A 55,984-nucleotide genomic window follows, 5' to 3' on the forward strand; every position below is an offset into this window, starting at 1 on the left:
CTCTGGGTTTTGTCGACCGACAATCTGCAACGGCCAGCCCATGAACTTGCCGGACTGCTTGCGGCCATCGAAAACCTCATCACCCAACTCGCCGCTGATCGAATCTGGCGGCTGACCCTTATCGGCAATCTCGACATGCTGCCGGCTGAATCGGCAGCGCGGATGAAGTCCGCGGTCGCACAGACCGACGACATCCATGGCATGCGCGTCAACGTATGTGTTGGCTATGGCGGTCGACAAGAGCTCACCGATGCGATGCGGGCGTTGCTGCTCGACGAGGCCGCCAAAGGCCGAACGCTTAAATCAGTGGCCGAAACACTTGAGGTCGACGACATCGCCGACCACCTCTACACGAAGGGTCAACCTGATCCCGACCTGGTGATCCGCACGTCGGGCGAGCAGCGGCTGTCCGGCTTCCTGCTGTGGCAGAGCGTGCACTCAGAATTCTATTTCTGCGACGCATTATGGCCCGCCTTCCGGCGCGTTGATTTCTTGCGGGCCATGCGCTCATACGCCGCACGCGATCGCCGGTTCGGGCATTGACCGTCGATCGCCGGTGGCCGGGCCTCCCCTTCGCAATCGCTGGCACCGCCTGCGTGATCGCTGGCGGGATATTGGCTGCTGCCACCGCCAACGTCTCAACCGAACACACCGCATGGGCAACGGCTTACCTGGTGCTGGTCTGCGGAGTCGGTCAGATTGTGCTTGGTGCTGCTACGGGCCTGCCCAACAACTCCACTCGCCGCTGGGCGGTGCCAGCGGTTTTCATTGGCTGGAATCTTGCCAATGCTGCCGTTCTTGCGGGAACGCTGCTTGACACAGAAATCATGGTGGATTTCGGTGGCGTCCTGCTGGCGCTGGTCCTGATCGAAGAGTTGATCGTCGTCCACAAGTCGCGGAGCCCGGTGCCGTGGCTGCTGCCAATATTCCGGGTCGTGGTCGGAATCATGTTGGTCAGCATTCCGGTCGGACTCGTACTCGCACACCTATAAATCAAGGTGCAGCCACAATTCGCCGGACCGAATCTCACGTATGAGCGTGTCGCCACACTTTTGGGCAACTTCAGTCGTACGTTCAAGACGTGTCAATGATGCTTGCCCCTGAGTTTCGAGGTTCGGTCCTACTCATTAGATAGGGCCGGCGCAGGGCGCGCGTGGGCTCGCGAGGAGACAGTCATGGCTGTTGACAAGAGCACCATTCCCGGGCGCCGCACCTACGTCGTTGATACCAGCGTCCTGCTGGCCGATCCGGGCGCATTCTCGCGTTTTCACGAACACGAGGTAGTCATCCCAGTGGTCGTGATCACCGAACTCGAGCGCAAGCGGCATCACCCCGAACTTGGCTACTTTGCTCGCTCGGCATTGCGCTTCCTGGACGATCTGCGGATTCTCCATGGCAAACTCGATGCGCCATTGCCGATCGGCGTGGAGGGCGGGTCGCTTCGAGTCGAGCTCAACCACATCGATCTAGCCGTTCTACCTGCTGGTTACCGTAGCGGCGACAACGATGCGCGCATTCTCGCCGTGGCCAAAAATCTCGCTAACGAGGGCAACGACGTCACGCTCGTGTCGAAGGACCTACCGATGCGAGTCAAGGCGTCGTCGGTGGGGTTGACGGCCGAGGAGTACCGCGCAGAACTCGCAATCGAGTCCGGCTGGACTGGTATGCGCGAGCTTGAGCTCGACAGCCTCGATCTGGACGACCTCTACTCCCACGGCACGATCGACCTGCCCGAAGCCCGCGAACTTCCGTGTCATACCGGGCTGGTGCTCGTCTCGGACAAGGGGAGCGGGCTTGGCCGGGTGACCCCCGATAAGCACGTCCAGCTCGTGCGTGGTGACCGGGAAGCGTTCGGCATCCACGGCCGTTCGGCTGAGCAGCGGATTGCCCTTGACCTACTCCTCGATCCTGACATCGGAATCGTGTCGATGGGCGGGCGCGCCGGCACCGGCAAATCCGCGCTCGCGATGTGCGCGGGGCTCGAGGCAGTGATGGAGCGGGGACTGCACAAGAAGGTCATCGTGTTCCGGCCGTTGTATGCGGTTGGCGGCCAAGAGCTCGGCTACCTCCCCGGCAGCGAGTCGGAGAAGATGGGCCCTTGGGGTCAGGCGGTCTACGACACGCTCGGCGCGGTGGCCTCCAGCGAAGTGATCGATGAGATTCTCGACCGCGGGATGCTCGAGGTATTGCCGCTGACTCACATACGTGGACGGTCGCTGCACGACTCGTTCGTGATCGTCGACGAAGCGCAGTCACTCGAACGCAATGTTCTGCTGACCGTCCTGTCACGCATCGGCGCCAACTCCAAGGTCGTGCTGACCCACGATGTCGCGCAACGCGACAACCTGCGAGTCGGCCGTTACGACGGTGTGGTTGCGGTTGTTGAGAAGCTCAAGGGCCATCCGCTGTTCGCGCACATCACGCTCACTCGTTCGGAGCGTTCACCGGTCGCTGCGCTGGTCACCGAACTGCTGGAGGACGTCACGTTGTGACCATGTGACCTCATCAGACCCTATGGTGTGGCAAAGTGTCGCAGGTGACAGTGCTGCCAACAAACGCGCTTCGGATCAGGGTGACGGCGGTATGTGCTGCCCTCGCTCTGGCATTGCTGGGTGCTTGTACGCCAGCCGCCACGACGGTTAAGACCGCATCCGGTGCGGTAGTACTGAACTGGTATTTGCCGCCCAGCCGGGTTGACGCTGCAACCCTCGCAAAGGGTTGCTCGAGTGCGTCCGACGGGGCATATTCCTTGAAGCTCCACACGCTACCTGCTGACGCGGATGACCGGCACGCTTTACTGGTCCGCCGACTGGCTGCCAAAGACCCGTCGATCGATCTAATCGGGCTCGACGACATGTTCACCGCGGAGTTCTCCGCCGCCCAACTGCTGGCGCCGATTCCCGACGACAAGAAGGCCGAATTCGCTGCCGATATTTTCCCCAAAGCGCTAGCGGCAGCCTCGTATGACGGCGCACTCGTCGCCGCGCCGTGGTGGTTCGATCCGCAACTGCTCTGGTACCGGAGCGCGGTTGCCGAGCGCGCCGGGATCGACATGAGCAAACCGGTGCTCTGGGAGAAACTCATCGAGGGTGCCGCACGGCTCGGGGTCAGCATCGAGGTTGACGACTTCAATGGGCACGGGATCCCTGGTTTGGTGTCAGCGTTGGTGGCTGATGCCGGTGGTGAGATCGTGACCGGGCGTGGACGCAAGGCGCAGGTCGGACTTGCCAGTGCGGCCGGGACCGCGGCAGCATCGGCGCTGCAGTTCTACGCAGATTCGTCCAACGGCATCGGACCCTCGGACCGGGCTGCGGCCCGTTTCGCCGGCTCGACCGGTGGATTCTTGATCGCTCCAAGTTCGGTGTTGTCCGATCCGGCATTGGCATCGATCGCGACGGACATGCGCTGGACGACGTATCCGGTGGTCGACTCCGATCAGCCGGCGATCCCCCCGTTGGCCGGCATCAATCTCGCCGTTCCGCTCTACGCTTCGCACACAGACTTGTCCTACCAAGCCATCAGTTGTCTGACGTCGGAGACGTCGATGGCGGCGTTGATGACCAGCGCCGGCCACAACCCTGCTCGTAGTACGACCTACGACGTGGCCGGAGTCACCGATTCGTTCCCGATGGCATCGGTTGTACGGCCGTCAGTCGAGGCTGGCGCGGCCGCGCCACAAACCCCCTATTGGTCGCTGGTTCGTTATGGACTCCAGTCCGCCTGGAGCCCAATCGATCAGGTCAACGCGTCGACGACGCCACGCGAATCGCAGCGTGCCGTACGGGCAGCGCTTGCGGGTGAATTGCCATGAGCACGATCACGGTGACACGGTTCAAACTCACCGGCTATGTCGTTCCGGCCATGGGGTTTCTGTTGCTGGCCGCGGGTTGGCCGCTCGGTCGGGCCGTATATGTCTCGCTTTTCAACGATCCGTTCATTAATCCGAGTGCTCACCGCTTTGTTGGCGTGGACAACTACGCCAATGTGCTGACCAATGCCGGCTGGTGGCAGTCCGTCGGGTGGACATTCGCCGTCGTTGTATTGGTCGTTACGGCTCAGCTGTTGCTGGGCTTCGTGTTTGCCGCGGTCGTCAGCCATTTGACGCGGTTGGCGCCGATTGGCCGCATTCTACTGTTGTTGCCATTTGCGCTGATGGTGTTCCTCTCGGCATCGACGTGGCAAACCGCACTTGATTCGGGCTATTTGGCCAATTGGTTTCGACTCGATGAGTTCGGTGAGCGCGGCGCGCTGTTGACGATCTATTTGGCCGAAGTGTGGCGTGGGACCGGCATTGTCGCGGTGATTCTGCTGGTTGGAATGCTGCGGATCAGCCCGAGCCTGATGACGTCCGCCGTTGCCGACGGTGCAACCGCGCGCCAGCGATTTACCCGGATCGTACTGCCAGCGGTTGCGCCAGCGGTCGCGATCGCGGTTGCCTATCGAGCCCTCGACGCGTTGCGGATGTTTGACACCCCGTATGTGGCCGGCGGCCTGGGTGCCGGTATTAATCCGCCGCAGACTTGGCTCTTCGAGACCTCGTTGTCGCGCTTCGAGTTCGGCCTCGGCGCGACCATGTCGGTGGTTTTCTTCCTTATCAGCATGCTTCTTGGGATTGCTCTCGTCCGGATTCTCCGTGTCAGGAGGGCGGTATGAACCCGTCTGTGCAGTCCCGGTTGATGGCCTCCGGTGTCGCATTTGTGCTCGGTTTCGCGGTCGCCAATTATGGCCTTCTGATGGTTGCTAAGCCCGATCAGTGGCTGTGGTTGATCGCCGCAGCAATCTTCATGATCACCGCCGGGATCGGTGTTGTCTTTGCTGACTCGCCGTCCGCGTTCTCAATGTGGACGGTCGTTGGTTTCGAACTGTTGATCGGGTTCACGCTCGTACCGTTTTTCTGGTTGGTGTCCTTGGCACTTGCACCGGCAGGAAGTGCTCCGCGTACGTTGTGGCCGCAGGAACCGAGCATGGCCGCGCTGCGCGACGCATTCGACTCCTCGCAGCTTCGTCACGGTGTCGTCAATTCGGTCATCATCGCTGGCGCATCGACCTTGATCGCGGTCGTTATTTCGGCGGCGGCGGCATATGCGCTCGTGCGTTTCAGCTTTCGTGGCAAGCGTCTCGCCTATGGCATGGTCCTGGGCGCGCTGTTCCTACCAGTGTTTGTTTTGGCCGGTCCGCTGGCTGATCAGGCATTCGCATTTGGGCTTTTCGACAGCAAACGGATGTTGATCGTGGGCTATCTAGCGATCACCATTCCGTTGTCGCTCTGGCTGTTCGTGTCACTGTTCGCGCAGACTCGCTGGAGCCTTCGGGACGCGGCGCGTGCCGATGGTGCAACTCGTTGGCAGTTAGCCCGCAAGGTCGACGTTCGGATGTTCGGTCCGGGCATAATTGCAGCGACCCTAATCGTATTTTTTGTCGCCTGCAACGATCTTGTTCTTGGTTTGGCACTCAGCACGACTGACACATCGATGCCGTTCCCGGCCACGCTTGCCGTTCTGGATCACACCGCGGTCGATTCATCGACAGCAATAGCCGCTGCGGGGCTGCTGTGGTTCCTGCCCACACTCCTTTTCATCCTCGTGTTCCAGCGCACGATCGTCTGGCTACTGGGAAGGCCCAACAGATGACCACGATCGAACTTCACAATGTGACCAAGGACGGTGGCAAGAACCAGCGCCGACCACTTGATGGGATCTCATTGACGGTGCCTGATGGCACGTCATTGGCGATCGTTGGCACCCCCGGGGCGGGCACGAGCGAGTTGCTACGCATGATCGTCGGATTGGACTATCCCGATGATGGCGAGATCTTGATGGACGGGGCGTTGATTAACCTGGTCGGGTCGCGCGACCGTGATGTGGCGATGGTCTTTCAGGATTTCGAGATCTATCCGCATCTGGACGTGTTCGAGAACATCGCGTTCTCCGCATCCCTCCGCAAGGGAAACGACCGCGCTGTCCTGTCCCAACGGATCGACGATGTCGCCACCATGCTCGGGCTCGCCGACAAACTGGACTTGAAGCCGCGGCGGCTCTCGACCGCAGACCGGCAACTTGTGGCATTGGCGCGAGTGCTCGTGCGTGATGCGTCGGTTTATTTGTTCGACGATGCGCTCTCGGCACTGGATGCTCGGCGACGCAGTCAGGTTCGATCGGCTGTTGGCCAATGGCAACGCAGCCTCGGGCGCACCTCGATCTTTGTCACCGCAGATATTGCGGAAGCTTTGTCGCTGGGCGATCAGGTCGCGGTCATGCACCAGGGGTTTGTGCATCAGATCGGCGCACCCCGTGATCTGTATGAGCGGCCCAGCGATCTTTTTGTAGCTGCTTTCTTGGGCGATCCACCGATCAATCTGATCCCCGCGACGGCGCATGATTCGGTTTTGCAACTACCTTTCGTCACGCTGCCGTTCGGCGAAGAGATGATGCTCCGGGCGGCCGGACGAGAACTTCTCATGGTCGGTATTCGACCCGAAGATTGCCTGGATGCCTCAACGCTCAGCGCGGATCAGTTGCAGGGCAAGATCGTGTTCTCAGCCAAGATCGACGAGGTTGAGTGGCGCGGTCGCTCCCAGTACGCGTATCTGGGTTTCGAGATCGACGACGAAACCGAAATCGTGCTCGAAGAGGTCGAGAATCACCTGGAGTATGACCTGTTCCAAACGTTCTTGTTGGCCGAGGTCGCGGCCGAACGCGAATTAGCTGTCGGGATGTTTTTGAAGGTTGCTGTCGACTCACAGCGAATCCATGTGTTCGATCCGGCGACCGGTGAGAACCTGACGCTTCCGAGTCAATCCTGATCGGACGGTTCCAGAGTAGGTTTGGTTGGCCGCTGCTTCTGGGCGCAATTTTCACCGCGCTGTATTCAACATTGACCTTGGCGCGATACCGCCGATTCATTATCCCATCGTGGGACAACGCGATCTTCGAGCAGGGGATCAAGGGCTATGCGCACTTCGGGGCGCCAATCGTGGATGTCAAGGGCCCGGGCTTCAATCAGCTCGGTGATCACTTCTCACCCATTTTGGCGACGATCGCTCCGTTCTACCGAATTTTCCCTTCAGCGCAGACGGTTCTCCTGGCGCAGACAGTCTTGATCGGTATCTCGGTCGCTATTGTCACGGCGATTGCACGGCGGCATCTCAGCACGGCAAATGCGCTCGCGCTCGCAATCGCATACGGATTGTCATTTGGTATCCAGTCTGCGGTCAACGCGGACTTCCACGAGATGGCCTTCGCGGCACCGATTGTTGCAATGGCCGGCGGTGCTTATCTGCAGCGGGATTGGCGTCGAGTGGTGTTGTGGTCATTGCCGCTGCTCCTCGTTAAAGAAGACATGGGACTGACTGTCGCGGCGATCGCTGTGGTGTTGTTTCTGCACGGCGAGCGGCGGCGTGGGATCGTGCTCGGGGCGATCGGCTTGGCCACAATGGTGCTAGTGATCCTGGTGGTCATTCCACATTTCAGCCCAACTGGTGAATGGCAGTACAGCTCGAGTTTCGGCGGGCAGCGCGGTTTTCTGACGGTTCTCCTTGATGCGCCGCTGCGCAAGACGTTGACGGTGGTTCTGACCTTTGCCATCACCGGCATGTTGGCGCTGTGGTCGCCGTGGTCGCTAGTCGCCATACCGACATTCGCGATCCGCTTCGCCGCCGACAAGCCAGCCTATTGGGGAACCGAGTGGCACTATTCCCTCATTCTGATGCCGATTGTCTTCATCGCACTAATTGATGTGATGCGCAAGGAATGGCGGTGTGAATGGCTTCGTGGTTATGCGCCGAAGGGCGCGGCCGTGGCGCTGGCATTCGCCGCGGCTATGCAGTTGCATTCGCCACTCTCAGCGCTGGCTAAGACATCTTGGTCGTCGGGCCTGCACAATGCTGCCGCGCGCGAGGCGATCGCCATGGTGCCTGCGGGCGCTTCGGTCGAAACCGACCTCCGTTTCATGACGCATCTCGTCGCCGATCACCGCGTCTATTGGATTGGCAGTATCGACGCCACTGGCGTCCCTGCCAATCCCGACTATGTTCTGTTCAACACGCTTGGCGCCATCGGGTCACCGAAAAACGCCGTGGCTTATGCCGAAACAACCCACGGCGGGACCTGGCAGCTTGTCTTCAGCGAGTTTGGCTTTCAGCTGGCAACCCGCGTGCCGAACTGAGCCGCTTCCCTGACTCTCAGTATGGGGCCAGACGTTCAGGGATGGGTCATTGACATGACGTCGAGCGCCTTGTCGAGATCGGCTTCGCTGATCTCGCCGCGTTCGACATAGCCGAGCTCGATGACAACCTGGCGGATGGTCTTCTTCTCCTTGACCGCCTTCTTGGCGATCGTCGAAGCATTCTCATAGCCGATGTAGCGGTTGAGCGGCGTGACGACCGAGGGTGACGATTCGGCGAGTTCGAGACAATGCTCGACATCGGCGATGATGCCATCGACACAGTGATCGGCGAGTACCCGCGACGAATTGGCCAGCAGCCGCATCGATTCGAGCAGATTGCGACCGATAACGGGCAGCATCACGTTCAACTCGAAGGAGCCAGCCGCGCCCGATGCCGCGATCGTCGCGTCATTGCCAATGACCTGAGCACACACCATCAGGGTTGCCTCGGGCAGAACTGGGTTGACCTTGCCGGGCATGATGCTCGAACCGGGCTGGAGATCAGGCAGGTGGATCTCGCCGAGACCCGTACGTGGTCCCGAACCCATCCAGCGAAGATCGTTGCAAATTTTGGTGAGGCTGACCGCGATCGTACGGAGCTGACCGGACATCTCGACCAGACCATCGCGCGCGCCCTGGGCCTCGAAGTGATTGAGCGCCTCGGTGAGCGGCAAGCCGGTGCCCTCGGCAAGGAGCGCGATGACGCGCTGCGGGAAGCCGATCGGCGTGTTGATCCCGGTTCCGACGGCGGTGCCGCCAAGCGGAACCTCGGCAGTGCGGGGGAGCGAGGCCTCGATGCGTTCGATCCCGCGACGAACCTGAGCGGCATAACCGCCGAACTCCTGGCCGAGCGTGACCGGGGTGGCATCCATCAAGTGGGTCCGACCGGACTTGACGACGGTGGCGAATTCCTTCGCCTTGCCCTCAAACGAGGTTGCAAGGTGATCGAGTGCCGGCATCAGGTGATTAACTGCGGAGTCCGTCGCTGCGACGTGGATCGACGTGGGGAAGACATCATTTGAGGACTGCGAGGCGTTGACGTGGTCATTGGGATGGACCTCGCTGCCGAGAATATTTGTGGCGAGGGTTGCAATGACCTCGTTGGTGTTCATATTCGATGACGTGCCCGAGCCGGTCTGGAAGACGTCGATCGGGAACTCGCCGTCGTGTTTGCCGGTCTCGACCTCTGCTGCAGCAGCAACGATGGCGTCGGCCATCGGCTGCTCGAGAATGCCGAGTTCAAGGTTGGCTTTGGCGCAGGCCGCCTTGATCTGCGCCAGCGCTTTGATCTGAGCGGATTCGAGGGGAGTGCCGGAGATCGGGAAGTTCTCGACGGCTCGCTGGGTCTGGGCCCGCCAGAGCGCGTTCGCGGGGACCTTGACCTCGCCCATGGTGTCGTGTTCGATGCGATATTCAATGTCAGCCATAAGGCTGAGACTATCGGGGCGACTTTGGCTGCGCGCCGCGGAGTAGCCAGTAGAACTCGTCTCGCTCCTGCAGCGTGACGGGGAACTGCTCGGCATCTACGTGTTCGAAATGCTCGCTCAAGGTTGCCCGCAGCGGCACTGAGTCTTCCTGCGACCACAGCGCCACGAATCCAGCCGGGCCCAACCGTGCGGCGCACGTTTCGATGAAGGGGGACTCATACACCGCCGCATTGCTGTCATGCACGAGGAAATCCGGTCCGTTGTCGACGTCGAGCAGGATCGCGTCCAGCCCACCGATGTCGAGGTCGGCGGTGACTTCTTGCACATCGCCGATGTGCAGATCGACCCGCGGATCGGCAAGCAGATCGGCTCCGGAGATCGTCCCGGCGCGCATCCACTCGACGATCTCGCTGTGGAGCTCCGCGACGATAACGCGCTCGATGTGGGGATCAGCCAGTAACGCGCGCACGGTGAAGCCGAGGCCGAGGCCGCCGACCAGGACCTGCCGTGCGCCAGCGGTGCGGGCCGAAGCGGCGAGTGCTCGCTCGGATGAGGTCTCGACGTCATCCATCACGAAGACGCCATTGACCCGTAGTTCGGTAGCGCCGTCGGTTCGTCGGCGCAGGACGACGTGATCGGTCGCAGGCATGACTCGACAATATCGGAGGAGCTAGTCTCGATTTATGCTCATCCCCGCCGCTGACCCGCGAACGCTGTTGGGCTGTTGGTCACTCGATCGGATGATTCAGGATCGGTATGCCGGTCAGGACCTTCGTGTCATTGGCACGACTGAACTGACCCTTGAGCGCGATGATCGCATTCGCTGGTTCGACGCAGGCACGCTCCACCGCGGCACCACAACCGCGCCGGTGCAGCGCACCTCGTACCTGATTCGAGACGGTGACGATTGGCAGGTCACGTTCGAGGACGGCAAGCCATTCCATCCCTGGCGGCCTGGGGACGATGTTGACCATCCATGTGCGGCTGACCTCTATCGCGGGCGGGTGGATCTTAGCGCGCTGGAGCGTGGCCGTTGGTGCGTGGTTTGGACGGTGTCCGGCCCCGCAAAGGACTATTCGATGACGAGCGAGATGACACGGCTGTGAGCTCAGACCCGATCGGTGGCACGCTCAGCGGTGCGGACGATCGCATCGATGAAGGTCGTATGGAGTTGGGCCGGTAGGTCATGTCCCATGCCATTAATTTCGATCAATTCGGAGCCGCGAAGCGCATTGGCGGTTGCCCGCCCGCCGGACGGATTGACCAGTCGATCACGTAATCCGTGGATGACCGTCGCGGGAATGTCGAGCGTCATCAGGTCACGGGTGCGATCGGGCTGGGAGAGGACCGCTAGCATCTGTCTGCCGACGCCGGTGGCGCTCCACCCTCGGTCGTACGTCTCGATGGCGCGGGCCCGCTCGCGCTGCTCATCGCTGGGGAAGGCGGGCGAGCCGATCAGCTTCCCAGTCTCGAGTGCGGACTTGACGTATGACTCACGGGTGCGGCCGGCGGATCTGAGCATCGCCGGGATGACGCGCGGATGTTGCCAGCCGACCTTGCGGTTGCCGGTCGAGGACATGATCGAGGTGAGTGACATCACCCGGTCCGGGTGGGTGAGTGCCATAGTCTGGATGATCATCCCGCCCATCGACATTCCCGCGATGTGGGCGCGCTCGATGCCGAGGTGATCGAGCAGTCCGAAGGCGTCGTCGGCGAGATCAGAAATCCCGTAGGGCGCGCGGCCGCGCCCGAAAAAGGCCGTGATGATGGCTTTGTTGCTGACCCGGTGCTTGCGCAGCTTGGTCGACCTACCGGTGTCTCGATTATCAAACCGAACGACCAAGTAGCCCCGACTACTCAGCTGCGTGCAAAATTCTGAATCCCACCAGCCCATCGGTCCGCCAAGGCCCATGACAAGCAGGATCGCGGGATGATCAGGATCGCCGAACGTTTCGTAACAGATCTCGATGCCTGACGGCAGTGTTGTCATCTCTTCAGACATGAATTTCCCCAGGCTCAGTGGTCGTAGTCGACCGAGGAATAAGCACGCAGCTTGCCGAGCTGATGCTCGCTGGTGATCTTGCGAATCGTTCCACTGCGTGAACGCATCACGATCGAGTCGGTGTAGGCCTTGCCCGCGCCATAACGGACGCCCTGCATGAGTTCGCCGTCCGTGATGCCCGTCGCGACAAAGAAGCAGTCATCGCCCGTGACCAGATCATCGGTGTAGAGGACGCGGTCGAGGTCGTGACCGGCATCAAGTGCGCGCTGCCGTTCGGCATCGTCGATCGGCCACAGCTTGGTCTGGATCGTTCCACCGATTGCCTTGATCGCACAGGCCGTGATGATGCCTTCGGGGGTGCCGCCGATGCCGGCCAACAGATCGACTCCGGTGTCGGGACGTGCCGCGGTGATGCCCCCGGCCACATCGCCGTCGATGATGAATTTGATTCGTGCTCCGGCGGCCCGGATGTCGTCGACGAGTTGTTGATGGCGTGGACGGTCAAGCACGCATACCGTGACCTCGCTGTTAGAAATGCCTTTGGCCTTGGCCACGAGCGCGATGTTCTGCGCGATCGGGAGGCGAATGTCGACCACGTCGGCAGCTTCGCGACCGGCGATCAACTTTTCCATGTAGAACACGGCAGACGGGTCATACATTGTGCCGCGTGGGGCAACTGCCATGACCGAAACAGCATTGGGCAGGCCCTTGGCGGCCAGCGTCGTGCCGTCGATCGGATCGACCGCGACATCACATTCGGGGCCCGTGCCGTCGCCGACATGCTCGCCGTTGAACAGCATTGGCGCTTCGTCCTTTTCGCCCTCGCCGATGACGACGATGCCATCCATCTGGATCGTGTTGATCAGGGAGCGCATCGCATGGACCGCAACGCCGTCGGCACCGTTCTTATCGCCGCGGCCGACCCACCGGCCGGCGGCCATGGCTCCAGCTTCAGTGACGCGCACGAGATCTAGGGCAAGATTGCGATCGGGCGCTTGGGCGGCTGGCCGGAGGGATTCCATGTGCGCATAGTATCGGGCCGCCACGACCGGCCGGCGATGTCCTAGGAGTTCACCGATACTTTCGTAACACGGGCGGGTCAATTCCCGCTTGGGTCGGTAGGCGAGAATGTCGGCGTGGCAGACAACCGGAATGCATCGCTGGCCGACATGTTGCGCTCGATCATCGTGATCGGTGCGCTGATCCTCGGGCTCGCGGGGCTCGGCTATTGGTTTCAGATTCGTCCCGATGACTCGATTAAGTCAGTCGACTACGCCGCTGCTGCCACCGCCGCTCGTAGCGCTGCAGACTTTCCAGTGCTCGCCCCGGCAGCGCTGCCGAAGGGTTGGAAGGCCACAACGGTGCGATACGACAGCGGAGTCAAGGGACAATGGCATCTTGGTGTCCTGACGGACAAAGACAAATACATCGGGCTCGAGCAATCTTCACTCGGCCGGCAGCGGTCGATCGAGAAATTCGCGCCGGACACAAAGAAGTCCGGAATGGTCACAGCCGCGGGCCACGAATGGGAGCTGCGACGCAGCGAGCGCGGCGAAACCACCCTCGTACGCAGGGAAGGTGACATCACGATCATCGTGACCGGCACGGCGTCGTTGTCGATCATCAAGTCCTATGCGTCGTCCCTCGTCGCGAAGTGACACGGTGTTGAAGTGACACGGTGTTGAAGTGACACGGTGTTGAAGTGACACGGTGTTGAAGTGACAACGGGATCGCTACGGTATTGGTATGACACAGCCGGGACGGCGTTGGCCGCGGAGCGTCTATGGGAGTGGTGTCGAATCTGATCCGCGCCTCTCGCTCGCCAACGAACGCACATTTCTTGCGTGGATCCGTACGACCTTGGCATTACTGGCCGGCGCGGCAGGAGTACACGCCCTAGACCTCAATGTGTCGGCGACGATTGAACGCATCGCGTCGACGATGCTTGCCGCCGCCGGACTGATGTGCGTGGTTCATGCGTGGCGTGGCTGGACAGCGGCCGAACGCGCCTTGCGGCACGGTCGGCCGATGCCGTCCAACTCGGTTGGAATTCTCATCGTGTCGATTATCGCCGCAGCCTCAATTGTGATGATTATCATCGGTGCCCGCGGGTGAGCGAGCCAGTCGCATCCCAGGGGCTTCAGCAAGAACGGACGATGCTGGCGTGGCGGCGCAGTTCACTGTCGCTCCTAGTGTTGGGGCTGATCATCTGCCGGATTGCGCTCCTCGATTCGGTCCCCGTTGCCATCGTAATCAGCAGCGCGACGGCGCTGACCACATTGTGGCGCGGTCACCCTCCGACGCAGTCGATGGAGCGCTCCGTCGCAGGTCGGTCCTGAATTCGAGGTACTGCGAGATGGGGCCTTGCCGGCGTTGTTGGCGCTGGCAGCCGGTGCGTTGTGTCTCGTGGTTCTCGCGTTGAGTCTGCACGCCTGACGCCGCCGGCCTGGCTAGCTCAGCGTGGCGCCATCCGCAGCGCACCATCCATGCGGATGACTTCGCCGTTGAGGTAATCGTGATCGATGATCGAAAGTGCGAGCTGGGCGTACTCATCGGGCCGCGCAAGGCGCTGTGGAAAGGGCACACCGGCGGCCAGTCCGGCCCGGAATTCTTCGGACACTGTTGCGAGCATGGGGGTTTCAACGATGCCCGGCGCGATCGTCATGACCCGGATGCCGTGCTGGGCGAGGTCGCGTGCCGCTGGCAGTGTCAGTGCGACGATTCCGCCCTTGGATGAGGCATATGCCGCCTGTCCAATCTGGCCGTCATATGCGGCGATTGAGGCAGTATTGACTATGACTCCGCGTTGACCGTTGTCATCGGCCTCGGTTGTTGCCATCGCCTCAGCCGCGATCGCAAGCACCGTGAACGTACCGACGAGGTTGATGTTAATGACTTTCGCGAACGTGGCGAGATCGTGGACGCCCTTGCGGCTCAGAATCCGCATCGCCGTGCCGATGCCTGCGCAATTGATGACAGTTCGCAGCGGATTGGCTTCGGCAGCACGTGCCACGGCGGCGCGGACCTGAGTCTCGTCGGTGACATCGGTCGCAAGATAGGTGACGCCATCGATGGCTTCGGCCTTGTCGATTGATGGCTGCAGGTCGAGCGCGAAGACTGAGGCGCCCTTGGCGGCCAGTGCCGCAGCGGTGGCCGCGCCGAGTCCGGAGGCGCCGCCGGTGACGATGGCAGCGGTATTGGCAAGTTGCATCGGGTTTCTCCTAGGAATTGACGAATCAGCGCGCGAGATCGCGGCTGATGACGAGACGTTGAATCTGGTTGGTGCCTTCAAAAATCTGCATGACTTTGGCTTCGCGCATGAAGCGTTCCAGCGGGAAGTCACGGGTGTAGCCGGCGCCACCGAGCACCTGAACCGCGTCCGTGGTGACTTGCATGGCGTTGTCGGTCGCGATCAGTTTGGCGATCGAAGCCTGTCGGGAGAATGGCTTGCCCGCGTCGCGGAGTCGCGCTGCCGCAAGATAGGTGGCGCGCGCTGATTCGACCGCCGCGGACATATCGGCGAGCAGGAAGCCTAGCCCCTGATGGTCGATGATTTTCTTGCCGAACGACGTGCGTTCCTTCGCATAGGCAACCGCGTGATCGAGGGCCCCTTGCGCCAGGCCGGTAGCAACCGCGGCAATGCCCAACCGGCCCGAATCGAGACCGGCGAGCGCAATCGACATACCCTGGCCTTCGGCGCCCAGCAACCGATCGGCGTCGATGCGGACATTGTCGAAGCGCATCGTGGTCGTATGCGATCCGGTCAACCCCATCTTGCCTTCGGGAGGATCGGAAGTTAGACCGTCCGCATCGGCCGGCACCAAGAAGCAGGAGATGCCGCGGCCGCCATCATCAGAGGTCCGTGCCATGACCTTGTAGAAGTCGGCTTGACCGCCGTGTGTGGTCCAAGCCTTCGCGCCGTTGAGCACATAAGAATCGCCGTCGCGTACGGCTTTGGTTCGCATCGCCGCGGGGTCTGAGCCAGCATGAGCCTCGGACAAGCAATAGGCACCGAGGAGCTCGCCCGACAACATGTCTGGCAGCCATTTTTCGCGCTGGTCCGGTGAGCCGAACTCCGCGAGTCCGAAACATGACAACCCGTGCACGCTCACGCCCACGCCGACCGATGCCCACACTGCGCCGATTTCCTCGAGCACCTGTAGATAGACCTCGTATGGCTGAGCGCCACCACCGAATTCTTCGGGATAGGGCAATGACAACAGTCCGGCCCGCCCGAGCGTGCGGAATACCTCGCGCGGGAATGTCTCAGCGCGCTCGGTACTCGCCGCGATCGGCGCGAGCTCCTTGTTGGCCAGATCGCGGGTCAACGCGATCAGATCGTCAGCTTCTGGACTCGGCATCAAGCGTGTTGCAGACATATCTGCACAGTACCAGTCCCAGTACTGAAGTGTTGTCTCTGGTACTGTCGCTCAGCATGGAGCTCGAATCTACAACCCGTCGTGATGTGCTCATCGACGAATTGATCGAGTTGTTCTTGGCCGACGGCTTCAGCCGCTTCCGCGTCGAACAGTTGGCCGCCCACCTGCGCTGTTCCAAATCCACCGTCTACACGATCGCGCCGAGCAAGGAACAAATCGTGACCACCGTGGTCCGGGCATTCTTTCGCCGGGCAACCGAACGGGTTGAAGCCCGAATGATCGACGGTGGATCTCCCGCGCAGCGAATCAGCAATTATCTGGAAGCGATCTCGGCCGAGCTCCAACCTGCGTCGGCGGCGTTCTTCGCCGATTTAGACACCTTCGCTCCGGCGATGGAGATCTACCGTCGTAACACCGAGATCGCTGCCGGACGTGTGCGGGAACTCGTTACCGAAGGTATGGGAGCATTTCGGCTGAACGCGGCGTTTGTCGGCGCGGTCGCTGGCGTGACAATGGAATACATCCACCGTGGACACATCGGGGCCTTGACTGGGCTCGATGATTCCGCGGCCTACCGAGCCTTGGCCGATCTGATCGTGGCCGGGATGATCACACCATCTGCCTGAAAGGCATCACCATGTTCCGCACTCCGTTCACCGAAACATTTGGCATCGAACACCCGATCGTCTGCGGCGGTATGACCGGTCTGGGGACGGCGGAACTGATATCGGCAGTGGCTAATGCCGGCGCATTGGGCTTCCTGACTGCACTGACCCAGCCGTCACCCGAAGCACTGTCGAAGGAAATCGTGCGAACCCGCGAGCTGACCGACAAGCCATTCGGCGTCAACATCACGATTTTGCCCACGATCGATCCGGTGCCATACGACGAATACCGTCAAGCGATCATCGAGGGTGGCGTCAAGATCGTCGAGACCGCGGGCAACAACCCGGCGCCGCATCTGCCGTCGCTGCATGCAGCAGGCATCAAGGTGATCCACAAAGCGACGTCGGTCCGGCACGCATTGTCGGCACAAAAGAAAGGCGTCGACGCGATCAGCATTGACGGCTTCGAATGTGCCGGGCACCCAGGTGAGGATGACGTTCCCGGCCTCGTGCTGATTCCGGCGGCTGCGCGGCAACTTACGATACCGATCATCGCCAGCGGTGGCCTCGCCGATGGCGCGGGCCTAGCTGCTGCGTTGGCGCTCGGTGCCGATGCCATCAACATGGGCACTCGCTTCATGGCAACCGACGAAGCCCCGATCCACCGCAACGTCAAGGAACAAATCGTTGCCAACAGCGAGCGAGACACGCTGATCGTATTCCGGGAGTTCCACAATTCGGCCCGCGTCGTGCGTAACTCGATCTCCGAGGAACTACTGGAGATTTCCAGTCGGCCAGGGGCAAAATTTGAAGACATCGCGCACCTTGCCTCCGGCCAGCGTGGTCGCTCCGAGGTGCTCGACAAGGGGAATATGGAAGACGGTATGTGGTGGGCTGGCCAGGCACAGGGTCTGATCCACGACATCGACAGTTGCGAGAACGTGATCAACACGATTCTTCGCGATGCCGCCGACATCATTGACCGACGCCTCCCGGCGATGCGTAACGCCTGAAGCGTCCGGTCGGGAACTACTCGGTCGGGGACTACTCGGTCGGGGTATGGGTTGCCGATGCCTCGGCCAGTCGGGCGCGAGCACCATCGAGCCAACGCTGGCAGATCGCTGCGAGCGCTTCGCCGCGCTCCCACAGCGTCAAAGATTCCTCGAGGCTCGTGCCGCCCGTCTCGAGCTTCTGGACGACCTGGATGAGCTCATCTCGAGCCTGCTCATAGGGCATGTCCTGCAGGTCCACCGTGGTCTTTGCTGATGCTGTGGGCTTTGCTGATTCGGTCACGAGGGTTCTCCTTGATCGGGATGTACGGACAGGGTGCGGACATCGATGTGTCCGTCGGCCAGACGCACGGTGAAGGGGACGTCGGGGGCGAGCTGGCCGACTGATGTCAGCACGCCGCCGCCGGGTAGTTGCCCGACGCTGTAGCCGCGAGCCATCGTGGCTAGCGGCGACAATCCACGCACGCGCGCCAAGTGGTGCCCGACCTCGTCGTGGGCACGCTCGAGCCGGTTGCGTAGGGATCGTCGCGCGCGTTCGCGGGAATCGATGATCAGGTCGGCTTGAACGTCGATCAAGGTCGACGGATTGGCCAGAACAGGGCGTGATCGTATTGCGGCGAGGCCATGTGATTCGCGCTCAACCAGGCTACGTATTGCCATGGCGGCACGCTCACGGAACTGAGCGACGCCAGCGAGCTCCTCGCGGACATCGGGAACGATCCGTTTGGCTGCATCAGTTGGTGTCGAAGCGCGCAGATCGGCAACCAAATCGAGGATCGGGGTGTCGGGCTCGTGACCGATCGCGCTGACCACCGGGGTCGAGCAGGCATAAACAGCACGGATCAAGGCCTCATCGGAAAAGGGCAACAAGTCCTCGACCGAACCGCCACCGCGTGCGATCACAATCACCTCGACGTCAGGGTCGGCGTCAAGCACTCGTACGCCCTCGATCACGGCAAGGGCGGAATCATTGCCTTGCATCAATGCGTAGTGAACGCGGAAGTCAACATCAGGCCAGCGCAGTCGGGCATTTTCGAGAACATCGCGTTCGGCCGCAGATGCGCGCCCGGTGATGAGGCCGATCGCGCGCGGGAGCAGCGGGAGCTTCTTTTTGAGGGCCGGATCGAACAATCCCTCGGCGGCGAGCAGTTGCCGCCGGCGCTCGAGCCGGGCGAGTAGTTCGCCCTCGCCGACCGGACGGATCTCGCGGGCATCGAGCGAGAAGGCGCCATTGGGGGCGTAGAACGTGGGTTTGGCATGGAACACGATGCGCGCGCCCTCGGCGATCGGAATCGGCGACGCATCGAGCACGGAGCGGTGGCACTTGACGTTCATCGAGAATTTCGCCTCGAGATCTCGCACCGTGAGAAAGCAGATGCCGGCGCGTCGATTGAGCTGCGCGATCTCGCCCTCGACCCAGATAGCGCCGAGTTTGTTGATGTAGCCGCCAACCAGCTGGGAAATTTGACGCAGTGGTGCCGGGGATTCGGGTGAGGTCTCCAAAGCCATACCGACAACCTAACCGTGAACCACTGACAGTCGTGGTGCGCACGCCGATCCGGTGACGGTTACCAGGCGTCGATGTAGCCACGACGTGGCTTGGAATCCCGGTCGGTCCGGTGGTGGGCGAAGGCGGCCGTGATCCAGGCGCGGGTGTCTGCCGGATCGATGACGTCATCGAGTTCGAACATCATCGCGCCGTTGACGGCCTTGCCGCGTTCATAGTGTTCGGCGACCAATTCGGCATACCGTCGCGCGCGCTCATCTGCATCGGTGATGGCTTCGAGTTCCTTGGAATAGCCCAGCCGTACGGCACCTTCGAGCCCCATCGGGCCGATCTCGCCGGTCGGCCAGGCGATCGTCGCAGTCGTTTCACGGAAGCCGCCTGCGGCCATGGCCTGCGCGCCGAGACCGTAGCCCTTGCGCAGGACGACGGTGATCACCGGGACGCTCAGATGCGAGCCGATGATGAATAGTCGGCTGAAATGTCGCACCGTCGCGGTTTGCTCCGCGTCCGGCCCGACCATGAATCCGGGGGTGTCACACAGCGAGATGACCGGCAAACCGTGCGCATCGCACAACTGCAGGAAGCGCGCCATCTTATCGGCGGCATCCGCATCGATCGCGCCGCCGAGATGGGCGGGATTGTTGGCCACGAGACCCATGGGGCGACCTTCGACACGGACCAATGCGGTGATGGCGCCGATACCGAAGTCCCGACGGAGTTCGAGCACGGAGTCCACATCGGCGAGGCCGGTGATGACGCTGCGGACGTCATACACCCGCAACCGATTCGCCGGGATGATGTGTCGTAAGGCGCGCTGGTCGGCCTGCGTCCACTCGGTCCGGGCGCCTTGGAAATAAGAGAGATAACGCTTGGCCGTGGCGACCGCAGCACCATCTGAGTCGACGAGTATGTCGATGACGCCATTGGGGGCCTGCATCGACATGGGGCCGATCTGCTCGGGTGCGAAGGTACCCAATCCGCCGCCTTCGATCATGGCGGGTCCGGCCATGCCCAGAGTTGAATCGGCCGTCGCGATGATGACGTCACAGCAACCGAGCAACGCGGCGTTGCCAGCGAAGCAGCGGCCATTCAGAATGCCGACCGTTGGGACTGAGCCGCTGAGCGCACCCATCAGTCCGAACGTTGAGGTGTCGAGCGCCGAGGACATAATGTTCGCCAAATCGGTATCGCCGGGCCGGCCGCCACCGCCCTCGGCGAAGAACACGACTGGTGTCGACTTCTGTGCGGCGAGGCGGAGCATCCGGTCGGTCTTCTTGTGGTTGAAATAGCCCTGGGTGCCCGCGAGGACCATGTAGTCATACGCCAACACGACACATTCGGTGTTTTCGTCGTGGCTGGCCCCGTTGATGCGGGCGAGGCCGGTAACAAGCCCGTCGGCAGGCGTTTTGGCCAAGAGGTCATCGAGGTTGCGCCGGCCACGCTGAGCGGCGACTGGAAGCGCGCCGTACTCGATGAATGATCCCGGATCGCAGAGATCGGCCAAATTCTCCCGCGCGGTTCGATGCCCAGATCGATGCCGCTTGGCCACCGCCTCCGGCCGGGATTCGTCGAGCGTCGCGTCATGCCGCCGGCGTGTGTCGGCCAGATCGGGACGTATGTGATCGAGATCGAGATCCGCCTCGATGAGTTCGTCGGCGGTCGCTCCGGTGGATTGAAGCCGCACCAGGAACTGGCCGGCCAAGACATTGTCACCGGGTGCAACCTCGACTGACACCACGATGCCGGGAGCGCTCGCGGTCACCGGGTGCTCCATTTTCATGGCTTCAAGCACGACGAGCGTCGTGCGTGGCGAGACTGCATCGCCTGGTTCGACCTCGACCGCGACGACGACGCCGGCGAGCGGTGCCGTGAGTTGCTGGACGCCGTCTGAGGGGGTGTCGGTGGTCGTGGCGATCGCCTGATCGACGAGGTCCGGATGCTCAGTCAGGAAAGCGGTCGTTGCCATGCCGGTGATGAAGTCGGGATGAGTCAGTACTGCGCGCAGCAGGTCGAGCGACGTGGCAACTCCATCAATGTCGAACTCGTCGAGCGCCTGGTCGGCGGCGACAGTAGCCAACTCGAAACTCGGTGCGCGGACGATGACCTTGGCCAACAGGGAATCAAAGCTGCCGTCGACCACCAAACCTGCTTCGCCATGACTGTCGACCCGAATATCTGCGCCGGTCGGCGCTGCGAAGCGGCCAATTATTCCAGTGGCCGGGATGGCGCGGCCATGGGCTCCAAGAGTTTCAGTGTTGACACGACACTGAATCGCGACCACCGACGGAGCGACAATTGAACTTTGTTCGAGTCCCAGATCCGTGAGGCGTTCGCCCGCCGCGATGCGAAGTTGGGTGGTGACGAGATCGATATCGTATGCCTGCTCGGTCACCGTGTGTTCGACCTGAAGCCGCGGGTTGACCTCAATAAAGACGTAGCGAAGTGTGTCCTGCTGCAGGCTGTCGGCATCGACGAGAAATTCGACGGTGGCTAGGCCGGAATGGCCGATCGACTCAGTCAGCCCGACCGCTGCCGCGCATAAGGTCGCGCGCTGTTCGTCGTTCAGAATCGGGCTCGGCGCCCACTCAATCAATTTTTGATGTTGCCGTTGGATGCTGCATTCGCGCTCACCGATGTGGACCACCGATCCGCTGCCGTCGCCGATGATCTGCACCTCGATGTGCTTGGCGCGGGGGAGCAGCGCCTCAACATAGACATCGTCGCGGCCGAATGATCGGCGTGCTTCGGAGCGGCAACGTTCATAAGCGCTGTCGAGGTCCTGTGGATCGACGACTTCGCGCATACCGCGACCGCCGCCGCCAGCGGTTGCCTTGATCATTACCCCGGCAGGGTTGTTGGCGAGGAAGTCTCGGGCCGTGGCCAGATCGGTCGGTGCCGGCGTCGCGTCGAGAACCGGCACGCCCACCTCACGCGCCCATTCGTGTGCCCGATGCTTATCCCCGAACAATTCCAAGACGGCCGGTGACGGGCCGACGAAGCCAAGACCGGCAGCCACGCAGGCGGCGGCGAAGGCTGGATCTTCACTTAGAAAGCCGTAGCCGGGGTGGATGAATTGGCAGCCAGTCTGGAGCGCGGCACCAATCAACGCGTCAATGTCGAGATAGCCCTGTACTCCGCTGCCGGGGAGCAGGACCGCTTCGTCGGCCAGACGTACGTGCATCGCAGCGGCGTCCTCGTGAACATGGACGGCGACGCTCTGCCAGCCGAGCGCCGCGGCGGCCCGTTCGATACGTACGGCGATCTCGCCTCGGTTGGCAATCAGAAGTTTCACGCGGGCCCACAGTTCTCATTGACGTTGGTTCTCATTGACGTTGGTGTCAATATCTTACGGCCGTTGGCACTCGTGTCAATCAGTATGCTTTCGAGCGTGAGCAACAAAGGATGGGCCGTGCGCGAGGCCGTCGACCGCGAGAGTTCTGAGCGTCGTCGGCAATTGCTCGATGCCGCTCGCTCAGTGTTCGAGCTGCAAGGTTTCGGCACCGCGACGATCAGCGACATCACCCGGATTGCTGGCGTGAGTCGGGCGACGTTCTACGTCTATTTCGCCTCCAAAGCGCAGGTTTTCGCGGTCTTAGCCGAGCAGGTGCGAGCCGACTATCTGAAAGCGCAAGAGATCGCGCCGGCCGATGAGAACGACGTCATTGCGGTGCTTTGCGCCACGATCGGGTCGACTCTCGATGTCACGGTCAAAAACTTCGCGCTCATGACCGTCCTTGATCATCAGGCCATCGCTGATCCCGGCATCAAGCAGCTCTGGGGCGGTATTCGCCGGCAGACCGTGCTGCGCACTGCGCGCTACCTCGAGCGCTGCGTCGACTGCGGCCTCATCGACTTGACCTCGAGCGCTGAATCCGTCGCGATGATGGGGGCCGGGATGAATGAGATGTTTGCGCCGGGGGTTGCCGACGGTGTGGTGTCCCGTGATATCGCGGTTGTCGAGATGTTGGGCATCTTCTGCAAAGTGATTGGCCTCCCGGCGCCGGTGTGATCCCTCCAACGTCGGGGGCTTCGCAGACCCGTATCGCCTATCATTGGGGTATGGGTACTGAAGTCTCTCTCGGCATGCCGGCAATCGCCGACGGCACCGTCCTGCTTGCGGCCCCGCGCGGCTACTGCGCTGGCGTCGACCGCGCTGTCATCACGGTCGAGAAGGCGCTCGACCTGTATGGCACGCCGGTCTATGTGCGCAAGCAAATCGTCCACAACAAGCACGTCGTGGCAAATCTCGAAGAACGTGGTGCGATCTTCGTCGAGGAACTCGATGAGGTGCCCGAGGGATCAACTGTCGTCTTCTCGGCCCACGGTGTGTCACCCGCGGTCCACGATGAAGCCGAAACCCGCCACCTGAAGACAATCGACGCAACGTGCCCTCTGGTCACCAAGGTCCACCACGAGGCACGTCGCTTCGCCAGCGAGGACTACCAAATCTTGCTTATCGGCCACGAAGGCCATGAAGAGGTCGAGGGCACAGCTGGTGAAGCGCCCGAGCACATCACCTTGGTTCAGCATCCTGAGGATGTTGCCGCGCTGAGCTTTCCCGAGGGCACGAAACTGTCGTGGCTCTCGCAGACGACGCTCAGTGTCGACGAAACAATGGAGACAGTCGACCGGCTCCGGGAGAAATTCCCGCAGCTGCAGGACCCGCCGAGTGATGACATCTGTTACGCGACCCAGAACCGGCAGTTGGCAGTCAAGGAGATCTCGCGTGACTGCGATCTGCTGATTGTCGTCGGCTCGGCCAACTCGTCCAACTCCGTACGTCTGGTCGAAGTTGCCCTAGAGGCCGGGGCCAAGGCGTCCTATCGCGTTGATGATGTCACCGAGATCGACGAAGCATGGCTCGACGGTGTCGTAAACGTCAGCGTCACCTCGGGCGCCTCGGTGCCGGACAACTTGGTCGAAGAAGTGCTGGCCTATCTGGTTGAGCGCGGCTACCCCTCGGCCAAGGCAGTCAAAACTGCCGAGGAGAGCCTGATTTTCGCGCTACCGCCGGAGTTACGCCGTGACATGAAGGCAGCCGCCGCACTCGGTTGAATCGGCACCGACGATAAAGCGTCGTCAAAGGCACTTCGGTGGGCCGCACCAGGGGACAGGATGATGCTGTGGATACTGCGCTGACCCTTGTGCTCATGCTGACCATCGTCGTCGCTGTGCGAGCGCTGTCGGAGCGGCTGCACCTGTCCACCCCGCTTGTTCTCGTCGCCATCGGCGCGATCCTGTCCTACCTCTCGTTCGCGCCTAACTATGAATTGACACCCGAACTTGTCCTGGTGGGCCTGTTGCCCCCGTTGTTGTATGCCGCGGCGCTCCGGACCTCGCTGATCGACTTTCAGCAAAATCGTCGCCCGATCCTGCTGCTGAGTGTCGGGCTGGTCATTGTGACCGCATTCGGCGTCGGGTTGCTGATGTGGTGGTTGCTGCCGATTCGATTCGCTGCTGCACTTGCGCTCGGTGCCGTGGTCGCGCCGCCTGACGCGGTTGCGGCCAGTGCGATCGCTCGGCGAATCGGCCTGCCAAGACGTGTCGTCACGATTCTTGAGGGCGAGAGTCTGGTCAACGACGCAACTGCCATCGTCACGCTGCGGACGGCGATCCTCGCGATCTCCGGATCGGTCTCGGTCTGGGAAGTGGGCGGGAGCTTTTTGGTCTCCGCGGTCGGCGGCGGCTTGATCGGTATGCTCGTGGCCGCCGTCGTCGGCCGGATCCGTTACTACATCAAGGACGACCTGAGCGATGTCGCGGTGTCCCTCTTGACCCCGTGGGTCGCCTACATTCCCGCCGAAGAATTGCAACTCCCCGGGATCGATGGGCACGCGTCGGGCGTACTCGCTGTTGTCGTGGCAGGTCTCATTCTTGGACACAAGTCCCCGGTCATTCAGTCGGCCTCGTCACGCATGTTCGAACGCACCAATTGGGCGACGATCTCCTTTCTGCTGGAGAACGCGGTCTTCCTGCTGATCGGTATGCAAGTGCGCTCGATCCTGATCGACCTGCAGGCAAGTGATCTGTCGAACGCCGTGATTATCAGTGCCCTGCTAGCGGCACTCGGTGGCGTCATCGTGCTGCGCATCGCGTGGGTGTTTCCGGCGACCTACCTGCCACACCTGCTTCATCGATCCGGGGATGTCGAACCGCCACCGCCGTGGCAGATCACTTTCATCGTTTCGTGGGCCGGCATGCGCGGCGTTGTGACCCTCGCTGCGGTATTCCTGATCCCATCGAACACGCCACATCGCGAAGTTTTCGTGGGGATAGCGCTATTCGTTACGGCTGGCACGCTGCTCGTGCAGGGCTTGACGCTGCCACTTCTGGTCCGCTGGCTCGGCGTCCACGGCCCGGACCGCCATGAGGATCACCTTGAGGAGGCCACGGTCTATGAGGCCGCGTCATCGGCCGGTATGGCGTGGTTGGACGATCAGGAAATATCCGATGCGTTGGCCGAGCAGCTCCGGGAGCATTCGAAGAATCGCACGAATGCGGTGTGGGAGCGTCTTGGCGGTCGTGAGACTCCGAGTGCTCAGTATTCGCGTGCGCGAGCGTCAATGTTGTCGATCGAGCGTGCGGAAGTCCTACGGATCCGTGACCGAGGAACGGTTGATCAAACGGTGCTTAAACGGGTTCTCGATGCGCTCGACATCGAGGAGTCAATTCTCGGGCGCCTCAATGAGGACGAGACGACGGCGGATCGTGAAGTCGATTTGCGTCCTGGAGCGCAAGGCGACTGCGAACACCTTCGAGAGCCGGTCGAGCTGCCGCGGCCGCGCACCCCGCAGGGGTGTGAGGAGTGTCTGCGCGACGGGACCGAATGGGTTCACCTGCGGCTCTGCCTGACCTGTGGACATGTCGGCTGCTGTGATTCGTCGTCGGGGCAGCACGCGTCCAAGCACTTCGACGAGACCAGCCATCCGGTCCTGCGCAGTTTTGAGCCAGGCGAGGCCTGGCGCTGGTGTTTCGTAGACCAACTGACCGGCTAGCTGGTTGAGTGCCTAGCTGGTTGCGTGCGCTGCGGCCTTATCAGGGTCAGTGACGATGCGCACGGCGATGACGACGAGCGCAAGCAGGTGCCCAACGACAAGCGCCGTGGCGTTGTTGATGATGCCGGCAATCAGCCGTTGCATGACACCATCAGAGGCAGCGAGGCCGTTGGCCTGAATCGAGTCCGGCAGGACGATCGCCAACACGAGAATTGCGCCAATCATCAACAGCGGCGGCATGATCCCCGGTGCAAACAGCGAACGGACTTCGACTGCGAGTGGTGTGGTCACCGCAATCAAGATAAAGCCGACCGAGAATAGGCTGCCGAGCCGGCCATCAGGAATGACATCAAGGATGGCCACGAGCGCCATCGCGACACTGGCAAGCGTCACGGCCTGGCGAGTGCCGAGATCGACGCGCGACATCGCGACCGGGCTGCGTGTCGACGTCATGGACATATTCATGACGTTAACTCATCGGTGAGCTCTGGCGCGGTAAGTGGGCGGGGAGTCTTGTCAATGATTCTGGGCGATTCAACCACCTCATCGCCGACGTTCAGGTCGGCGAAGCGACGAGCGGTGACCAACAGTCGGGTCTCAAGTGATCCGACAACATCGTTGTAGCCCGATACGGCACCTGATAGTGCCCTGCCGAGACCGTCGACGTGGCCAGCGACCGTGCCGATGCGCTCATACATTTCACGCGCGATTGACTGGATTTCCCGTGCGTTGTCAGCCAATCGCTCTTGGGTCCAGGCGTAGGCCACGGTCCGCAACAGGGCGATCAACGTGGTGGGGCTGGCTAAAACCACCTTCTTTTGCGCGGCATATTCCAGCAGCGTCGGCTCGGTCTCCAACGCCTGCGACAAGAATGCCTCGCCGGGTACGAAGAGGACGACGAACTCGGGCGCACGGTCGAATTGGCGCCAATAGGTTTTGGCCGCGAGTTGGTCGATGTGGGTGCGTAGTTGACGTACATGGCGACGTAGATGGGCGGCGCGTTCTTCGTCATCATCGGCCTGGACCGCATCAAGGTAGGCGTCGAGTGGAACTTTGGAGTCGACCACGACCTGTTTGTCGCCGGCCAATCGGACGATCATGTCGGGTCGGAGCAGTGCGTCCTCGCCGTCACGCACGCTCACCTGCAGGTCGAAATCACAACGATCAATCATGCCAGCCAGCTCGGCGGTGCGCTTGAGGTGCATTTCGCCCCAACGGCCACGGACCTGCGGGCGACGCAGCGCCGTCGCCAGTGACGAGGTTTCTTTGCGCAGCGAATCGTTGGTCTGGCGCACGGCATCGACCTGCTCGCGCAATTGGGTATGCCACTCGATCCGGCTTGCCTCGAGTTGTTGGAGTCGTTCGGTGAAACGGTCCAGGCTCTCACGCACGGGTGCGACCGCGTTTGTTGTTGCCGTCGTCGAGAGGCTGAGGTCGCGTGCGGAGGCCGCGGGGGAGCGGCGAGCGCCGAGATTCAGCCCGATCGCGAGGCCAGCGACGAGGGCGAGAAGTGCGGTCAACAGGAGAGGGAAGGCGTCCATAGCTCCATCGTGGACCTGAGCACCGACAGTTTCATACGATGTGGGGATGGAATCGATAGTGACCGAGCGGCTGACGATGCGAGCGTTCGTGCCCGACGATGCCGACTTCTTGTTCGAGATGTTCTGCCGGCCGGAGGTCGCGCGGTGGAGCGGTCAGGGCATACCGATGGCCCACCGCGATGAGGCCGTCGCACGAATTGCCCGCAATCCGGGACGAAGCGGGGATCGTCGGGGCGCGGGGATATTCCTTGTCGAGGCACTCGCTTCGGCTGCACCGCTGGGGATGGTGATGTTGGTGCCGATTCCGAACAGCGCAGGGATTGACCGTCAGGACATGGAAATCGGTTGGCATTTCCATCCGGACGCTTGGGGCTTTGGCTTTGCTACTGAGGCCGCCCAGGCGATGGCGGACCGTGCTTTTGCGGCTGGAATTGAGGAACTTTATGCCGTGACCGACCCGCTCAACGAGCCATCGCAGGCGGTATGTCAGCGCTTGGGCATGACCGACCTCGGACTGAAAACGGATTGGTACGACTGCGAACTCCGGGCGTTTCGACTCGACCGACCGTGACCCCGTAGAATGGCCGCTTGTGGCCCTTTCTATCGGAATCGTCGGACTCCCCAATGCGGGCAAGTCGACGCTCTTCAACGCACTGACCAAGAACGACGTCCTCGCGGCGAATTATCCGTTCGCGACGATTGAACCCAATGTGGGTGTTGTTGGCGTCCCCGATGCTCGGCTGGCCAAACTCGCCGAGGTGTTTGGCTCGACCAAATTGCTGCCAGCGACGGTGCAGTTCGTCGACATCGCCGGTATCGTTCGCGGTGCTTCCGAAGGCGAGGGTCTGGGCAATAAGTTCCTCTCGCACATCCGTGAATCCAATGCGATCTGCCAGGTCACCCGGGTGTTTCGCGATGAGGATGTCACGCACGTCGACGGCAAGGTTTCGCCAGCCGATGACATCGAGACGATCGCCACGGAGTTGATCTTGGCCGATCTCCAAACGATCGAGAACGCGCTGCCGCGACTCGACAAGGAGTCGCGCAAGGACAAGGCGCTGGTACCCGTACTCGAAGCAGTCAAGGCAGCTCAGACCGTACTTGAAGCGGGTCAGGGTGCGTTCAACGCTGGCCTCGACATGGAGCATCTCAAAGACTTGCATTTGTTGTCGGCCAAGCCGTTGCTGTTCGTGTTCAACTGTGACACCGATGAGTTGGGTGACGAAGAGCTCAAGACACGTATGCGTGACCTGGTTGCTCCGGCCGAAGCTATCTTCCTTGACGCGAAATCCGAAGCCGAGTTGGTTGAGCTCGGTGACGATGAAGACGCCGAAGCGATGCGGGCCGAAATGCTCGCCGACATGGGTGTTGAAGAGCCGGGCCTTGATGCCTTGGCCCGGGTCGGCTTCGACACGCTCGGTCTGCAGACCTACCTCACCGCCGGTCCGAAAGAGACCCGCGCCTGGACGATCCCCAAGGGTGCCACGGCGCCCGAGGCGGCTGGCGTCATCCATACCGACTTCCAGCGCGGCTTCATCAAGGCCGAGATCGTGTCCTTCGATGACCTGATCGAGGCTGGCACGATGAATGCCGCTAAATCAGTCGGCAAAGTTCGTATGGAGGGCAAGGACTACGTCATGCAAGATGGCGACGTGGTCGAGTTCCGCTTCAACGTGTGAATCGGCGCGTTTGCACAGTTCAGAGCGTTATGAAGGGCCAGCGGTCCGCAACTAGTCCGCAACAATTTTAGGACAAGGTGCCCCGAAGGTCGTTAATCGAGCGGTCAAGCTGGTGGTGCATTCGCGATCGGCCAGCGGCTCGCGAACCCTGCTCCTGGCGGTCGAGATTTCGCTATTCGAGCCCGGGGAGAGCCAGTCGACGTCCGCCACCGCGGTGTCGGTGGCGGTCCGAGGTTGTCGATATCTTGTTCGGATGTTGTCTGCCCTACTCCCGGGTGTTCGTGAGTTTCGCACGCCATTGGTGACAGGGCTGCTGTGAGCTGCGTCGCTGTGGTTGCTGCCGGGATCGAAGATTTTGAATAGTCGGTCAACAGATGAGTTCATCGAGGGGATCGGTCTGAGCGAGTTGCCGACGAGTGTGTGGTTGGGCGTTACTGCGTTGCTGGCGTACCTCGTCGGGAGCCTTCTGGTGGTCAGGGTGTCCCCTTCGGAGAGCGCGGCGTACGATTCCGGTTCTGGCTTCAGCGAATGATCGAACGGCTGGAAGAGAACCGCGCGCCGGAGCGCCTGCAGCACCAGATCGTCTGGCGCCTCTGGCGAAAACGGGAGATTGGCTGCCGGGGAGAATGCTCTGCACCTGGGCACGGGGCGAAGATCCTTACGCTCAGATCGACTATTAGTTCCAGAATGAGTTCCAAGCCGAGCTTCAGAACGGCCGAGTCCCTGTCATGCGGTCGTTTCTCGGTGGCGGTATGAGCCCGACAGGGTTTGGAGGTTTCTGCGACACCCGGACCTCTACGCAGAGATCGATCGACTCAAGGTCGAGGGTGAGTTGCGCTTGTCGATCTTCTGGCCACTGTCACTTTTGGTCATCCTGCTCGCTTGGGCTTGGTCACCCTTCGTGCTTCCGATTCTCATGCTGCCGCTGCCTGTCCCATAACGCAGACAGGCGGGAGCACGAGGCGCCACGGGCGAAACGCTCGGGGAGAAAGTCCCATCACAGGGCGTGTTCTTCCAGCCCACGATTCTGACCGGAATGGAACCCACAAACCCGACCTACTACCAGGAGTTCTTCGGCCCGGTCTCAATTGTCATCCGCGCTAAGGACGAGGCCGAGGCTATCGCCGTCGCCAACGACTCCCCATTCGAGTTGGGCGGATCAGTGTTTACCAAGGACACCGTGCGCAGCGAGAAAGTGGCACGGCAGATCGACACAGGGATGGTCTACGTGAACCACCCGACAATGGTGAAGGCCGACATCCCCTTCGGAGGAGTGAAGCACTCCGGATACGGTCACGAGCTGACCAACCTTGGCATCCAGGAGTTCATCAACAAGAAAGTCATTGACGTCGTCGACATCAACGCTGCATTCTGAGTGCAGATACGCCAGCATGCCCGCGGATCGCTCCACAGTAGTTTGGGGAGCGATCCCCGTTCGCGGGAAGCAGACCAGAGGGAGCCACAATGACTGAAATGCACGCGTGGGTTTCGAACCTCGCCGACCACTCGATGACGCTGCTCAGCGTGCCGGTTCCGCAGCCAGAATCAGACGAGGTTCTGGTTCGGGTGCTCGCCTGCGGTGTATGCCGCACCGACCTGCATGTGGTCGACGGCGAACTCCCGGTCCACCACCACGGGGTCATCCCCGGCCATCAGGTTGTCGGGGAGGTAACGGAAATTGGGGCCGGTGTGACAACACTGGCGCCCGGCGACCTTGTCGGCGCGGCGTGGCTTCGTCGCACCTGCGGTGCCTGTGAGTGGTGTCGTTCCGGGAGAGAGAACCTCTGCCCAGACTCCACCTACACGGGCTGGGATGCCGACGGTGGCTATGCGGAGTATCTGACGGTCCCGGCCGCGTTCGCGTACCCGCTGCCCGCTGGCACGGACCCTGTCGCAACAGCGCCACTGCTCTGTGCGGGGATCATCGGTTACCGCGCCCTTCAGCGCGCTGCCCTGCCACCCGGCGGGAATCTGGGGCTTTACGGGTTCGGCTCCAGCGCTCACCTGACCGCCCAGATTGCACAGGCTGAAGGCGCCAGAATCTTCGCGATCACCCGTGGAACCGCGAACCAACAACTCGCGCGCAGTTTGGGCGTCGCCTTCGTTGGCGGGCAGGATGCCGTTCCCGAGGAGCCATTGGACTCCGCGATCATCTTTGCGCCAGTGGGCGACATGGTCCCGCAGGCCCTTTCCGCGACGAAGCCCGGTGGCACGGTTGTTTCGGCGGGAATCCACATGTCGGATATCCCGGCAATGAACTACACCGACGAACTCTTCAACGAACGCGACCTCAGAACGGTGACCGCGAACACACGGGCCGACGGTGCAGCATTTCTTCGGATCGCACGCAACCTTGGCCTGTCTCCCGAGGTGACGACCTACCCCTTCAGCAAGGTTGATGAGGCGCTCAATGACTTGCGCGAAGGAAAAGCATCAGGGTCGCTCGTCATCGCTATGTCGTGACCGGCTCAGTTGTGGGAGGTGTGCACCACGAACCGAATCGTCGCCGGTAGTTCACCAGATGAAGCAGGGCTCTTATTACCTGCGGCGGAATCAGCCACCCCCACCTGAAGCAAGAAGAGCCCGTCTTGGCCTGCGGCGGTGCGACGAAATCCGACGCCATCAGGGAGCTTTTGTCGAGTCTGACGAGCCGGAAAAGTCTTGCACCCGCCCTTCGTCTATTTGCTTGGGTACCGGTAGAAACCCTCACCCGTGGCGACGCCGAGTTTGCCCTTGTCGATGTAGTTCTCTTTGAGGAAAGCGGCGATTCGCTGTTCGTCCGGCCCGCCGACACGGGTAATGTTGTATGGCGTCATCAGGCCGATGATGTCGTAGATCTGGAACGGACCTAAGGGCGCCCCGGTCGCGATCTTCCAGGTCTTGTCCACTGCTTCGGGGTCTGCATAACCGTCTGCTACCAGCAATCCGGCAGCGTTCAGGAAGGGTACAAGAAGCGAGTTCAGCAGATATCCTGCCTTCTCTTTCTTCAATTCGATTGGAACCATCCCGATCTCCGACGCGAATTCAGCCACAGTCTGGAAAACCGCTGGGTCGGTGTCGCTCGTCCCCATCACCTCGGCGGTGTTGAACTTCCACACCTCGTTCGCAAAATGGAGCGCAAGGAACCGGTCAGGGCGGCCAGTGGAGTCTTTAATGTCGCTCGGCAGCAGCGTGGAAGAATTTGTCGCGAAGATAGTCTTCTCTGGTGCTGCGGCTGCGAGCTTGGCGTAGAGATCCCGCTTGATCTTGATGTCCTCTGGGACCGCCTCGATCACTAGATCTGCGTCGGCCACGGCATCGGTGAGATCAGCGGTCAGGGCCAGGCGCGACATTGCCGCATCGGCCTTCCCCTCTGCCGCACCGTCAACCTCGGACTTATAGGTCGCGACGAGGCCTTCGAAGCGGGGCTTCGCTTTGTCGAGGACCTCGTTGCTGATGTCGTATGCCGTGACATCGAAACCGCTGTAAGCGGTCTGAAATGCAATCTGAGAGCCCAAGACGCCGGTGCCCAGGACCGTCACTTTTCTTATGTTCGTCATTTCTTGACTTTCCTCTTTCGTAACCAGACGCGTTACTGCGCAGGGTGCGTCTTTTAGCGGCTCTTCAGACTTAGGCGGGCAACGTGCTTCCCCCGGCTAAGGCCCGCCGGTGCTGGCGGGTACAGGATCAACGTATCCGGCTCTTCGGAGTCGAGCGTGGTTGAGGTCTCTGCCCGATGCGTTGTGGCGTAGCCCGGGAATGGCCCGAGGCCGCCAAGGATCGGTGGTGACCAAGCAACCTGTCCTGAGGGCCTCGAATGACTCACTTTGCGTGTAGGTCCGGTGCGTGGTGGTGCGCCCGAACCGCTGAAATGTTCGGTGTCGAGGACGGGGTCCTCACAGTGGGCCACGGGCGCCGTGTCGTTCGGCTCCACGACACGTCGTGCTTCGGACAACCGGGTGCTGGTGCGCTGGCACAAGCGGATCTGGCGATGTGCCGCGCTGGACCCGTTCCGCGGGTACGCCAACGTGAGCCGTGACGAGCTCCCGGAGGCGACCGCTGTCCTTGACGCCTTCCAAGTGGTGAAGCTCGCCGGCACCGCCTTCGATGAGGTCCGCCGCGGAAGACGTGGAGGGGACAGGCGCGCCTGAAAGCACGTGCAGCCACGACTGGCTATGCAGTGCAGTTCTGGGCGAGGTCCCCCGTCGATGTTATCGGGCACCCAGCGTCGCGGGTGTGAGGCTTTCGAGGCCGACACTGCGGTATTTGGTGATGAGTCGTTCGTACTTCCAATGGTTGCGCGTTGCCAGCGATTATTTGACCTTCTTGGGCCGGGTTCGGTAGGCGATTTGAAGCGGCTTGCACAGGACTGTGAACTCGGCACGGTGTGAGTTACTCCAACGGGCGCTGGTTAGTTCGCGGATCGCTGGCTGCATGATGCCGAAAGGATAGGTTGTCACAATACGGTCAGCGATCAGCGAAACCGGCATCCAGATCGGCGCAGCGATCGCAGGGACAAAGGACGGCTCAGTTGTCGACGCTGGTCTCGACCTCAAACCGCGGGATCCCGTTGAGGCAGGTCGCCTGAACTTTCACCTTGGTCTGCTCCTTCTCGAACTTTACTTTGGTCTTATCGTCGGAGTCGTCGCCGTGCTCAATATGCCAGCCGTCGTTCGGCGACGCGCTCTGGAAGCGGATGATCTGGCCGGTACATGACACTGTCGCCGAGCCTGCCGCTCCTGACCAGGTGTGAATCTCGCTCTGTGTCGGCATATTCGGGGTGCTCGGCGTGGATTCGGTCGCGTCGTTTGTCGGGGGTTGCATCGGCTCCGACGGGGCCGAGGTACTGGTCACTTGTTGGCCCGCGCGGTCGATCACGAGCCAAGTGAGTGTGGATCCCACGATCACGACGCCGACCCATGCGGCGGCCGCGAGTACCCACATCCGCTTAGTCATGGGGCCATCTTCTCAAGTGGTCTGTGCGCGCGGTCCGGAGGCAGTAACATCGGGCCGTGGCCAGTGTGGTGATCGTGGAGGACGATGTGGCTATCCGTACCTCGCTGCAACATGCGCTCGTCGAGCAGGGACACGCGGTAGCCACCGCACCGGACGGCTTCAGTGCTCTGGACCTTGTTGTCCGTACCGAGCCAGATGTCGTGTTGCTCGACTTGGGTCTCCCCGATATCGACGGCCTCAAGGTGCTCGCCATGCTGCGTAGTGTCACCAGTGTTCCGGTGATCGTGATCACCGCTCGTGACGACGAGCCGACGATCGTATCCGCGCTCGACGCTGGCGCCGACGACTATGTGGTTAAGCCGTTCGGACTCGATCACGTCGCTGCGCGCATCCGCGCGGTATTGCGCCGCGGTATCGGACCTGACGAGGACCCGATCATCAAGGTCGGCCAGCTTGCGGTCGACCCGCGCACTCGTCGCGTCACCCTGGCTGGCGCGGATGTTGACCTTACCCGCAAGGAGTTCGACCTGCTTTATGCATTGGTCAGCCGCCAGGGCGAGGTGGTCTCGAAGCGCACGCTGCTCGCCGAGGTTTGGCAACAGGCCTATGGCGGAGGCGACAGCACTATTGACGTCCACCTCTCGTGGCTGCGTCGAAAGTTGGGCGAGACCGCAGCGGAACCCCGCTACCTGCACACTGTGCGGGGTGTCGGCATCCGGTGCGCAGAATCGCAATCGGGCCGATGAGCAGGCGTATCGGGCTACTGGTCGCGGCGACCACCTCAGCGGTCGTGTTTGCCTTCGTGATCCCGCTATGCCTACTGGTGCAAAGCATGGCTGAGGACCGGGCGATGGCCAACGCGGACCAAGAAGCACGTAGCATCGCCATTCTTGTTTCCAGCCTGCACGACGATGCGACGCTCTCCAACGTCGTCGGTTCGGTCGACCGGCGTTCATCGGCCACCACTACCGTCGTCCTCGCCAACGGCACAACACTTGGCAGTGGGTCGGTCCGCGCTGATGACGCGGACGTAATGAAAGCCAAGACTGGCGCTGCATTCACGCGAAAGACCGAGGGCGGGGCCCGAACCGTGGTACCGGTGGTCACCATAGACGGCACCGACGTGGTGGTGACCGAGATGAGCGATGCTGAGTTGCGTCGCGGCGTCGCCAGCGCTTGGGCAGCGATCATAGGGCTTGGGATACTGCTGCTCGGCCTTGCTTCGCTGGCCGCAGTCCAGCTCGGCCGCCGGATTGGCACGCCGGTCACCCGCGTCGCTGAGGTCGCAGACCGCCTGCGTGAGGGTGATCTCGGCGCCCGCGCCTTGCTTGAGGGGCCAGCCGAAACCAAGGCGCTTGCTGAGGCGCTTAACCGTCTCGCCGAGCGCATCACCGAACTGCTGGTCGCGGAACGTGCTGCGGTGGGCGATCTGTCCCACCGGCTGCGTACGCCGGTCACTGCACTGCGGATCGACGTCGAGGGGGTCGACGACGACGCCCTCGCGGAACGGTTGCGTCAACACGTCGGCACTCTCCAGCGCAGCATCGACGCGATCGTCAACGAGGCTCGGCGGCCGGTGCGGCATGACATGGCTTCAAACTGCGACCCGGTCGCGGTCGTGCGAGAGCGGGTCGCGTACTGGGCTCCGTTGGCCGAGGACCAGGGACGTGAACTGGTGGTTGACCTGACTGATGAGTCGACTACCGTTCCTCTTGATGTCGTCGACATGCGCGCCGTGGTCGATGTGTTCATCGACAATGTTTTCGCCCACACCCTCGAAGGCGTCGGTTTTCGCGTGTCCCTGCATCGGGAGGGTTCTGGCACTGTCCGGCTGGTGGTGTCCGACGACGGCCAGGGCTCGGTCGAGGTGGCTGCTGGCGCAGTCCGTCCGGGACACACCGGGCTGGGGCTTGAGAGCATCCGGCGTATTGTCGAGCAGGTCGGCGGCGTGCTCGAACTCGGTGCCACCCCACAGGGCGGCACCGTCGCGAGCGTCCGACTGCCGCTGCGTCCGGGGGGCTGAGGCCAGCTCCCGTGGTGTTGTGAGAAGGGGAAGTTTCCCGGTAATGTCGCCGAATCCCAGGGTTCTAGCCGCAGTACGGTGTCAGTCATCATCGTGCGCATCCTCGTGCTCGGACTCGTCATGGTCGGACTTGCCGTGATGTTGCCCGTCGTGGTCGTCGAAGTCTTCATCCTCGTTGTCGTCGTTGTCATCGCCGTGGTCACGATCAGATGAGTGGCTTTTATCCGTCCGGGCGCCGGTGGTCCGTGTCTGTGGGGCCTCCTGCGCCGGAAGGTCGTGCACGACCACGACGTTTTCCTTGACCTGGACACAGTCCGCTCCCTCGACTTTCCAGCCTTGCTTGCACGGCAACCAATTTGTGGTGGCAGCCGGTGTTGTGCCGGCGATCGTGGTTGCGTATGCCGGCGTGCTCACCGCTGCGCCAGCGGTGCTTTGATACAAGACGACGGCGGCCGCGATGCCAGCCATAGTGCCCGCGAGGGTCAAGGGCAGTGCTGTGATTCGCACGAGAGGTCTCCTTATGCCTAAACGGTCAGTGGGTCTGCCCGGTGCCACCAAGCATCGGGCGGCGAATGCTAGATCCGCCTTGTCGGAGCATTAAGTTCACCTCAAATCGTCAGGCCTAAGGCCCGTCGGGAAGCCCGAATGCGCTGCGGCGGCTTAAGGATGACTTAACACTCCGATGAGGACACCTTGTTCACAATTCCGGCAGGCTAGGCGCATTGCATTCCCGAGACATCTGGAGGTACGACGTGAGGCTCTGGCCCCGCAAGCGGAAAACTCAGCAGACCGTCCTGACTATTCGCCCCGGCAGCACAGTCAAGCGCGACGTCTACAAGGCGGCGACCGCCGGTGTCACCGGCATCGCGGCCTTTGGCGCGCTCGCGGTCACCGGTGCGGTTGCAGGAACCGCCGCCCACGACCAAGCGACGAAAGATCAGCACGTGGCCACCCAAACGGTGGCCAAGCACCGCACGTACCGCACCATTGTGCGCACACGAGTGGTGCACGCCGTCAGCACCAGCGGGGTGACCAGCACCGGTTCTGGTGGCGCCGTCCGTTCCAGTTCCGGCGGTTCCGGTGGCAGCTCGAGCGGAGCTACCCGGACACACACAACGCCTAGGCCGGCCGCACCTGCTCCCGCACCGTCCTCCGGCTCGTGACCATGACCGCTGTCCCGCAACGGGTCGGGCACCATAAATTCCGTGCCTTGGGGACCTACGTACATATCAGCACCACTGGCCATCTCGAGCGTGCCATCGAACTCTCCCAGACCGTGCTCGCCGAGGTCGACCGCACGTGCAGCCGGTTTCGCGCCGACTCCGACCTGAGCCGCGCCAACGCGCGCGCTGGCCGGTGGACCGAGGCCGGTCCGCTGCTCACTGCCGCAATGAGTGTCGCCGTCGACGCCGCTCGTGACACTGACGGTCTAGTCGATCCCTGCTTGGGCCACCAACTAGTCAATATCGGTTATGACACAGACCTGTCCGTCGTACTCGCGCGCGCAGATGCCCGCCAGTTGCCGTCTGTCTCGCCGCGGCCAGACGCGTGGCGTGAGGTCCAAGTCGACCCGGATGGCGCCGTCTTCGTACCGACGGGCGTACAGCTCGACCTCGGCGCGACCGCTAAGGCTTGGGCCGCCGATCTACTCGCGATGACGCTAGTCGATGCCATCGGCGGCGACGCGTTGGTGAGCCTGGGTGGCGATATCCGTATCGCCGGCCCCGGGCGCCAAGATTGGCCGGTGGTCCTCACCGAGCACCCAGACGGCGTCGGCGACGAGCTCGCGCCCGAGGAAATCTTGCTCGATACGGGTGGGTTGGCTACCTCCTCCACGCTCGTGCGTCGTTGGGTCGCAGGTGGCGTCGCCCAACACCATCTCCTCGACCCACGGACTGGACGACCGGTGCAGCCGTATTGGCGCACAGTCACAGCAACCGGTCCAACCTGTGTCGCGGCCAACGTCGCGAGCACGGCTGCCATCGTCCTCGGACCCGACGCGGAGTACTGGTTCTCCCAACACAGCGTGGATGCGCGGCTCGTTCATGTCGACGGCACAGTCCACCGGTCCGGACACTGGCCCGCCGCGACTCCGAAGGAGGCCTGAATGCTCGACTCATTTACCCAGGGCCCGATGCTCTGGTATCTCAACCGAGGTAGCGGTGTGGCCCTGCTCCTGATACTGACCTCGACGCTATGCCTAGGCATCCTGAGCGCGCGGCCCGGAACGTCCCGGCTGGTACCGAGGTTCATGAGCCAGCAACTGCACCGCAACCTGGGCATACTCGCTTTCGTGCTCGTGGTCGGCCACGCGGTGACAGCGGTTGTCGACAGCTACGTCGACATCCGCTGGTGGCAGGTATTGTCCCCCGTCGGAGCGACCTACAAACCACTGTGGTTAGGCCTAGGCAGCCTCGCCTTCGACGTGATGCTGCTGGTCGTCTTCTCTAGCATTCTTCGACAACGGCTCGACCACCGAACCTGGCACGTCTTACACCTGTTCGGTTACCTGACATGGCCCGTCGCGATGGCACACTCGATCGGAATCGGCACCGACGCAACAACGTCCTGGGGCCAACAGATCGGGCTGGGCTGTGTCGTGGCGGTCGCGGCCGCGGTCTTCGTCCGGGTAGCCGCCGATGCACTTGCTGCCCGGCGACGTCCACTCGGCCTGCCGGGAGCCCCACGATGACAGGTGACATGCGCGTCATACCGGGCCCGTGGCTGCTGCGCGCGCCCTCGCCCGACCTCGACACCCATCGTGCATGGCGCGGACAGGTACCAGCGCTCGACCTCAGCGAACTACTCGATCTGGCCGACAGATCTGGACTGCGGGGCCGAGGCGGCGCAGCCTTTCCATTCGCCACGAAGCTTCGCGCAACCGCAACCGCAGCAGCACGGTCGCGGCGGCGCCACGTTGTGGTTAACCTCAGCGAGGGCGAACCGGCCAGCCGCAAGGACCTAGCACTTGCGCTACACCAGCCGCACCTAATACTCGACGGCGCGACCTTAGCCGCCAACGCGCTCGGGACCCGCGAGGTTCACTTGGTGATGCCAGCCGAGCATCCCGAGGCAGCCCACTCTTTCGGCCGCGCCCTCGAGGAGAGGCGGTCCGAGGACCACACTGCCAGACGTCGGTGGCGCTTGCACACTGCGACGCCGCGGTTCGTAGCTGGCGAGGCCAGTGCAGTGACCGAACTGATCGAAGGCCGAGTGAATCTGCCCGTGACCTCCTGGCAGCCGGCAGCCGTTTCGGGGCTGCGCGGTCAGCCGACGCTACTCTCCAACGGCGAGACCTACGCCCAACTCGCGGCGCTTGCCCTCGGTGAGTCGGACGTCCCAGGTCCCATCGCCGAGCCTGGCACCCGGCTACTCAGCATCCGCGAACCGTCCGGAGCAACCAGAGTGGTGGAAACTCCGCATGGAACCCCGTGGCGTGCCGTCCTAACCCCAGAGGAACTGTCCGGCCCAGTGCTACTCGGCGGCTACCATGGCCTCTGGGCGCCCGCCGGGCTTCTTGACCGGCTCACGGTGTCACACACCGACCTCGCCGACGTAGGCCTCGCACTGGGTGCGGGAGTCGTGTTGCCTCTACCTCCCAGAACGTGCGCCCTCAACTTCACCGCTACGATTACGCGCTACCTGGCAAGCCAATCCGCGAAGCGTTGCGGGCCCTGCTTCCGCGGGCTGCCGGCGCTCGCCACGGCGTTCGAGTCGCTCGTTGCTGGCGGCCCAGCGGAGCCGGTCGAACAGCTCGTCGGGCTGGTAACCGGGCGTGGTGCGTGCGCGCACCCTACCGGGACCGCACGCCTAGTTCGCTCGACACTCACGTCCTTCCCTGACGAGGTCGCGGCCCACACCCACGGCTGCTGCGCAATGCGGCAGTGGTCAGATCCCGAGCTCGTCGAGGCGGTGCCTCGATGAACCACCCCGAGTCCGGCCTCCGCGTGGACTGGCAGCGTTGCGAAGGCCGGGGCCTCTGCCACGAACTACTGCCCGAAGTGGTCGATCTCGACCCCTGGGGCTACCCAATCGTGACCAGGCCGGTTACGCCAGGGCTCCGGGCAGCCGCCAAGGAAGCAGTCCGAGACTGCCCAAAGATGGCGTTGCGTCTGATCGACTGAAAGACCTGAACCGACGTGACCTACAGTCAATTTTCCAGACTAGGTGGTTAAGCCGAGGGCCTTACTGAAAACCTGCGTCATTTCGGCGCGTTTGACGCACAACCTATCGCGGCTGGTCATGGACGCGGCAGGTCCGATGATAGTTGTCGCAGTAACGGGCAAACCGATTGGCCGCCGACGGCACCGGGACCCTTATGCTGCGCCCCTGGGGATCGCGTTCAGCCTGACCTCGCTGAGGATTTCGACAATCACATCGACGTCGTTGTCGGGGAAAAAGAAGTCAGGACCGGTTGGGGCATGGTCGGTGTACGGCGACTCGAAGAGTCGTTTGGGCTCCATGATCCCGTTGGCGGTGAGCTCGTCAACGATGAGGTTCACAAAGCGCACCTGATCCACGGAGAACGACGATCCGTCCAAATAGTGCTCGAATGCCTCCGATGCGGCCGAGCGGTCAAGACCGACGAGTGAGCGGATGAAGAGTCCGAGCCCGCCGGTCTGTTCGTCCGCCCAGTCGATCTCAATCTTCTGACCACCAGAAGCCACCAGCATCTCTTCCAATGACGTGAGGTCGTCGGCTGTGAGTTGCCGGTTGCGACGGAGGCGTTGCAGCGCGACATGGTCCTGATGTTCCTTGAGATAGGCCGCCGCTTTGGCGCGGAAGCGTTCAAAGTTCGTGCCGGGGGTGATGCCGGGGAGATGGACTTCTGTCGGATCGCTGAGGGTGTCTTCGAAGTCGGTGTAGACGGGGTTGCGGACGGTCTTCTCGATGAATCGGACGAGCGACCGCAGCCTTAGTCGGGCGAGTTCCAACATCGGCAGCGTGACGTCAATCCACCACTCGTCATTGGCGACCGACTCCAGCAGCACGGCCTGTTCGGCGACGGAAGGAATCCTGGTCTTGCCGAGCAGCGCTGCCGCGATGTTCTGCACCGTTTCGCGAATGCGCTCGGCAAGGACCGCATCGCCGTCGAGTTGAGCGAGTTGACGTCGCAGGATCAGCAGATCGAAACGCTTGGCGTCCTCATCGTCGTCTCGAACAGTCGACGGAAGCCCAGCAAGCGCCAGAATGGACTCGGCATCCTCCGGCGTTAGGGCCGACCACGCATCAGCGGCGGCGAACCGCTCGACGGCTTTGCGGTGCGGGCGGACGACGAAGTTGTCGAGGTTCATCCCGGCGACGAACGCGTGCAGCGCCTTGGTCGTCGACGCACGCAGGCTTGGCTCATGTGAGCCGAGGGCCGTGACGAGCCCGAGGCGGGTCTCGAACAGCCGCTGGGTCAGCGATTTCTGTGTCGAGCCCTCAGATCCGGGTAGGTCTTGGCTGAAGTATTCGAGATTGCCGCAGAAGTCGAAGACAAAGAAATCTGACTTGTCCTCGCCAGGCCCGAACAAGTCAGGGCATAGCCGGGTGCCGCGCCCAATCATCTGCCAGAATTTCGACTTCGACCGCACCATCCTGAAAAAGACCAGGTTGACGATTTCGGGGATGTCGATGCCAGTGTCGAGCATGTCCACGCTGATCGCGATGTGCGGCGCCTTCTCCTTTTGCGAGAAGTCGTCGATCAACGATTGCGCGTACGGCGTGACGTGTGTGATCACCCGTGCGAAATGACCTGCCAACTCTGGGTAGGCAATGTCGAACCGTCTAGCAATGAACTCCGCGTGCTTCTGGCTTTTCGCAAAGACGATCGTCTTGCCCAGCCGGTCACCGCCGGCAACTTTGTGCCCGTCAAGCATGAGGGTGGCGAGCACCTTGTCCACGGTGTCCTCATTGAAGAGGAATCGGTTGAGCTCCTCGGCACCGACTTCATCTGGCGCGCCATCCTCACCCCATTCGAGGCTGTCCCACTGATCCTTTTCTTCCTCGGTGAGGCCGTCATACTTGATGCCCTGGCGAAGGAACTCGGTCCCGACCGAGACGCCTTTGGGCGGCACCAAATAGCCAGCGTCGACCGCCTCATCGAGACTGTAGGCGTCGGTTGGCACACCGTCTTCGAGATGGAACAGCCGGTACGTGTTGTGGTCGACCTCGTCTTTTGGCGTCGCGGTCAAGCCGACCAGCATCGCATCGAAATAGTCGAAGATCGCGCCGTACTTCGAATAGATCGATCGGTGTGCTTCGTCGATCACGATCAAATCGAAATAACCCGGACCAAACCGACGACCAGCTGCGTCCACTTCGTCGATGAGGTTCATCATCGACTGGTAGGTCGATACGTAGACCCGTCCGTTCGTCGATTTTTCCGTCCTCAGGTTCACCGTCGTCGATCCTGGGAGGTGCGTCTTGAACGCGTTCGTCGCTTGCCGCACCAGCGCGGTCCGGTCGGCAAGAAACAGTACCCGTTTCGTCCAGTTAGCCTTCTGCAACTGGTCCACCAAAGCGATGACGGTGCGGGTTTTGCCCGATCCGGTTGCCATCACCAACAAAGCCTCACGCTGCTTGCGATCAAACACGTCATCGACTGCTTTGACTGCTCTCACCTGGTACGGCCGTCCGGCAATGTCGGCGCTGACCTGCGCACCCGACAGCGGGAGTCGTGTCTGACGGCGTTGGATCATCAAATCCAGCTCATCCCGGGTATAGAACCCCTGCACCTCACGCGGCGGATAACCAGCACCGTCGTCCCACAACCAATGCTCGTAGCCATTGGTATAAAAGATCACCGGGCGGCGACCGAACTGTGTCTCCAAACAATCGGCATACAGCTTGGCTTGCTGCTGCCCGACCTGCGCGCTGTTGGTGGTGCGTTTGGCCTCGACCACCGCGAGCGGAAGTCCGTCGGCGCCCCACAACACGTAGTCGACAAATCCCTTGCCCGTGCCGGTGGTTGAGCCTGTCGAAATCGGCATGCCGCTGACTTCATATTCGCGATCGCGCGCTTCCGCGAGCGGCCAACCTGCCTCAGCTAGCAGGACGTCAATGAATAGATCGCGGGTCTGCGCTTCGGAGTAGTCGTGGTCGTCGACCGCAGTATTAGCGGCTTGGGCAGCCGCAATCTGAGCCCTGAGGTTGGCGATCTCGGCATCCTTGTTGGCGGCGAGTTCGTCCTTGTCGGTGAGCGCTTTCGCATACTTCTCGTCCTGGGCCTTGAACTTGGCCGCGAGCTTGACGAGGTCTTCGCGCGAGAGCGGTGCGGCCTTGGCAGCAATGCTCGGATCGAACTGGGTCGACGTCGGCACTATTTGAGGGTTGGGGGAGTGCCGGAACGCCGTCCACACCACGACGTGGTGTAACTCCCGAAGCACCTGCAGGGCAGCCGTAGGCGGGATCGGTGTTAGCTCATGAACGGCACGATTGCCGACTTTGCGAATCAGGGTCAGTTTGTTCGCGATGCCGATGCCAACCTTGGCCTTGAATGCCGCATCGCCGATCCGGGCCGCCAGATCATTCTGGTACGGCGTCGTCAGGCCGAGTACGTCGTAGAGGTGCCAGACGATCTCCTCCGCGGCACGGCGGCTGTAAAACACCGCCGACCGCGGATCCGAGGACAGATACGACTCTGCCCTCGTGCAATCGGCATAGACGGAAGGAAGCGTCGTCTTCGCGAAGTCGAAGTTGCTCACACGGACCCCTTCGGCGTACGTCGACCCTTGTTCTGGGCGTACTCATCGACTGCCTTGCGGCTGCTTCGCCAAATCCCATCGGGGCCCTGGAATGCCTCGAGCCGACCGCGTTGGGCTGCCTGGCGCAAGGCGGCGATGGAGAAACGTTCGTCGACGAGAGCGGCCAGTGGAACCAACCTGGCTGGGCCGGCGACGCTGGGCAAAATGAATCGATTGACGTTGTCGAGCATCGCTCGGGCGAGGATTTCACCCAGCAGCCCGGGGTCGCCGGCGTCCGCACGTTGCATTGCGGAAAGGTAGGCCTGACGCTGTCGCTTCATCACCACGATTGGCGGGTAGCCCAAGCGCACGAGGAATAAGTTGAGTAGGAGCCTGCCGGTTCGACCATTTCCGTCGATAAAGGGATGGATCTGCTCGAATTCGCTATGCAGCACAGCCAGGACTTCGGGCAACGGTCGCTTATTCGAGTCATCCCGCATGCGAGCGCCTTCGGCATTGGCACGCTCCAGCCAGCCACGAATCCTGGCAGGGACGAGTGGCCACGTCGGCGGGGTCATGCCGCCCTCGAACGGGCGGATGTCATGCTCTCGAAAGCTGCCGGGACCCTCCCTGCCCGTCGCCTCGTCGTGCGGGGCGATCTGCCACACCGGTCCGATCAGGGTGGCGTGGATCTGGCGAAGTTCGGTGAGATTCACTAATTCGCCGTCTTGCTGGCTTTCGCCATAGTGCGCCTGGCTGTAGACCCAACTCGCGGCATCGCCGTACCCTTTGACCTCCATGTATTCCTTGAGCGGCTTGGCGCCGACAGCCCGCCCATGCTCAAGCAAAGCTTCGACCTCACGGATCACCAACGTGTTGCCCTCGAGGGCAGTGGAGTGATGCGCCTCTAGGTGCCAGATGTCCCGCCACACAAAGTCGGCTTGCTCGGGCGAAGGGAGCCCGCCGAGACGGTTGTGCAACTCATCGATGACCGCGTCGAGGCGTGCATAAACACTCGCTCTAGACGGCCGTCCACGGGGCACCGGCTGCTCCTCTTGATATAGGGAATGAAAAGTCAATCAATCGTATCAACATTGACTGTTGATACACCGCGGAATAACTCAAATGATCAAATCAACGGTGCGCCATCAATTGGCCTCAACATCAGTTCCGTCCCGTGCAGTCGGCGAACATGCTCTCGAAGGTTGGCTCGTCAATCACTGGGATTCGGGATGGGAGGGGTATGGTCGACGCGAGCTTCGCGCTGACGAAGTCAAAGTTGCCCAATTGATGTCAGAGTCCCAAGAGATTGCCGCCGTAGACACCCAGTACTTGGCCGAGAGCACCGGCCGAAGCCGCAGCGACAAACTGAACTAAGACGTTTGTGGCGCGGCGAGCGGCTGTAGCGTTCTCGGTCGTCTCAATTTCTGCCAAGGCCGCTCGGGCTTCGTCATTCAGTACGAGATCCTCTTCTACCGCTCGAACGGCCTGAGCAAAGAGACGGGCGCCGTCCATGTTGAAGGTATTGGCGACGTGGGCCGACGCGTTAGCGCCATCGGCGGTGGCTGTGGCGAAGGTATTCCCGGTGCCGGATATGTTGAACGTGGGTCCTGCTGAAGTCTGTGATTGGTTCCGGCTTTCGAGGTATGCGTGGATCTCCCGATTGCTATCGACACAGTCGGATCCCTGTCGCGTAATCGCCACAATCGGCCAGCGCCCATTGACGAGTCGCGGGCCACGGGCTGCAGTAAGCCCCACTTCGATCAGGTAACTGATCGATTCTGCTACCTCGCCCTCGTCAAAGGGCCGGCCATCCAACGTGCTCGTGAATGCTTGGGGATCCACAGGAGTCTCGACCGGTCCCTGATTGTCGAGCCATGTCAACATTTGCTTCCGACACATGGTCCGTCGCCACTGGCGACTGTTCTGCCGTTCGCGGGCTGAATCGGTTTGTGTCTTGCCTTCCAGCGTCAGGTAATAGTCGGCGACGAGACTATTGCCGCGCCGAAGTTTACTGCTTCCCACTAATCGTTGCGCGAGCTCAGCGGCATCGTCGTCGTTGCCCACGAACCGTCGGAGGTCACCGATGGTGGCGGTGCCACCATCGGCTTCCAACTTCTCGATTGCTAATAGAATAGAGAGCTCCAACTCGTGAGGGGTCATAGAATTCATAGGTGTCCTCGGAATGCGCGGGATTGAAGGGACGCGAAAAGTTCGTCGTCGGCGCGCTGGGTGGCTGTTGTGGTTGTTCGTTGGGTAGCAATCTTCTCAGCCCTACCTACGTACTCTCGTTGAAGGCTGGCTGGCGGGAGTGGAACTTCCGTTGCAGCCAACTGCGTCACGTTCAACGTCGGCTGAGCGACGGTTCGCACCTCACGATTGAAATATTGCTGTGGAGCCGCGGTCCTTAAGTATGACGCGACGTAGTTCCGAAGTACGGGGTCGGTGATCGGAACGCGAGTAATTGCTCGGGCGAGATTGCTCCCGACGTCCGCGCCTTCAACGAGGCTGACACGGCCGATGCTCCCAACACTGCTCACGAGGATCTCGGTACCTCTTATCCGAGACCGCTTATAAGGGCCTTCGATCTCAGGTGAGATGTGCTTCAGGCCCTGCCGTTCAACCCTTCCATCCGCAAGATCGGATACTCGGATCAGCGGTATGCCGTCTTGTACGTCGTCGCCGGGCTGCACAACCCCATAGTTCATCCGGTCGTCAATGTCGATGAGCGAATCCAGCCTCACGCGAGTGTCGTCGCGAACACCGAACATGTCGTTGAAGATCGATTGGGTGAGGGCGTCGAGGTGAGCGAGTACCTGTCGCCGCTTGGTGCGAAGTGAGACGGCATGGTCAAGGATCGCAGCAATACGGCGCTGCTCGGCGATGGATGGCAGAGCAATTTCGAGTGACTTCAGAAAGTCGACAGAGACTCGTCGCTGTCCGCCGCTGCCGGTCATACGGAGCTCGCCAGCAGCACGGATGGACGGCTGGCGGAGGAAGTGAAGAACGTACCTTCGGTCGAGACTAGGTCCGGGACGCACAACGTGAAACTCGGTCGAGCCCACGCCGATCGGATGGTCAAGGAACGCCTGGCCAACCTTTCCATTCTCCCAGCATGGAGTGATCTTCGCCGCGAGAATGTCTTGATCGTGAAAGACTGTGTATCCTTTTGCGACGTCGGAGTAGGGCCGCGTTGCGAGCGGGGTTGCTGTCGCAGTTTGTGCGTCGAGTTCAGCCATTCCGACGAATGAGATCTCTTCGTCAGGCCCGATTGAATCGCCACGGGGGTTAATGGCTGCAACCTCGCAGAGTGTTGCTGTTTTCACGCGAGCATCGCCTTCAACCCAGCGAGCCCCTTGGCGATCTCTTCTTCCAAGCCTTCGATGTCACCGATGATCTCCAGCGGAGCGCGGTGATCGATCTCGTCGTAGACGATCTCTTTGTAGCGGTTGAGTGAGAGGTCGTAGCCTTGGGCGACGATGTCGGCCTTCGGCACACAGAATGATTGTTCGGTGCGGGCGCGGTCACGTTCGGTGGTCGTATGCGACCCCCACCGCTGCAACGCGTCGGGGAGATCATTTGCATCGATTGGGTTGCGTTTGTCGTCGAGGGAGAAGCCGTCTGCCTTAACGTCGTAGAACCAGACGTCATCGGTGCCGCCGGAGTCTGTTTTGGTGAACAGCAGGATCGCGGTGGACACTCCTGCATACGGTCTGAAGACACCCGACGGAAGTTTGACGACCGCATCGAGCTTCTGATCCTCAACCAAGATCCGCCGCAGCTCCTTATGCGCCTTCGATGAACCGAACAGCACGCCGTCGGGGACGATGACCGCGGCACGACCGCCGGGTTTGAGTAGTTTGAGGAACAGCGCCAAAAAGAGCAGTTCAGTCTTCTTGGTCTTCACGACCCGCTGCAGATCCTTAGACGTCGACTCGTAATCGAGCGATCCCGCGAACGGCGGGTTGGCGAGTACCAGCGAATACCTTTCGGTGTTCTCGCTGGCACCTTCAGACAGCGAGTCGCGATATCGGATGTCAGGAGCCTCGATGCCATGCAGCAACATGTTCATGGAGCCGATACGCAGCATCGTGGAGTCGAAGTCATAGCCGTGGAACATCGAGTTGTGAAAGTGTGCCCGTTGCGTCGCGTTGGTCAGCGCGCTCGGGTGCTGAGCGCGTACATACTCTGACGCGGCGACCAGGAAGCCTGCCGTGCCACAGGCGGGGTCGCAGATCTCGTCGCCCGGTTTGGGTGCGGTCATCGCGACCATGAGATCGATGATGTGCCGTGGGGTGCGGAACTGCCCGTTTGTGCCAGCGCTGGCGATCTTGGAGAGCATGTACTCATACAAATCGCCGTTGGTGTCGCGGTCCGTCATCGGGATGTCGTCGAGCATGTCGACGACCTTGGACAGCAGCGCCGGAGTCGGGATTGTGAAGCGGGCGTCCTTCATATGCTCGCTGTACGTGGAACCGTCACCGCCAAGTGAGCGTAGGAACGGGAACACGTCGTCGGCGATGGTCTTGTGCATGACCTCGGGCGCCTCGTTCTTGAACTGGCTCCAACGCAGGCGTGCTTGACCGGGAAGGAACACGGGGTCTTCGATCGTGCCGGCGATGCGGGCCTTCTTCTCGGCCAGGGTTTGCAAGTCATCGAGACGGCGGATAAAGAGGAGATAGGTGATCTGCTCAATGACTTCGAGCGGGTTGCTGATGCCTCCAGACCAGAACGAATCCCAGACGCGGTCGATTTTGCTCTTCAGTTCACCGGTAATCACAGTACGGACTCTACTGACCGGCGAGTGTCCGAGTGCAGACATGCCTGACCTCCTGCTGCGCGGCGTCTCCGGTGCAACGGAACAGGCTCGCAGAGGTGACTGACAATATGTCGACGCTCGTTCAAATTCTCGTTGTTGCCCGCATCGGATCATCAGCAAAGTTGCGTTGCGTATTGCAACACCGATCTAATATGTTCACTTTCGTGTGATGTTCAGTTATCCTGAACAAGCACATATTGTGAACGGAGATAGAGGTGGATGAACTACTCGAGCACTTCGAGGCGTCGCTGAACAGTCTTGGCGTCGCTCCAAAGGTGGGATCTGCCCTTCCCTCTTCGTCGACAGCCCAAGTGTCGGAGGTTCGCCTCATCCGAGGCGCAGCAGGTCAAGACTATGCCCTGATCTATGGGCCAGCGGTGCAGTTCGGCGATACAATAGGCGCCGGCGATGATGATCTGCCGATCATGGTTTTCACGACGTTCGTGACCACCCGGTCGGCAACCGCTTATCGGCAGGCCGGGGTCCAGTATGTCGATTCTGCGGGAAATGCTTGGATCGCTTTCGGCGATGTCTTGATCGATGTCCGCGGTCGATCGCGCCCGAAGGGCGTCAATGTGCCGAGGCGAGCGGTGGAAGGGAACTTGTTCAGTACAGGTCGCGCCCAGGTCGTGTTCGCGTTGCTCGCGTGGCCACAACTGTGGGACGTTCCGCAACGCGAGCTCGCGCACGCCGCCGGAGTCTCGCTTGGGCAGGCCCACAACACGCTTGAACTGCTCCGAGAGTCTGGATACGGACACGAACGCTCCCACGCGCATCAAACTGAGTTGCTTGATTTGTGGGCGGCTGCGTTCCCGACCGGGCTCGCCAAGAAGCTCACACTAGCGACGTTCCGAGGAGAGATCGACGGCGTCCGGACGCCGGATGCGGATGACCAGGTTTTCATCTCGGGCGAGAGCGCGGCAGACGGCCTGATCCGGCCCGTGACGTTGACGCTCTACGTCGAAAGACTCGACCCTCATCTGCCGATCACTAACAAGTGGCGGTCGGACGGGCGTGCCAACGTCGCGGTCCGACGCAAATTCTGGCGAGCACCAGATGACAACGGCGCTCATATTCCCGGCGTGCGGCAGGCACCCTGGCCACTGGTGTATGCCGACCTCCTGTCGAGCGAGGATCCACGCGTACGCAGCGCCGCGAAGGAGTGGAGGAGCCGCTTTGCTGGATCTGACGGACACGCCTGACGACTTCATTGGCCCGGTTACTCGCGTGGTTGAGGCCGCGCTAGTCGCTGCCGATGACGTGGCGCCGGGCGAACTGATGCTTGTTGGCGCATGGTGTCGCGACATCCTGCACCACGCACTGGGGCACGCCTTCCCGACAACCGCCACCCGTGACATTGACGTCGCGCTTGCGCTGACCTCCTGGGATTCTTATCGGGCGCTGGCCACAGCGTTCCCGAGAGTTGGCAATACCGGCATCCGCTTCCGAATCGCCGACGTTGACGTCGACCTGTTGCCGTTCGGCGACATCGAAGACCCATTGGGCATCGTCTCGCCTCCTTCGCGCGGCGAGACGATGAGCGTCTGGGCATTCGATGAGGTCTTCAGTACGTCGCTCCCACTTGTCCTACCGCCAACGATCCGTATCCCTACCGTTGCTGGCTTCGCAGCAGCGAAGTTTGGTGCTTGGCTGGACCGTTCGGCTTGGCTCGAGGCGAAGGACGCTTCGGACATCGCGCTGATCCTGTATTGGTATGCCGAGTCGTCTGACGTTCAGGAACGCCTGTACGAGTCGGCCGCAGGCAACGAGATCCTGATCGCCGAGGGAGTCGACGTGCCACTTGCGGCCGCCCATCTGCTCGGCATCGATTTCGTCGCAACGCTTGGCCCGGCCCGGCAGGCCGATCTTCTGGGACGCTGGCCCGGCAACGTTGGCCTCCTGATCAACCAACTCGAACTTCGTGGCGGACCTGCCTGGCCGCGCGAAGAGGAGCGCCGTCGCCAACTCATCGACGCGATTACCCGCGGCCTTCAGGATTGATCGGATAGCCTCCGGCCATGAGTTCTCCGCTGGGCCTCATCAGAGTTGGCCATGTTGAGATGCCACTGGCAACTGCGATGGAATGGGTGCGCGACTACGCCGACGCCGACGCCGACAGCAATCGGGTATCGGGCAATCCATACGCGTTTCCGGCTTACGATCGATTCTGCGGCGGTTCTTCGCAACCAGACGAGTTGTCCGACGCTGATCTGCTGGCGCCCACTTTGCTCAACGTACCGGTGAAAATCCGCTCCTACAACGCACTCCAGGTTGCCCGGCCCAGATTGGAGCTCGCGCTGGCGAACAGCCTCTTGGCGACGGACTTGGTCGCGCTGACCGACTCTGATGTCCGCGAGGGCATCGCTCCGTTATACGCGATCCTCGATGACGCTGGCATCTGGAACGTACAAGGAACAACACTGTCGAAGGTGCTCCACCGCAAGCGACCTTCGTCGGTTGTACTACACGACCGGTGGGTACGAAAATGCTATTTGGGGACAGATGCAGTGCGCCACGAAGGCAAGCGCTCGTGCGCCGACTACGTCGTCCTCGGGAGTCTTGCCATACGCAATGATCTGCATGCCCATGGCGAACAATTCGACATTTTGGCGTGGCGCTCGAAGGGTGAAGCGACCCGCGAGAAGCCCGTGGCGGATGCGATCGGCTGAAGCGCGCATGCCAGTGATTAGGTGCTCCAGCGGTCCGTAAATAGTCCGCAAGAGGTTCCAAAACAGTCCAAAACTGTCAATGATGTCCAACATTCGAATTTCAACGTTTGAGTCGATCGCGGGCTCGTGTCAGGTCAGACGTGCGCCGACGTTGACCACGCGACCGGACGAATCGCGGTAGAAGAAGCGCAGCACGCCCCAGTCCTCCGTCGTGAGCGGATAGAGGATCTTGATACCGGCAGCGACGGCCGTCTTGTATGCGGCCCGGACATCGTCGACGAATACGGAGACGTCGGGATTCACCGGTCCCGTGGCGTCCATGGTCATCAGGCTCAGTTGATGCCCGGCATCGTCGGCAAGGGTTACGATCCAGCCGTGGTTCATGACTACCTTGAGCCCCAAGATGTCGGTGTGCTCGCGGACCGCCGCGTCAAGATCGGTCACTGTCAGGTTGGGAACGATTCGTTGGATCTGCACGCACGAAGGAGATCACGCTCGTCGCACTGTCTGATGGTGGAGTATCTCAACCCGCAGCGCTAGAGTCACGGCATACAACAGACTGAGCGTTGCGGTATGCGCGGTAAGCCCAATCGGATGAAGGGCTGCGCCAAGATCGACGAAATTGTCGACAAGGTCAGCAACACTCTAAACAGGAAGTAGGCCGGCAATGATCATCATTCTTGGGTTGACCCTGATGGCGGTTGCGACGATCGTTGGTCTCGCGGGGGTGCTCGGCAACGCTGGCGGCGGACAGCCGCCGACCGACGAATTCTCGGTGTTCGGCTTCAGCGTGACCGGCTCTACCGGAACTCTTTTTCTCTATGGCATTGTCGTCGGGGTCATTGCCATGCTCGGGCTGAGCCTGCTGCTGACCGGTGTGCTGAGCACCGTGCGCCGAGACCGCGCGGCGCGTGCCCAACTCAAACAATCTCGTCATGAGACCGAAGTAGTCAGTCAAGACCGCGACGACCTCCTCCGCCAGCGCGAAACCGACCGCGACAACTAGTCGACGGACGCTCGCACCGCGATGCAAAACGGCGACGATGAACTCGGTGCCGACACATATGTTCGAGCCCAGGGCAGGAACGTTCTGTCAGCCATGATGTGCGCTCCTTGGCGTCACAGTGTCACAGCGTCGGCGAGTTAACCGGCGTGGGCTATCGTCGATTACATGCCACAAGCAGTGCGTTTTGATCATTACGGCCCGACCGATGTGCTCAAGGTAGTTGAGGTTGCCAAACCCACGCTTTTGCCTGATCAGGTCGTCGTAGAAGTGGTCGCAGCGTCGATCAATCCGGGCGAGATTGCGATCCGTGAGGGTGGGATGGCCAAGAACGCACCGTCGACTTTTCCGTCGGGTCAGGGCAGCGATCTTGCCGGGCGGATTGTCGAGGTTGGCGCGCAGGTCAGCGGCTGGAATGTCGGCGACGAGGTCATTGGCTGGACCGACGAGCGAGCCGCGCAGTCGGAGTTCGTTCCTGTGCCCGCCGACCAACTCATCGCGCGACCACCTCGTGTCTCGTGGGAACAGGCGGGTTCGCTGTACGTCGCCGGAGGCACCGCTCGTGGCCTGGTAGATGCCGTGCCCGTCGAGGCGGGCGAAACTGTGGTCGTATTCGCAGCGACCGGCGGTGTCGGCTCGATCCTGACTCAATTGCTGGTGGCTGAAGGTGCACGGGTGCTAGCCGTCGCCGGACCGGCGAACGACGAATGGCTACGGTCGGTTGGTGCAGAGCCCGTGAACCACGGTGACGGCCTCGGCCAGCGGCTTCGCGAAGCCGCGCCCGACGGTATTGATGCCGCCTACGATGCATTCGGCGGCGGGTATGTCGAGCTGTCCATCGAACTCGGCGTCGCTGTCGATCGAGTGATCACGATCATCGACTTCGATGAGGCCAAGCGGCTCGGCGCCAAGATTGTGTTTGGCTACCAGGTGACGACTGTTGACATGCTTGCCGAACTCGCCAACCTGATCGTGGCCGGAAAGCTGACGATCCCGATCGCAGCCACGTTCCCGCTGGCACAGGTGCGCGAGGCGTACACGCTGCTGGCCGAGCGGCATACGCGGGGCAAAATCGTTCTGCTGGCTTCGGCAGATTAAACGGCGACACCGGCTACGCGGAAAGACTCCCGACCAGTCGCGGGGGCCGATTAACTCAAATGGGGGTTGGTCGACAGCGTCGGGTCGGCCGAGAGCGACAACACCATGGCGACCTCGTCCGCATCCTTCTCGCTTGCACCGTCCGCAACCCGCACCGGCCGTCGCTCCGAGGTCGGACGAAACCCGAAACTGCTCGCGAAGCCAACTGCGGAGGCATTGTCCGAGCCTGCCCAGAAGTAGAGCAGCCGGCAGCCGTCCTTTGCTGCCTTCCGGCTTGCGACTGACACGAGGCTTTGCGCAGTGTGTTCGCCACGCGCCGTCGGCGCGGTCCACAGCCCAAATACCTCGCCGGTCTCGGGATCGTCATTGTGTAATCCCAAACAGACCAAACCAACAAGCACATCGTCGCGCTGGGCGACTATGCGGTCTGCGCTGACCATCCGTTCGCGCCAAAAGTCGTCGCCGTAGGACGCCTCGTCCTTGTACCGGGCGACGAATGCCTCCGGCGCATTCTGCAGCGCCGCCAACCGGACGTCGCGATAGAGCTGCCACTCGTTTTCACTGAGGATGCGAATTTCGGTGTTGGTCATATTCAAGGATCCCACATCCGATTCTGGACAACGGCCGGGCCGCCAACGGCTTACGCGGGGCGGGCTGAACGCTTGTCCGACATAGAACATGACTGTGTTGAAACCGAGAAGTGGTCGAGACAACGATGTGGGTGTACTGCCGTATTGCGTGGCTACCGCGATATGGAATCGTCACCGCCGCTAACCGTTGGGACAGCCGAAACGAGGCGCGATCCCGTTCTACTGGTTGGCGTACGGTGGGCGTATGGACGTTGACGACAGCACAGCCGGCCGGCTTCGTGGCACCGCGATGCGCTGGCTCCCGGCGGCGGCGCTGGCGCTGGCTGGCGTCGTGCTCTTGGCGCCGGGCGGGCGTGATGTCGTTTCCCTAACCTTGGGAATCATCTTGCTGCTGGCCGCCGTGGGATTCTCCCCGCTGTTCTATCCCCGGTCGATCGACGACACCACAGCGCGTATGGAAGCCGCAGCACGTGGGGTGCCGCTTATCTACTGGCGTCCCGGTTGCACCTACTGTTTCCGGATGCGCATTGCGCTCGGGAAGATCGGACGCAAGGCAGTGTGGGTTGATGTGTCGCGTGACGATCGGGCGTCGGCCCGGGTCCGCGAGGTCAACGGCGGCAACGAAACCGTGCCCACGGTGTTCGTGGGGGACGAAGCGCATACGAACCCGCCACCGAGTTGGGTGCGAGGTCAGCTCGCCGCTTAACCCGCAGCGGCCGTGGAATGGGTCGATGACCACGTGCTCGACGCTCCGGACCGTCGTACTGTGGACGACATGAAGGGCAATGAGCCGAAGACCGGCACGTTTCTAGGGGTTCCGTACGACTGGCGTCGCCCGACCAAGAAGCGTGTTTCGCAGCGTATGTGGAACGCGGACGAATCTCGGATCCTGACTCCGCGAGCGTATGGGTGGGGCTACGACGTCAACTTTCACCGGTTGTTTCACCGTCGCGCCAAATAGGGGCGCTCCAGATCGGGGAACGTCACCCTCGATTGAACGCGACAGCCGCGCGGACGAGTTCGACGAAGGTTGTCGTATTTAGTTCGTCGGCGCCAAAGATATCGATGGCGCGCCGGGTTCCGGCGTCGAGACTTGCGTTGAACAGCGTGTCCGCGTCGGTGAGCGAGGCGCCCTTCGCGAAAGTGACCTTCACCTTGTCCTTGTAGGTCTCAGCGGTGCAGATCAGCCCTGCGCAGGAGAAGGTCGGTACGCCGTCCGGATTCGTGGGTTTGCGCCACTTTATCTCTTCGACAACGTCCGGCTCGGCTTCAACGATCAATGCTCGTATCCGTTCGACAAGGTCCGATCGCCAGTCATTAGCCATAGGCGGACTCTACTTGCGTTCGTCAAGTTGGCATTGGATGCGAATGCGCAGCATGCTGGACGGGTGACACCTACGTCGGATCTTGCCGCGCTGGCCTCAGCCCATCACGTGGCGACGGAGTACGAGGGGTCCGACCATCAGCCCGTACACGTCGACGACGACCTCGTCGTCGCAGTGCTCTCGATGCTCGGCGTCGACGCATCCAGCCCGAGTGCGATATGCCGCGAGTTGGATCTTGTCCGAGAGCGAGCGAGCCGAGTGGCTCTTCCGCCGACCATCGTTGTTGTGGAAGGAACCTCTCGGCCGCTCGAGGTTCCGGCCGTTGTCATGCTCGAGGACGGCAGCCGGCTCGAGAGCAGCAACATGATCCCGGCAAGTTTGCCGCTCGGCTGGCACCGCGTCATCAGTGACGATCAGGACGTCACGCTGATTGTCGCGCCAGCGCGGATGCCCGACATTGAGCTCGCGTGGGGCTGGATGCTGCAGCTGTACGCGCTGCGATCGGCCAACTCGTGGGGGATGGGTGACTTCGGTGATCTCGCCGATT

At 61.7% G+C, this 55,984-nt stretch carries 58 protein-coding genes and 1 pseudogene (2 of these 59 only partly in view); 37 read left to right on the top strand and 22 right to left on the bottom strand.

All coding sequences use genetic code 11. The features are described from left to right. From AC2YB9_RS04615 to AC2YB9_RS04650, 8 genes are all read left to right on the top strand, one after another. Positions 1–543, top strand: the 3' portion of a protein-coding gene (locus AC2YB9_RS04615) for an isoprenyl transferase (RefSeq protein WP_487267583.1). The gene continues 219 nt to the left of window position 1, outside the view; the window shows 543 of its 762 coding nt (coding positions 220–762); its start codon lies off the left edge, out of view; its stop codon occupies positions 541–543. Further along, on the top strand, positions 540–992 hold the full coding sequence (locus AC2YB9_RS04620; protein WP_487267584.1) for a hypothetical protein: 453 nt from the start codon (positions 540–542) through the stop codon (positions 990–992). Before AC2YB9_RS04615 ends, AC2YB9_RS04620 begins: the two co-directional genes overlap by 4 nt. A 183-nt stretch (positions 993–1,175) precedes the next feature. Then, positions 1,176–2,492 carry an RNA 5'-3' helicase PhoH2 gene (gene phoH2 / locus AC2YB9_RS04625; RefSeq protein WP_487267585.1) on the top strand — a complete coding sequence of 439 codons (1,317 nt, stop codon included), beginning with the start codon at positions 1,176–1,178 and terminating at the stop codon, positions 2,490–2,492. A gap of 35 nt (positions 2,493–2,527) precedes the next feature. Further along, positions 2,528–3,811, top strand: a complete 1,284-nt coding sequence (locus tag AC2YB9_RS04630) for an extracellular solute-binding protein (protein ID WP_487267586.1) — start codon at positions 2,528–2,530, stop codon at positions 3,809–3,811. Further along, positions 3,808–4,653 (top strand): carbohydrate ABC transporter permease, encoded by an 846-nt coding sequence (locus tag AC2YB9_RS04635; protein WP_487267587.1) that lies wholly within the window; start codon positions 3,808–3,810, stop codon positions 4,651–4,653. The genes AC2YB9_RS04630 and AC2YB9_RS04635 overlap by 4 nt, the downstream gene beginning before the upstream one ends. Further along, on the top strand, positions 4,650–5,630 hold the full coding sequence (locus tag AC2YB9_RS04640; RefSeq protein ID WP_487267588.1) for a carbohydrate ABC transporter permease: 981 nt from the start codon (positions 4,650–4,652) through the stop codon (positions 5,628–5,630). Before AC2YB9_RS04635 ends, AC2YB9_RS04640 begins: the two co-directional genes overlap by 4 nt. Further along, on the top strand, positions 5,627–6,802 hold the full coding sequence (locus tag AC2YB9_RS04645; RefSeq protein ID WP_487267589.1) for an ABC transporter ATP-binding protein: 1,176 nt from the start codon (positions 5,627–5,629) through the stop codon (positions 6,800–6,802). The genes AC2YB9_RS04640 and AC2YB9_RS04645 overlap by 4 nt, the downstream gene beginning before the upstream one ends. Before the next feature lie 71 nt (positions 6,803–6,873). After that, entirely contained in the window at positions 6,874–8,163 is a 1,290-nt protein-coding gene (locus tag AC2YB9_RS04650) for a DUF2079 domain-containing protein (protein ID WP_487267590.1), read from the top strand. Between the two features lie 35 nt (positions 8,164–8,198). Here the strand turns inward: AC2YB9_RS04650 and AC2YB9_RS04655 are convergent, their stop codons facing one another. Both AC2YB9_RS04655 and AC2YB9_RS04660 read right to left on the bottom strand, forming a co-directional pair. Further along, positions 8,199–9,590 (bottom strand): class II fumarate hydratase, encoded by a 1,392-nt coding sequence (locus AC2YB9_RS04655; RefSeq protein WP_487267591.1) that lies wholly within the window; start codon positions 9,588–9,590, stop codon positions 8,199–8,201. A 10-nt stretch (positions 9,591–9,600) separates the two neighbouring features. Continuing rightward, entirely contained in the window at positions 9,601–10,239 is a 639-nt protein-coding gene (locus tag AC2YB9_RS04660; RefSeq protein ID WP_487267592.1) for a spermine/spermidine synthase domain-containing protein, read from the bottom strand. Between the two features lie 34 nt (positions 10,240–10,273). Between AC2YB9_RS04660 and AC2YB9_RS04665 the strand changes: the two genes are divergently transcribed. After that, the gene (locus AC2YB9_RS04665; RefSeq protein WP_487267593.1) at positions 10,274–10,696 is read left to right on the top strand and encodes a DUF6314 family protein; all 423 of its coding nucleotides are present in this window, start codon (positions 10,274–10,276) and stop codon (positions 10,694–10,696) included. A gap of 2 nt (positions 10,697–10,698) precedes the next feature. Here AC2YB9_RS04665 and AC2YB9_RS04670 read toward each other — a convergent pair whose 3' ends face one another. Together AC2YB9_RS04670 and glpX are read right to left on the bottom strand one after the other, a co-directional pair. After that, positions 10,699–11,592: an alpha/beta fold hydrolase gene (locus AC2YB9_RS04670; RefSeq protein ID WP_487267594.1), complete on the bottom strand. Its 894-nt coding sequence runs from the start codon at positions 11,590–11,592 to the stop codon at positions 10,699–10,701. Between the two features lie 14 nt (positions 11,593–11,606). After that, positions 11,607–12,614 (bottom strand): class II fructose-bisphosphatase, encoded by a 1,008-nt coding sequence (glpX, locus tag AC2YB9_RS04675; protein ID WP_487267595.1) that lies wholly within the window; start codon positions 12,612–12,614, stop codon positions 11,607–11,609. 114 nt (positions 12,615–12,728) lie between these two features. Here glpX and AC2YB9_RS04680 point away from each other — a divergent pair, with 114 nt between their 5' ends. From AC2YB9_RS04680 to AC2YB9_RS04690, 3 genes are all read left to right on the top strand, one after another. Beyond that, positions 12,729–13,250 (top strand): DUF4245 domain-containing protein, encoded by a 522-nt coding sequence (locus AC2YB9_RS04680; RefSeq protein ID WP_487267596.1) that lies wholly within the window; start codon positions 12,729–12,731, stop codon positions 13,248–13,250. Between the two features lie 88 nt (positions 13,251–13,338). Beyond that, positions 13,339–13,707, top strand: a complete 369-nt coding sequence (locus AC2YB9_RS04685) for a YidH family protein (RefSeq protein WP_487267597.1) — start codon at positions 13,339–13,341, stop codon at positions 13,705–13,707. After that, positions 13,704–13,931: a DUF202 domain-containing protein gene (locus tag AC2YB9_RS04690; RefSeq protein WP_487267598.1), complete on the top strand. Its 228-nt coding sequence runs from the start codon at positions 13,704–13,706 to the stop codon at positions 13,929–13,931. Before AC2YB9_RS04685 ends, AC2YB9_RS04690 begins: the two co-directional genes overlap by 4 nt. Before the next feature lie 116 nt (positions 13,932–14,047). Here AC2YB9_RS04690 and AC2YB9_RS04695 read toward each other — a convergent pair whose 3' ends face one another. Both AC2YB9_RS04695 and AC2YB9_RS04700 read right to left on the bottom strand, forming a co-directional pair. Then, entirely contained in the window at positions 14,048–14,803 is a 756-nt protein-coding gene (locus tag AC2YB9_RS04695; RefSeq protein ID WP_487267599.1) for an SDR family NAD(P)-dependent oxidoreductase, read from the bottom strand. Positions 14,804–14,828: 25 nt separating this feature from the next. Continuing rightward, positions 14,829–15,971 (bottom strand): acyl-CoA dehydrogenase family protein, encoded by a 1,143-nt coding sequence (locus AC2YB9_RS04700; protein WP_487267600.1) that lies wholly within the window; start codon positions 15,969–15,971, stop codon positions 14,829–14,831. Positions 15,972–16,027: 56 nt separating this feature from the next. On the opposite strand from AC2YB9_RS04700, the gene AC2YB9_RS04705 reads away from it, so the two are divergent. Next, on the top strand, positions 16,028–16,597 hold the full coding sequence (locus tag AC2YB9_RS04705; protein ID WP_487267601.1) for a TetR/AcrR family transcriptional regulator: 570 nt from the start codon (positions 16,028–16,030) through the stop codon (positions 16,595–16,597). Between the two features lie 11 nt (positions 16,598–16,608). Continuing rightward, a complete protein-coding gene (locus AC2YB9_RS04710) occupies positions 16,609–17,589 on the top strand; it encodes an NAD(P)H-dependent flavin oxidoreductase (protein WP_487267602.1) in 981 nt (326 codons plus the stop codon). 31 nt (positions 17,590–17,620) lie between these two features. Here the strand turns inward: AC2YB9_RS04710 and AC2YB9_RS04715 are convergent, their stop codons facing one another. The 3 genes from AC2YB9_RS04715 to AC2YB9_RS04725 are packed head-to-tail and all read right to left on the bottom strand — an operon-like array spanning position 17,621 to position 22,385. Beyond that, the gene (locus AC2YB9_RS04715) at positions 17,621–17,869 is read right to left on the bottom strand and encodes an exodeoxyribonuclease VII small subunit (protein WP_487267603.1); all 249 of its coding nucleotides are present in this window, start codon (positions 17,867–17,869) and stop codon (positions 17,621–17,623) included. Continuing rightward, a complete protein-coding gene (gene xseA, locus AC2YB9_RS04720; RefSeq protein WP_487267604.1) occupies positions 17,866–19,095 on the bottom strand; it encodes an exodeoxyribonuclease VII large subunit in 1,230 nt (409 codons plus the stop codon). The genes AC2YB9_RS04715 and xseA overlap by 4 nt, the downstream gene beginning before the upstream one ends. A 59-nt stretch (positions 19,096–19,154) precedes the next feature. Beyond that, entirely contained in the window at positions 19,155–22,385 is a 3,231-nt protein-coding gene (locus AC2YB9_RS04725; protein ID WP_487267605.1) for a carboxyl transferase domain-containing protein, read from the bottom strand. Between the two features lie 96 nt (positions 22,386–22,481). Here AC2YB9_RS04725 and AC2YB9_RS04730 point away from each other — a divergent pair, with 96 nt between their 5' ends. From AC2YB9_RS04730 to AC2YB9_RS04740, 3 genes are all read left to right on the top strand, one after another. Continuing rightward, positions 22,482–23,102, top strand: coding sequence for a TetR/AcrR family transcriptional regulator (locus AC2YB9_RS04730; protein ID WP_487267606.1), 621 nt, complete (start codon positions 22,482–22,484; stop codon positions 23,100–23,102). A gap of 50 nt (positions 23,103–23,152) precedes the next feature. After that, the gene (locus AC2YB9_RS04735; RefSeq protein WP_487267607.1) at positions 23,153–24,148 is read left to right on the top strand and encodes a 4-hydroxy-3-methylbut-2-enyl diphosphate reductase; all 996 of its coding nucleotides are present in this window, start codon (positions 23,153–23,155) and stop codon (positions 24,146–24,148) included. Between the two features lie 68 nt (positions 24,149–24,216). Beyond that, positions 24,217–26,088: a Na+/H+ antiporter gene (locus tag AC2YB9_RS04740; RefSeq protein ID WP_487267608.1), complete on the top strand. Its 1,872-nt coding sequence runs from the start codon at positions 24,217–24,219 to the stop codon at positions 26,086–26,088. Positions 26,089–26,100: 12 nt separating this feature from the next. Here AC2YB9_RS04740 and AC2YB9_RS04745 read toward each other — a convergent pair whose 3' ends face one another. Next, positions 26,101–26,541 carry a DUF6542 domain-containing protein gene (locus AC2YB9_RS04745; protein WP_487267609.1) on the bottom strand — a complete coding sequence of 147 codons (441 nt, stop codon included), beginning with the start codon at positions 26,539–26,541 and terminating at the stop codon, positions 26,101–26,103. Between the two features lie 8 nt (positions 26,542–26,549). Continuing rightward, positions 26,550–27,629, bottom strand: a complete 1,080-nt coding sequence (locus AC2YB9_RS04750; protein WP_487267610.1) for a DNA recombination protein RmuC — start codon at positions 27,627–27,629, stop codon at positions 26,550–26,552. Positions 27,630–27,675: 46 nt separating this feature from the next. Here AC2YB9_RS04750 and AC2YB9_RS04755 point away from each other — a divergent pair, with 46 nt between their 5' ends. From AC2YB9_RS04755 to AC2YB9_RS04770, 4 genes and pseudogenes are all read left to right on the top strand, one after another. Beyond that, positions 27,676–28,200: a GNAT family N-acetyltransferase gene (locus tag AC2YB9_RS04755; protein WP_487267611.1), complete on the top strand. Its 525-nt coding sequence runs from the start codon at positions 27,676–27,678 to the stop codon at positions 28,198–28,200. 19 nt (positions 28,201–28,219) lie between these two features. Further along, positions 28,220–29,308: a redox-regulated ATPase YchF gene (ychF, locus tag AC2YB9_RS04760; protein WP_487267612.1), complete on the top strand. Its 1,089-nt coding sequence runs from the start codon at positions 28,220–28,222 to the stop codon at positions 29,306–29,308. Positions 29,309–30,266: 958 nt separating this feature from the next. Further along, positions 30,267–30,683: pseudogene (locus tag AC2YB9_RS04765) on the top strand (aldehyde dehydrogenase family protein); the annotation flags it as partial. A gap of 89 nt (positions 30,684–30,772) precedes the next feature. Continuing rightward, positions 30,773–31,771 carry a zinc-dependent alcohol dehydrogenase family protein gene (locus tag AC2YB9_RS04770; protein WP_487267613.1) on the top strand — a complete coding sequence of 333 codons (999 nt, stop codon included), beginning with the start codon at positions 30,773–30,775 and terminating at the stop codon, positions 31,769–31,771. Positions 31,772–31,986: 215 nt separating this feature from the next. Here the strand turns inward: AC2YB9_RS04770 and AC2YB9_RS04775 are convergent, their stop codons facing one another. Further along, a complete protein-coding gene (locus AC2YB9_RS04775; protein ID WP_487267614.1) occupies positions 31,987–32,847 on the bottom strand; it encodes a 3-hydroxyacyl-CoA dehydrogenase in 861 nt (286 codons plus the stop codon). Between the two features lie 405 nt (positions 32,848–33,252). On the opposite strand from AC2YB9_RS04775, the gene AC2YB9_RS04780 reads away from it, so the two are divergent. After that, complete coding sequence (locus tag AC2YB9_RS04780) at positions 33,253–33,438, top strand: transposase (RefSeq protein ID WP_487268564.1); 186 nt, start codon at positions 33,253–33,255, stop codon at positions 33,436–33,438. A gap of 376 nt (positions 33,439–33,814) precedes the next feature. Here AC2YB9_RS04780 and AC2YB9_RS04785 read toward each other — a convergent pair whose 3' ends face one another. Further along, positions 33,815–34,243: a hypothetical protein gene (locus AC2YB9_RS04785; RefSeq protein ID WP_487267615.1), complete on the bottom strand. Its 429-nt coding sequence runs from the start codon at positions 34,241–34,243 to the stop codon at positions 33,815–33,817. A 56-nt stretch (positions 34,244–34,299) separates the two neighbouring features. Between AC2YB9_RS04785 and AC2YB9_RS04790 the strand changes: the two genes are divergently transcribed. Together AC2YB9_RS04790 and AC2YB9_RS04795 are read left to right on the top strand one after the other, a co-directional pair. After that, the gene (locus AC2YB9_RS04790; RefSeq protein ID WP_487267616.1) at positions 34,300–34,989 is read left to right on the top strand and encodes a response regulator transcription factor; all 690 of its coding nucleotides are present in this window, start codon (positions 34,300–34,302) and stop codon (positions 34,987–34,989) included. Further along, positions 34,986–36,266 carry a sensor histidine kinase gene (locus AC2YB9_RS04795; protein WP_487267617.1) on the top strand — a complete coding sequence of 427 codons (1,281 nt, stop codon included), beginning with the start codon at positions 34,986–34,988 and terminating at the stop codon, positions 36,264–36,266. Before AC2YB9_RS04790 ends, AC2YB9_RS04795 begins: the two co-directional genes overlap by 4 nt. An 81-nt stretch (positions 36,267–36,347) precedes the next feature. Here the strand turns inward: AC2YB9_RS04795 and AC2YB9_RS04800 are convergent, their stop codons facing one another. Beyond that, a complete protein-coding gene (locus tag AC2YB9_RS04800; protein ID WP_487267618.1) occupies positions 36,348–36,773 on the bottom strand; it encodes a hypothetical protein in 426 nt (141 codons plus the stop codon). A gap of 245 nt (positions 36,774–37,018) precedes the next feature. On the opposite strand from AC2YB9_RS04800, the gene AC2YB9_RS04805 reads away from it, so the two are divergent. From AC2YB9_RS04805 to AC2YB9_RS04825, 5 genes are read left to right on the top strand one after another with little or no spacing between them, the layout of a single operon-like run. Then, complete coding sequence (locus tag AC2YB9_RS04805; RefSeq protein WP_487267619.1) at positions 37,019–37,429, top strand: hypothetical protein; 411 nt, start codon at positions 37,019–37,021, stop codon at positions 37,427–37,429. 2 nt (positions 37,430–37,431) lie between these two features. Further along, the gene (locus tag AC2YB9_RS04810) at positions 37,432–38,373 is read left to right on the top strand and encodes an FAD:protein FMN transferase (protein WP_487267620.1); all 942 of its coding nucleotides are present in this window, start codon (positions 37,432–37,434) and stop codon (positions 38,371–38,373) included. Further along, positions 38,374–38,958 (top strand): ferric reductase-like transmembrane domain-containing protein, encoded by a 585-nt coding sequence (locus tag AC2YB9_RS04815; protein ID WP_487267621.1) that lies wholly within the window; start codon positions 38,374–38,376, stop codon positions 38,956–38,958. It begins immediately after the preceding gene. Continuing rightward, positions 38,955–40,190: an NADH-ubiquinone oxidoreductase-F iron-sulfur binding region domain-containing protein gene (locus AC2YB9_RS04820; RefSeq protein ID WP_487267622.1), complete on the top strand. Its 1,236-nt coding sequence runs from the start codon at positions 38,955–38,957 to the stop codon at positions 40,188–40,190. The genes AC2YB9_RS04815 and AC2YB9_RS04820 overlap by 4 nt, the downstream gene beginning before the upstream one ends. After that, entirely contained in the window at positions 40,187–40,390 is a 204-nt protein-coding gene (locus AC2YB9_RS04825) for a ferredoxin (protein WP_487267623.1), read from the top strand. The genes AC2YB9_RS04820 and AC2YB9_RS04825 overlap by 4 nt, the downstream gene beginning before the upstream one ends. 192 nt (positions 40,391–40,582) lie before the next feature. On the opposite strand, the gene AC2YB9_RS04830 is transcribed toward AC2YB9_RS04825, so the two are convergent. The 5 genes from AC2YB9_RS04830 to AC2YB9_RS04850 all read right to left on the bottom strand — a co-directional run bounded on the left by AC2YB9_RS04830 (position 40,583) and on the right by AC2YB9_RS04850 (position 48,755). Next, a complete protein-coding gene (locus AC2YB9_RS04830; protein ID WP_487267624.1) occupies positions 40,583–43,954 on the bottom strand; it encodes a DEAD/DEAH box helicase family protein in 3,372 nt (1,123 codons plus the stop codon). Beyond that, positions 43,951–44,976, bottom strand: coding sequence for a Fic family protein (locus tag AC2YB9_RS04835; RefSeq protein ID WP_487267625.1), 1,026 nt, complete (start codon positions 44,974–44,976; stop codon positions 43,951–43,953). Before AC2YB9_RS04835 ends, AC2YB9_RS04830 begins: the two co-directional genes overlap by 4 nt. Before the next feature lie 250 nt (positions 44,977–45,226). Further along, positions 45,227–46,105: a hypothetical protein gene (locus AC2YB9_RS04840; RefSeq protein ID WP_487267626.1), complete on the bottom strand. Its 879-nt coding sequence runs from the start codon at positions 46,103–46,105 to the stop codon at positions 45,227–45,229. Then, on the bottom strand, positions 46,102–47,259 hold the full coding sequence (locus AC2YB9_RS04845) for a restriction endonuclease subunit S (protein WP_487267627.1): 1,158 nt from the start codon (positions 47,257–47,259) through the stop codon (positions 46,102–46,104). Before AC2YB9_RS04845 ends, AC2YB9_RS04840 begins: the two co-directional genes overlap by 4 nt. Continuing rightward, a complete protein-coding gene (locus AC2YB9_RS04850) occupies positions 47,256–48,755 on the bottom strand; it encodes a type I restriction-modification system subunit M (RefSeq protein WP_487267628.1) in 1,500 nt (499 codons plus the stop codon). Before AC2YB9_RS04850 ends, AC2YB9_RS04845 begins: the two co-directional genes overlap by 4 nt. 212 nt (positions 48,756–48,967) lie before the next feature. On the opposite strand from AC2YB9_RS04850, the gene AC2YB9_RS04855 reads away from it, so the two are divergent. The 3 genes from AC2YB9_RS04855 to AC2YB9_RS04865 are packed head-to-tail and all read left to right on the top strand — an operon-like array spanning position 48,968 to position 51,421. Further along, positions 48,968–49,954, top strand: a complete 987-nt coding sequence (locus AC2YB9_RS04855) for a type IV toxin-antitoxin system AbiEi family antitoxin (protein ID WP_487267629.1) — start codon at positions 48,968–48,970, stop codon at positions 49,952–49,954. Then, positions 49,929–50,753 carry a hypothetical protein gene (locus tag AC2YB9_RS04860; protein WP_487267630.1) on the top strand — a complete coding sequence of 275 codons (825 nt, stop codon included), beginning with the start codon at positions 49,929–49,931 and terminating at the stop codon, positions 50,751–50,753. Before AC2YB9_RS04855 ends, AC2YB9_RS04860 begins: the two co-directional genes overlap by 26 nt. A gap of 17 nt (positions 50,754–50,770) precedes the next feature. After that, positions 50,771–51,421, top strand: coding sequence for a DUF6308 family protein (locus tag AC2YB9_RS04865; RefSeq protein ID WP_487267631.1), 651 nt, complete (start codon positions 50,771–50,773; stop codon positions 51,419–51,421). 129 nt (positions 51,422–51,550) lie between these two features. On the opposite strand, the gene AC2YB9_RS04870 is transcribed toward AC2YB9_RS04865, so the two are convergent. Continuing rightward, positions 51,551–51,898, bottom strand: a complete 348-nt coding sequence (locus tag AC2YB9_RS04870; protein WP_487267632.1) for a VOC family protein — start codon at positions 51,896–51,898, stop codon at positions 51,551–51,553. Positions 51,899–52,088: 190 nt separating this feature from the next. Between AC2YB9_RS04870 and AC2YB9_RS04875 the strand changes: the two genes are divergently transcribed. Both AC2YB9_RS04875 and AC2YB9_RS04880 read left to right on the top strand, forming a co-directional pair. Further along, entirely contained in the window at positions 52,089–52,427 is a 339-nt protein-coding gene (locus AC2YB9_RS04875) for a hypothetical protein (RefSeq protein ID WP_487267633.1), read from the top strand. 165 nt (positions 52,428–52,592) lie between these two features. After that, positions 52,593–53,522, top strand: a complete 930-nt coding sequence (locus tag AC2YB9_RS04880) for an NADP-dependent oxidoreductase (RefSeq protein ID WP_487267634.1) — start codon at positions 52,593–52,595, stop codon at positions 53,520–53,522. Positions 53,523–53,572: 50 nt separating this feature from the next. Here AC2YB9_RS04880 and AC2YB9_RS04885 read toward each other — a convergent pair whose 3' ends face one another. Continuing rightward, positions 53,573–54,112: a GNAT family N-acetyltransferase gene (locus AC2YB9_RS04885; protein ID WP_487267635.1), complete on the bottom strand. Its 540-nt coding sequence runs from the start codon at positions 54,110–54,112 to the stop codon at positions 53,573–53,575. Between the two features lie 244 nt (positions 54,113–54,356). Between AC2YB9_RS04885 and AC2YB9_RS04890 the strand changes: the two genes are divergently transcribed. Further along, positions 54,357–54,818, top strand: coding sequence for a glutaredoxin domain-containing protein (locus AC2YB9_RS04890; RefSeq protein ID WP_487267636.1), 462 nt, complete (start codon positions 54,357–54,359; stop codon positions 54,816–54,818). A gap of 69 nt (positions 54,819–54,887) precedes the next feature. After that, a complete protein-coding gene (locus AC2YB9_RS04895) occupies positions 54,888–55,073 on the top strand; it encodes a hypothetical protein (RefSeq protein ID WP_487267637.1) in 186 nt (61 codons plus the stop codon). A gap of 22 nt (positions 55,074–55,095) precedes the next feature. Here AC2YB9_RS04895 and AC2YB9_RS04900 read toward each other — a convergent pair whose 3' ends face one another. Further along, positions 55,096–55,437: a DUF1801 domain-containing protein gene (locus tag AC2YB9_RS04900; RefSeq protein ID WP_487267638.1), complete on the bottom strand. Its 342-nt coding sequence runs from the start codon at positions 55,435–55,437 to the stop codon at positions 55,096–55,098. Positions 55,438–55,500: 63 nt separating this feature from the next. Here AC2YB9_RS04900 and malQ point away from each other — a divergent pair, with 63 nt between their 5' ends. Beyond that, positions 55,501–55,984, top strand: the beginning of a protein-coding gene (malQ, locus tag AC2YB9_RS04905; RefSeq protein ID WP_487267639.1) for a 4-alpha-glucanotransferase. Its footprint extends 1,484 nt past the window's final position; only the first 484 of its 1,968 coding nucleotides appear in the window; it begins with the start codon at positions 55,501–55,503; the stop codon falls past the right edge of the window.

Source organism: Aeromicrobium changchenzhani, from assembly GCF_057586615.1.

Excerpts from the sequence above, each read along its gene's own strand:
- AC2YB9_RS04785 (WP_487267615.1), bottom strand. The coding sequence starts at position 34,243 with ATGACTAAGCGGATGTGGGTACTCGCGGCCGCCGCATGGGTCGGCGTC.
- AC2YB9_RS04665 (WP_487267593.1), top strand. The coding sequence starts at position 10,274 with ATGCTCATCCCCGCCGCTGACCCGCGAACGCTGTTGGGCTGTTGGTCA.
- phoH2 (WP_487267585.1), top strand. The coding sequence starts at position 1,176 with ATGGCTGTTGACAAGAGCACCATTCCCGGGCGCCGCACCTACGTCGTT.
- glpX (WP_487267595.1), bottom strand. The coding sequence starts at position 12,614 with ATGGAATCCCTCCGGCCAGCCGCCCAAGCGCCCGATCGCAATCTTGCC.
- AC2YB9_RS04755 (WP_487267611.1), top strand. The coding sequence starts at position 27,676 with ATGGAATCGATAGTGACCGAGCGGCTGACGATGCGAGCGTTCGTGCCC.
- AC2YB9_RS04640 (WP_487267588.1), top strand. The coding sequence starts at position 4,650 with ATGAACCCGTCTGTGCAGTCCCGGTTGATGGCCTCCGGTGTCGCATTT.
- AC2YB9_RS04810 (WP_487267620.1), top strand. The coding sequence starts at position 37,432 with ATGACCGCTGTCCCGCAACGGGTCGGGCACCATAAATTCCGTGCCTTG.
- AC2YB9_RS04645 (WP_487267589.1), top strand. The coding sequence starts at position 5,627 with ATGACCACGATCGAACTTCACAATGTGACCAAGGACGGTGGCAAGAAC.
- AC2YB9_RS04900 (WP_487267638.1), bottom strand. The coding sequence starts at position 55,437 with ATGGCTAATGACTGGCGATCGGACCTTGTCGAACGGATACGAGCATTG.
- AC2YB9_RS04880 (WP_487267634.1), top strand. The coding sequence starts at position 52,593 with ATGCCACAAGCAGTGCGTTTTGATCATTACGGCCCGACCGATGTGCTC.
- AC2YB9_RS04890 (WP_487267636.1), top strand. The coding sequence starts at position 54,357 with ATGGACGTTGACGACAGCACAGCCGGCCGGCTTCGTGGCACCGCGATG.
- AC2YB9_RS04850 (WP_487267628.1), bottom strand. The coding sequence starts at position 48,755 with ATGTCTGCACTCGGACACTCGCCGGTCAGTAGAGTCCGTACTGTGATT.
- AC2YB9_RS04685 (WP_487267597.1), top strand. The coding sequence starts at position 13,339 with ATGACACAGCCGGGACGGCGTTGGCCGCGGAGCGTCTATGGGAGTGGT.
- AC2YB9_RS04875 (WP_487267633.1), top strand. The coding sequence starts at position 52,089 with ATGATCATCATTCTTGGGTTGACCCTGATGGCGGTTGCGACGATCGTT.
- AC2YB9_RS04635 (WP_487267587.1), top strand. The coding sequence starts at position 3,808 with ATGAGCACGATCACGGTGACACGGTTCAAACTCACCGGCTATGTCGTT.
- AC2YB9_RS04865 (WP_487267631.1), top strand. The coding sequence starts at position 50,771 with ATGAGTTCTCCGCTGGGCCTCATCAGAGTTGGCCATGTTGAGATGCCA.
- AC2YB9_RS04815 (WP_487267621.1), top strand. The coding sequence starts at position 38,374 with ATGCTCGACTCATTTACCCAGGGCCCGATGCTCTGGTATCTCAACCGA.
- AC2YB9_RS04885 (WP_487267635.1), bottom strand. The coding sequence starts at position 54,112 with ATGACCAACACCGAAATTCGCATCCTCAGTGAAAACGAGTGGCAGCTC.
- AC2YB9_RS04655 (WP_487267591.1), bottom strand. The coding sequence starts at position 9,590 with ATGGCTGACATTGAATATCGCATCGAACACGACACCATGGGCGAGGTC.
- AC2YB9_RS04695 (WP_487267599.1), bottom strand. The coding sequence starts at position 14,803 with ATGCAACTTGCCAATACCGCTGCCATCGTCACCGGCGGCGCCTCCGGA.
- AC2YB9_RS04820 (WP_487267622.1), top strand. The coding sequence starts at position 38,955 with ATGACAGGTGACATGCGCGTCATACCGGGCCCGTGGCTGCTGCGCGCG.
- AC2YB9_RS04840 (WP_487267626.1), bottom strand. The coding sequence starts at position 46,105 with ATGAATTCTATGACCCCTCACGAGTTGGAGCTCTCTATTCTATTAGCA.
- AC2YB9_RS04750 (WP_487267610.1), bottom strand. The coding sequence starts at position 27,629 with ATGGACGCCTTCCCTCTCCTGTTGACCGCACTTCTCGCCCTCGTCGCT.
- AC2YB9_RS04770 (WP_487267613.1), top strand. The coding sequence starts at position 30,773 with ATGACTGAAATGCACGCGTGGGTTTCGAACCTCGCCGACCACTCGATG.
- AC2YB9_RS04710 (WP_487267602.1), top strand. The coding sequence starts at position 16,609 with ATGTTCCGCACTCCGTTCACCGAAACATTTGGCATCGAACACCCGATC.
- AC2YB9_RS04795 (WP_487267617.1), top strand. The coding sequence starts at position 34,986 with ATGAGCAGGCGTATCGGGCTACTGGTCGCGGCGACCACCTCAGCGGTC.
- AC2YB9_RS04670 (WP_487267594.1), bottom strand. The coding sequence starts at position 11,592 with ATGTCTGAAGAGATGACAACACTGCCGTCAGGCATCGAGATCTGTTAC.
- AC2YB9_RS04700 (WP_487267600.1), bottom strand. The coding sequence starts at position 15,971 with ATGTCTGCAACACGCTTGATGCCGAGTCCAGAAGCTGACGATCTGATC.
- AC2YB9_RS04705 (WP_487267601.1), top strand. The coding sequence starts at position 16,028 with ATGGAGCTCGAATCTACAACCCGTCGTGATGTGCTCATCGACGAATTG.
- AC2YB9_RS04895 (WP_487267637.1), top strand. The coding sequence starts at position 54,888 with ATGAAGGGCAATGAGCCGAAGACCGGCACGTTTCTAGGGGTTCCGTAC.
- AC2YB9_RS04735 (WP_487267607.1), top strand. The coding sequence starts at position 23,153 with ATGGGTACTGAAGTCTCTCTCGGCATGCCGGCAATCGCCGACGGCACC.
- AC2YB9_RS04745 (WP_487267609.1), bottom strand. The coding sequence starts at position 26,541 with ATGACGTCGACACGCAGCCCGGTCGCGATGTCGCGCGTCGATCTCGGC.
- AC2YB9_RS04660 (WP_487267592.1), bottom strand. The coding sequence starts at position 10,239 with ATGCCTGCGACCGATCACGTCGTCCTGCGCCGACGAACCGACGGCGCT.
- AC2YB9_RS04775 (WP_487267614.1), bottom strand. The coding sequence starts at position 32,847 with ATGACGAACATAAGAAAAGTGACGGTCCTGGGCACCGGCGTCTTGGGC.
- xseA (WP_487267604.1), bottom strand. The coding sequence starts at position 19,095 with ATGGCTTTGGAGACCTCACCCGAATCCCCGGCACCACTGCGTCAAATT.
- AC2YB9_RS04825 (WP_487267623.1), top strand. The coding sequence starts at position 40,187 with ATGAACCACCCCGAGTCCGGCCTCCGCGTGGACTGGCAGCGTTGCGAA.